Origin of the sequence: Hydrogenophaga sp., assembly GCF_030651625.1 — a bacterium.
Taxonomy (GTDB): domain Bacteria; phylum Pseudomonadota; class Gammaproteobacteria; order Burkholderiales; family Burkholderiaceae_C; genus Hydrogenophaga.
On sequence record NZ_JAUSCF010000038.1, the window covers coordinates 1 to 57671 of the forward strand.

General features: G+C 62.9%; 46 protein-coding genes and 1 tRNA gene. 30 read left to right on the forward strand and 17 right to left on the reverse strand.

The features are described 5' to 3' along the window. Nucleotides 1-228: 228 nt before the first annotated feature. Both Q7V46_RS17860 and Q7V46_RS17865 read right to left on the reverse strand, forming a co-directional pair. Entirely contained in the window at nucleotides 229-981 is a 753-nt protein-coding gene (locus Q7V46_RS17860) for an SDR family NAD(P)-dependent oxidoreductase (protein WP_304914920.1), read from the reverse strand. A 169-nt stretch (nucleotides 982-1150) separates the two neighbouring features. Then, nucleotides 1151-1846: an alpha/beta hydrolase gene (locus Q7V46_RS17865; protein WP_304914921.1), complete on the reverse strand. Its 696-nt coding sequence runs from the start codon at nucleotides 1844-1846 to the stop codon at nucleotides 1151-1153. 62 nt (nucleotides 1847-1908) lie between these two features. Here Q7V46_RS17865 and Q7V46_RS17870 point away from each other — a divergent pair, with 62 nt between their 5' ends. From Q7V46_RS17870 to Q7V46_RS17880, 3 genes are all read left to right on the forward strand, one after another. Beyond that, nucleotides 1909-2157 (forward strand): hypothetical protein, encoded by a 249-nt coding sequence (locus tag Q7V46_RS17870; RefSeq protein ID WP_304914922.1) that lies wholly within the window; start codon nucleotides 1909-1911, stop codon nucleotides 2155-2157. Nucleotides 2158-2209: 52 nt separating this feature from the next. Then, nucleotides 2210-3019, forward strand: a complete 810-nt coding sequence (locus Q7V46_RS17875; RefSeq protein WP_304914923.1) for a 2-keto-4-pentenoate hydratase — start codon at nucleotides 2210-2212, stop codon at nucleotides 3017-3019. An 89-nt stretch (nucleotides 3020-3108) separates the two neighbouring features. Beyond that, entirely contained in the window at nucleotides 3109-4800 is a 1692-nt protein-coding gene (locus Q7V46_RS17880; RefSeq protein ID WP_304914924.1) for an AMP-binding protein, read from the forward strand. A 60-nt stretch (nucleotides 4801-4860) separates the two neighbouring features. On the opposite strand, the gene Q7V46_RS17885 is transcribed toward Q7V46_RS17880, so the two are convergent. The 3 genes from Q7V46_RS17885 to Q7V46_RS17895 all read right to left on the reverse strand — a co-directional run bounded on the left by Q7V46_RS17885 (nucleotide 4861) and on the right by Q7V46_RS17895 (nucleotide 6801). Then, on the reverse strand, nucleotides 4861-5343 hold the full coding sequence (locus Q7V46_RS17885) for a low molecular weight protein-tyrosine-phosphatase (RefSeq protein ID WP_304914925.1): 483 nt from the start codon (nucleotides 5341-5343) through the stop codon (nucleotides 4861-4863). A 91-nt stretch (nucleotides 5344-5434) separates the two neighbouring features. After that, nucleotides 5435-5740 carry an H-NS histone family protein gene (locus tag Q7V46_RS17890; protein ID WP_304914926.1) on the reverse strand — a complete coding sequence of 102 codons (306 nt, stop codon included), beginning with the start codon at nucleotides 5738-5740 and terminating at the stop codon, nucleotides 5435-5437. 74 nt (nucleotides 5741-5814) lie between these two features. Next, a complete protein-coding gene (locus tag Q7V46_RS17895; protein WP_304915003.1) occupies nucleotides 5815-6801 on the reverse strand; it encodes an RluA family pseudouridine synthase in 987 nt (328 codons plus the stop codon). A 591-nt stretch (nucleotides 6802-7392) separates the two neighbouring features. Here Q7V46_RS17895 and Q7V46_RS17900 point away from each other — a divergent pair. Beyond that, on the forward strand, nucleotides 7393-10464 hold the full coding sequence (locus tag Q7V46_RS17900; RefSeq protein ID WP_304914927.1) for an Rne/Rng family ribonuclease: 3072 nt from the start codon (nucleotides 7393-7395) through the stop codon (nucleotides 10462-10464). 320 nt (nucleotides 10465-10784) lie between these two features. Here the strand turns inward: Q7V46_RS17900 and Q7V46_RS17905 are convergent, their stop codons facing one another. Genes Q7V46_RS17905 through hemC form a run of 4 tightly spaced genes read right to left on the reverse strand, consistent with a single transcriptional unit; the run spans nucleotide 10785 to nucleotide 15067 of the window. After that, nucleotides 10785-12071 (reverse strand): heme biosynthesis HemY N-terminal domain-containing protein, encoded by a 1287-nt coding sequence (locus Q7V46_RS17905; RefSeq protein ID WP_304914928.1) that lies wholly within the window; start codon nucleotides 12069-12071, stop codon nucleotides 10785-10787. A 23-nt stretch (nucleotides 12072-12094) separates the two neighbouring features. Next, nucleotides 12095-13252, reverse strand: coding sequence for a uroporphyrinogen-III C-methyltransferase (locus Q7V46_RS17910; protein WP_304914929.1), 1158 nt, complete (start codon nucleotides 13250-13252; stop codon nucleotides 12095-12097). Next, nucleotides 13249-14106 carry a uroporphyrinogen-III synthase gene (locus Q7V46_RS17915; RefSeq protein ID WP_304914930.1) on the reverse strand — a complete coding sequence of 286 codons (858 nt, stop codon included), beginning with the start codon at nucleotides 14104-14106 and terminating at the stop codon, nucleotides 13249-13251. Before Q7V46_RS17915 ends, Q7V46_RS17910 begins: the two co-directional genes overlap by 4 nt. A 4-nt stretch (nucleotides 14107-14110) precedes the next feature. Next, complete coding sequence (gene hemC / locus Q7V46_RS17920) at nucleotides 14111-15067, reverse strand: hydroxymethylbilane synthase (RefSeq protein ID WP_304914931.1); 957 nt, start codon at nucleotides 15065-15067, stop codon at nucleotides 14111-14113. A gap of 143 nt (nucleotides 15068-15210) precedes the next feature. On the opposite strand from hemC, the gene Q7V46_RS17925 reads away from it, so the two are divergent. The 7 genes from Q7V46_RS17925 (at nucleotide 15211) to Q7V46_RS17955 (ending at nucleotide 23817) form a co-directional block, all read left to right on the forward strand. Beyond that, on the forward strand, nucleotides 15211-18327 hold the full coding sequence (locus Q7V46_RS17925; protein ID WP_304914932.1) for a phosphoenolpyruvate carboxylase: 3117 nt from the start codon (nucleotides 15211-15213) through the stop codon (nucleotides 18325-18327). A gap of 157 nt (nucleotides 18328-18484) precedes the next feature. Then, the gene (locus Q7V46_RS17930) at nucleotides 18485-19342 is read left to right on the forward strand and encodes a 3',5'-nucleoside bisphosphate phosphatase (RefSeq protein WP_304914933.1); all 858 of its coding nucleotides are present in this window, start codon (nucleotides 18485-18487) and stop codon (nucleotides 19340-19342) included. Continuing rightward, the gene (locus tag Q7V46_RS17935) at nucleotides 19342-20250 is read left to right on the forward strand and encodes a DMT family transporter (protein ID WP_304914934.1); all 909 of its coding nucleotides are present in this window, start codon (nucleotides 19342-19344) and stop codon (nucleotides 20248-20250) included. The genes Q7V46_RS17930 and Q7V46_RS17935 overlap by 1 nt, the downstream gene beginning before the upstream one ends. Before the next feature lie 58 nt (nucleotides 20251-20308). After that, nucleotides 20309-20944, forward strand: coding sequence for an L-threonylcarbamoyladenylate synthase (locus Q7V46_RS17940; protein ID WP_304914935.1), 636 nt, complete (start codon nucleotides 20309-20311; stop codon nucleotides 20942-20944). Nucleotides 20945-21032: 88 nt separating this feature from the next. Then, nucleotides 21033-21701: a site-2 protease family protein gene (locus Q7V46_RS17945; protein ID WP_304915004.1), complete on the forward strand. Its 669-nt coding sequence runs from the start codon at nucleotides 21033-21035 to the stop codon at nucleotides 21699-21701. 41 nt (nucleotides 21702-21742) lie between these two features. After that, nucleotides 21743-23029 (forward strand): tryptophan--tRNA ligase, encoded by a 1287-nt coding sequence (locus Q7V46_RS17950; RefSeq protein ID WP_304914936.1) that lies wholly within the window; start codon nucleotides 21743-21745, stop codon nucleotides 23027-23029. A 194-nt stretch (nucleotides 23030-23223) separates the two neighbouring features. Then, complete coding sequence (locus tag Q7V46_RS17955; protein WP_304914937.1) at nucleotides 23224-23817, forward strand: response regulator transcription factor; 594 nt, start codon at nucleotides 23224-23226, stop codon at nucleotides 23815-23817. A 65-nt stretch (nucleotides 23818-23882) separates the two neighbouring features. Here Q7V46_RS17955 and Q7V46_RS17960 read toward each other — a convergent pair whose 3' ends face one another. Beyond that, the gene (locus Q7V46_RS17960; RefSeq protein WP_304914938.1) at nucleotides 23883-25292 is read right to left on the reverse strand and encodes a HAMP domain-containing sensor histidine kinase; all 1410 of its coding nucleotides are present in this window, start codon (nucleotides 25290-25292) and stop codon (nucleotides 23883-23885) included. Nucleotides 25293-25395: 103 nt separating this feature from the next. Here Q7V46_RS17960 and Q7V46_RS17965 point away from each other — a divergent pair. Beyond that, nucleotides 25396-25487: transfer RNA gene (locus Q7V46_RS17965), tRNA-Ser, on the forward strand. Nucleotides 25488-25781: 294 nt separating this feature from the next. Beyond that, the gene (locus tag Q7V46_RS17970; protein WP_304914939.1) at nucleotides 25782-28067 is read left to right on the forward strand and encodes a C1 family peptidase; all 2286 of its coding nucleotides are present in this window, start codon (nucleotides 25782-25784) and stop codon (nucleotides 28065-28067) included. 47 nt (nucleotides 28068-28114) lie between these two features. Here Q7V46_RS17970 and Q7V46_RS17975 read toward each other — a convergent pair whose 3' ends face one another. Next, nucleotides 28115-31441, reverse strand: a complete 3327-nt coding sequence (locus tag Q7V46_RS17975) for a PAS domain-containing protein (RefSeq protein ID WP_304914940.1) — start codon at nucleotides 31439-31441, stop codon at nucleotides 28115-28117. A gap of 131 nt (nucleotides 31442-31572) precedes the next feature. Here Q7V46_RS17975 and mutS point away from each other — a divergent pair, with 131 nt between their 5' ends. From mutS to Q7V46_RS17995, 4 genes are all read left to right on the forward strand, one after another. Continuing rightward, complete coding sequence (gene mutS / locus Q7V46_RS17980; protein ID WP_304914941.1) at nucleotides 31573-34212, forward strand: DNA mismatch repair protein MutS; 2640 nt, start codon at nucleotides 31573-31575, stop codon at nucleotides 34210-34212. Continuing rightward, entirely contained in the window at nucleotides 34209-35036 is an 828-nt protein-coding gene (locus Q7V46_RS17985; protein WP_304914942.1) for a proteasome-type protease, read from the forward strand. Before mutS ends, Q7V46_RS17985 begins: the two co-directional genes overlap by 4 nt. A gap of 109 nt (nucleotides 35037-35145) precedes the next feature. Continuing rightward, on the forward strand, nucleotides 35146-36000 hold the full coding sequence (locus Q7V46_RS17990) for an alpha/beta fold hydrolase (protein ID WP_304914943.1): 855 nt from the start codon (nucleotides 35146-35148) through the stop codon (nucleotides 35998-36000). Between the two features lie 218 nt (nucleotides 36001-36218). Next, the gene (locus tag Q7V46_RS17995) at nucleotides 36219-38099 is read left to right on the forward strand and encodes a PAS domain S-box protein (protein WP_304914944.1); all 1881 of its coding nucleotides are present in this window, start codon (nucleotides 36219-36221) and stop codon (nucleotides 38097-38099) included. Here Q7V46_RS17995 and Q7V46_RS18000 read toward each other — a convergent pair. The 3 genes from Q7V46_RS18000 to Q7V46_RS18010 form a co-directional block, all read right to left on the reverse strand. Continuing rightward, entirely contained in the window at nucleotides 38087-39379 is a 1293-nt protein-coding gene (locus tag Q7V46_RS18000) for an MFS transporter (protein WP_304914945.1), read from the reverse strand. The genes Q7V46_RS17995 and Q7V46_RS18000 overlap by 13 nt on opposite strands. A gap of 3 nt (nucleotides 39380-39382) precedes the next feature. Continuing rightward, nucleotides 39383-40213, reverse strand: coding sequence for an undecaprenyl-diphosphate phosphatase (locus Q7V46_RS18005; RefSeq protein WP_304914946.1), 831 nt, complete (start codon nucleotides 40211-40213; stop codon nucleotides 39383-39385). Between the two features lie 241 nt (nucleotides 40214-40454). Beyond that, nucleotides 40455-41042 carry a hypothetical protein gene (locus Q7V46_RS18010; protein ID WP_304914947.1) on the reverse strand — a complete coding sequence of 196 codons (588 nt, stop codon included), beginning with the start codon at nucleotides 41040-41042 and terminating at the stop codon, nucleotides 40455-40457. Nucleotides 41043-41739: 697 nt separating this feature from the next. Between Q7V46_RS18010 and Q7V46_RS18015 the strand changes: the two genes are divergently transcribed. Beyond that, the gene (locus Q7V46_RS18015) at nucleotides 41740-42531 is read left to right on the forward strand and encodes a hypothetical protein (protein ID WP_304914948.1); all 792 of its coding nucleotides are present in this window, start codon (nucleotides 41740-41742) and stop codon (nucleotides 42529-42531) included. Nucleotides 42532-42537: 6 nt separating this feature from the next. On the opposite strand, the gene Q7V46_RS18020 is transcribed toward Q7V46_RS18015, so the two are convergent. Beyond that, a complete protein-coding gene (locus Q7V46_RS18020) occupies nucleotides 42538-42978 on the reverse strand; it encodes a hypothetical protein (RefSeq protein ID WP_304914949.1) in 441 nt (146 codons plus the stop codon). Nucleotides 42979-43123: 145 nt separating this feature from the next. Between Q7V46_RS18020 and Q7V46_RS18025 the strand changes: the two genes are divergently transcribed. The 4 genes from Q7V46_RS18025 (at nucleotide 43124) to Q7V46_RS18040 (ending at nucleotide 48337) form a co-directional block, all read left to right on the forward strand. Further along, nucleotides 43124-43759: a DUF924 family protein gene (locus tag Q7V46_RS18025; RefSeq protein ID WP_304914950.1), complete on the forward strand. Its 636-nt coding sequence runs from the start codon at nucleotides 43124-43126 to the stop codon at nucleotides 43757-43759. A gap of 95 nt (nucleotides 43760-43854) precedes the next feature. After that, complete coding sequence (locus Q7V46_RS18030) at nucleotides 43855-45720, forward strand: choice-of-anchor I family protein (RefSeq protein ID WP_304914951.1); 1866 nt, start codon at nucleotides 43855-43857, stop codon at nucleotides 45718-45720. A gap of 239 nt (nucleotides 45721-45959) precedes the next feature. Then, the gene (locus Q7V46_RS18035) at nucleotides 45960-46526 is read left to right on the forward strand and encodes an NAD(P)H-dependent oxidoreductase (RefSeq protein ID WP_304914952.1); all 567 of its coding nucleotides are present in this window, start codon (nucleotides 45960-45962) and stop codon (nucleotides 46524-46526) included. Further along, complete coding sequence (locus tag Q7V46_RS18040) at nucleotides 46523-48337, forward strand: monovalent cation:proton antiporter-2 (CPA2) family protein (protein WP_304914953.1); 1815 nt, start codon at nucleotides 46523-46525, stop codon at nucleotides 48335-48337. The genes Q7V46_RS18035 and Q7V46_RS18040 overlap by 4 nt, the downstream gene beginning before the upstream one ends. An 80-nt stretch (nucleotides 48338-48417) precedes the next feature. Here Q7V46_RS18040 and Q7V46_RS18045 read toward each other — a convergent pair whose 3' ends face one another. Further along, nucleotides 48418-48807 carry a hypothetical protein gene (locus Q7V46_RS18045; protein WP_304914954.1) on the reverse strand — a complete coding sequence of 130 codons (390 nt, stop codon included), beginning with the start codon at nucleotides 48805-48807 and terminating at the stop codon, nucleotides 48418-48420. A 338-nt stretch (nucleotides 48808-49145) separates the two neighbouring features. Between Q7V46_RS18045 and Q7V46_RS18050 the strand changes: the two genes are divergently transcribed. The 8 genes from Q7V46_RS18050 (at nucleotide 49146) to Q7V46_RS18085 (ending at nucleotide 57021) form a co-directional block, all read left to right on the forward strand. Then, the gene (locus Q7V46_RS18050) at nucleotides 49146-49751 is read left to right on the forward strand and encodes a hypothetical protein (RefSeq protein WP_304914955.1); all 606 of its coding nucleotides are present in this window, start codon (nucleotides 49146-49148) and stop codon (nucleotides 49749-49751) included. An 18-nt stretch (nucleotides 49752-49769) separates the two neighbouring features. After that, nucleotides 49770-50861, forward strand: coding sequence for a glycoside hydrolase family 19 protein (locus Q7V46_RS18055; protein WP_304914956.1), 1092 nt, complete (start codon nucleotides 49770-49772; stop codon nucleotides 50859-50861). A gap of 103 nt (nucleotides 50862-50964) precedes the next feature. Continuing rightward, entirely contained in the window at nucleotides 50965-52821 is a 1857-nt protein-coding gene (locus Q7V46_RS18060) for a glutamine--tRNA ligase/YqeY domain fusion protein (RefSeq protein WP_304914957.1), read from the forward strand. A gap of 80 nt (nucleotides 52822-52901) precedes the next feature. After that, a complete protein-coding gene (locus Q7V46_RS18065) occupies nucleotides 52902-53309 on the forward strand; it encodes a phage holin family protein (protein ID WP_304914958.1) in 408 nt (135 codons plus the stop codon). A gap of 191 nt (nucleotides 53310-53500) precedes the next feature. Continuing rightward, nucleotides 53501-53734 carry an addiction module protein gene (locus tag Q7V46_RS18070; protein WP_304914959.1) on the forward strand — a complete coding sequence of 78 codons (234 nt, stop codon included), beginning with the start codon at nucleotides 53501-53503 and terminating at the stop codon, nucleotides 53732-53734. Nucleotides 53735-54036: 302 nt separating this feature from the next. Further along, complete coding sequence (locus tag Q7V46_RS18075; RefSeq protein ID WP_304914960.1) at nucleotides 54037-54225, forward strand: hypothetical protein; 189 nt, start codon at nucleotides 54037-54039, stop codon at nucleotides 54223-54225. A gap of 155 nt (nucleotides 54226-54380) precedes the next feature. After that, nucleotides 54381-55619, forward strand: coding sequence for a 50S ribosomal protein L11 methyltransferase (locus tag Q7V46_RS18080; RefSeq protein WP_370690382.1), 1239 nt, complete (start codon nucleotides 54381-54383; stop codon nucleotides 55617-55619). Between the two features lie 667 nt (nucleotides 55620-56286). Next, nucleotides 56287-57021, forward strand: a complete 735-nt coding sequence (locus Q7V46_RS18085; RefSeq protein WP_304914961.1) for an MBL fold metallo-hydrolase — start codon at nucleotides 56287-56289, stop codon at nucleotides 57019-57021. 1 nt (nucleotide 57022) lies between these two features. Here Q7V46_RS18085 and Q7V46_RS18090 read toward each other — a convergent pair whose 3' ends face one another. Then, nucleotides 57023-57451: a hypothetical protein gene (locus Q7V46_RS18090; RefSeq protein WP_304914962.1), complete on the reverse strand. Its 429-nt coding sequence runs from the start codon at nucleotides 57449-57451 to the stop codon at nucleotides 57023-57025. Between the last annotated feature and the right edge of the window lie 220 nt (nucleotides 57452-57671).

A 57671-nucleotide genomic window follows, 5' to 3' on the forward strand; every position in this document is an offset into this window, starting at 1 on the left:
CTGAAGACCACCGAGGCGCTGGTGGTCCTGGCTCGCAAGCTGCTGCGCATTGCGTTTGCCGTCTGGCACAGTGGCACACCGTTTGACCCGCAGCGGGTAGCCCTGCGCGCTTGACGAAAACCATAGAACCTCCGCCGGCCCGAGCCGCCGTCCCCCTCCAAGCCGAAGGCGCCAGAGAGGGGGAAGCCGCGTCAGCGGCGCAGGGGGGAGTCCCAATTTTTGGGGGAGTTACGATTTCCCCGCTGTAAATCCCCCATCCACCATCAGGTTCGCACCCGTGATGAAACTGGCTTCATCGCTAAGCAGGAACAAAGCCGCATTGGCCACTTCTTCAGGCTTGCCCAGACGGCCCACCGGGTGCAGGCCGATCAGGAATTGCCTGGTGTCGTCGTCGAGCAGTGACAACAAGGGCGTATCGATGTAACCCGGACCGATGGTGTTGACGCGCACGCCTTTGGCCGCGCCTTCCAGCGCCAGCGTGCGGGTGAGGTTGACCACACCGCCCTTGGCTGCGGTGTAGGCCGCGGTGCCGCTCTGGCCGAACACGCCCAGGATGGACGCGCAATTGACGATGCTGCCGCTGCCCTGCGCGTACATGGGTCTGAGCGCCGCCCGTGCCACGCGGAACACGCCGTTGAGGTTGATATCGATGACCCGCAGAAATTCTTCATCGGGGTACGTATCGGCAGGGTTGATGCCGCCAATGCCGGCGTTGTTGAACACCCCATCCAGACGACCGAATTTGGCCACCACGTCGGTCACCATCTGGTTGACCTGCACGGTGGAGGTCACATCCACCGCCGTGAACATGCAGCGCCCGGAGTACTGTTTATCGAGTTCAGCTGCTTTTTCAGCGCCAGCGGAGCCCACCAGGTCGGCCAGTGCGACCTTGGCACCTTCGGCGAGGCAGCGCTCTACCGAAGCGAGGCCGATGCCGCTGGCACCGCCCGTGATGAGAATGACTTTGTTCTGTAGACGCATGGGGAAAACCTCCTTGATTCAGAAATTGGCAAAAGGGCGCAGGAAACGCCACACCCTTGCACCATTCTGAGACCACAAGGCTTCAAGTGACATCGAAGGGCCAAGTGATCGACCTGAAACCGGGAGAGGCAGCGTCGATCAAAGACTGCGCATCGCTGCACGCGAGGGCTCAGCTCTTCCCCAGCACCTCAAGCAACCATGCATTCAGGTCGGCCACCTCTTCAGCACACACTGAGTGCTCCATCGGGTAGGTGTGCCACTGCACGCTGTAGCCCATCGCTCGCAGGGCGTCGCGTGCGTGCATGCCGCGCGCCACTTCCACCACCGGGTCATGCGTCCCGTGCGCCAGATAGATCGGCACACTCCGGTTGGCTTCGCTGCGTTCGCCTTCCAGCGTGTGGGGCAACGGCAGGTAACCCGACAAAGCCGCCAGCCCGGCCAAACGCTTCGGTGCCCGCAGGCCTGCCAGCAGCGTCATGGCGCAGCCCTGCGAAAAACCCATCAGCACGGTGCGCTCGGGTGGTACGCCGCGTTCGGCCTCGCGGTCCAGCAGGCGCTGCACCAGACCCTGCGAGGCACGCAGCCCGGCTTCGTCTTCGGCCCGCGAGCCGTCTGGGCGAGGTGGGTGAATGTCGTACCAGGCGCGCATCTCGTGGCCGCCGTTGATGGTCACCGGCTGCACCGGCGCGCTGGGAAACACGAAACGCACCGGGCCGATGGCGTCGAGATCCAGTTCCTGCGCAATGGGAATGAAGTCGCGCCCATCGGCGCCCAGCCCGTGCAGCACCACGATGCTGGCCACGGGCATGGCGTCAGCGTCACCACCGGTGACGAGTTCGATGATTTCGATGGAAGAGGTGTTCATGCCACCAGCATAGCGGCAGCGCGAAGCATGACTACCTCACCATCCCCGGTAACCACAGCGAAATGGCCGGAAACGCGCACAGCATCAACAGGCGCATCAGGTCCGCGCCGATGAAGGGCATGGTGCCGCAGATGCACGCCGCCAACGCCGGCCAGCGCGTGGACCTGCGTGTGTGGGAACTGCCGCGTGCGGCGGCCCCCAGCTGCGAAGTGCGCCTGGTCTGGCATGCCAGCACCGCGAAAGACCCGGCCCACCAATGGATCCGCGCGCAAGTGCATCGCCTGTTCGGGCGCGTGCCACCGAGCGCGTGAATCAGGGGGTGGCGTCTTCCGGGTGAAGCCGGCGTGTGCCTATCATGCGGTCATGACCTCCCTATCTGCACCCATGACCCCTCAAGCCCTGCTCGATCACCTTGACCAAGGTCGCCTCTGGCCACAACCTTGTGGTCTTTCACTCGACACAGCGTACGCACGGGCACTTGAAGTGCGGGCCATGCGCATCCAGCGCGGGGATCTTCCAAAAGGCTACAAAGTCGGATTCACCAACCGCACGATCTGGCCGCGCTACAACGTGCATGCGCCCATCTGGGGCAGCGTGTGGGACAGCACGCTCACACTGTGTGAAGGTGAAGGTGCTGTGTCGCTCGCCCACGTCTGTCAGCCGCGCCTGGAGCCCGAGGTGGTGTTTGGCATGAAGGCCACACCCGCCGCCAACGCCACGCTGGACACGCTTTTTCACGCAATCGACTGGGTGGCACCCGGCTTCGAGGTGGTTCAGTCGCACCTGCCCGACTGGAAATTCGAGGCAGCCGATACCGTCGCCGATGGCGGTCTGCATGCCCACTTGCTGGTTGGCCAGCGCAAGCCGTTGCACGAAATTGCAGACAGCGCCGCCACGCTGGACAACCTCCTCGCGAATGCCCGCGTGAGCCTGGAAAAAAACAACCAACCGGTCGAAGAGGGACAGGGCGCCAATGTGCTCGACAGCCCACTGCGCGCACTGCTGTATTTCACTCAGACCTTGCGCGCATGCCCGGGTGCGCCCGACCTGCAGGCCGGTGACGTGATCACCACCGGTACCTGGACCGACGCATGGCCCGTGCTGCGCGGCGAGCAATGGACAGCACGGTTCAGCGCTCCGCTCGGCAATCTGTCCCTGCACTTCACGGCCTGAGACGATCTGCGGTAACAGGTGAAACCCTCTAAACACAATGCATGGGGCTTGGTAGATTCATCAAATAGACACACAAAGGAGACAACGACATGAGCAAAATTGCGCCCGATCTGCTGGCCTTGCAACGCCTTTACCACTGGGAGAAAACCGCCCCCACCCGGGTGGCCCTCACCCAGCCAATGGGCAAGGGTGCCGTGCAGGACTTCACATGGGCGCAAGTGGCAGATCAGGTCAGGCGCATGGCCACCCATCTGCAGTCGCATGGCTGGGAGCCTGGCTCCAAGGTGGCCATCCTGTCCAAGAACTGCGCCTGGTGGATGATGAGCGATCTGGCCATCTGGATGGCGGGTTATGTGTCCGTGCCGCTCTACCCGACGCTGGCGCCAGACACCATCCGCCAGATCCTCACGCACAGTGAATCGAAGGCCCTTTTCGTGGGCAAGCTCGACGGCTGGGAGGGCATGAAGCCTGGCGTGCCCTCTGACCTGCCTTGCATGAGCTACCCGCTCTCACCCGCCGATGCGATCAAAAACCACGAAGGATGGGACGCGATCTGCCAGCGCAGCCAGCCGATGCAAGGCGAGCCCGTGCGAGATGGCGACGAACTCGCCACCCTCATCTACACCTCGGGGACGACCGGCATGCCCAAGGGCGTGATGCACACGTTTGCCAATTTCGCATGGGCGCTCGACGCCGGCCTCAAGCGCATTCCCATGAGCGCAGACGACCGCATGCTTTCCTACCTGCCGCTCGCCCACGTGGTCGAGCGCATGCTGGTTGAACACGGCTGGCTGCGCACCGGCATGCATGTGTTCTTTGCGGAATCGCTCGACACGTTTGCCGCTGACCTGCAGCGTGCGCAACCCACCATCTTCTTCTCGGTACCGCGCCTGTGGGTCAAGTTCCAGCAGGGTGTTCACCACAAGATGCCGCCGGCCAAACTCAACCGCCTGCTGGGCATTCCCATCCTTGGCGGCATCGTGCGCAAGAAGGTCATGAAAGCGCTGGGCCTCGACAAATGCACGTTCGCCGCCGGGGGAGCCGCCCCCATGCCGCTCGCGCTGCTGGAGTGGTACAGCAAGCTGGGCCTGCACATCAACGAGGGCTACGGCATGACCGAGAACCTCGCACTTTCCCACATCACCGAACCCGGCAAGAACCAGCAAGGCACAGTGGGTCCGGCTTACGAGGGTGTGCAACACCGCATCGACCCCGCCACAGGGGAAGTGCAGATGAAAAATTCCGCCATGATGCTGGGCTACTACAAAGAACCGGAAAAGACCCAGGAAACCTTCACCGAAGACGGCTGGCTCAAGACCGGTGACAAAGGCACCATTGACAAGCAGGGCCTGCTGCGCATCACAGGGCGCGTGAAGGATCTTTTCAAGACCGGCAAGGGCAAGTACGTGGCCCCGGCCCCGATCGAGGACAAGCTGGTGATGCACGACGCGGTGGAAGCCTGCGTGGTGACCGGCGCCAACCTCGGACAACCCCTGGGTATCGTGATGCTCAACGCCGAAGCGGTGGCCCAGGTGGCCGATGCCAGCGCACGAAGCGAACTGGAGCAGTCGCTGACAACCCACTTGAAGTCCATCAACGCGACGCTCGATCCACACGAGCAACTGCAATGCATCGTGGTGGTCACAACTGCATGGACAGTGGACAACGACGTCATCACGCCGACCTTCAAGGTCAAACGCAACCGCATTGAGGATCTGTACGCCCGGAACTACGAAAACTGGGAGGCATCGGGCAAACGGGTCATCTGGCAAACCAGTTGAGGGTTCGACGCTGGTGGAGCCTCCCCGGTCGACGGGCAGGCAACAGTTCGGCTGATTGCTTCACTCGCCGGCGTCCTCCATCGTCAGTCGCTGAACCACGCCCAGTGCACCCGCCTCACACAGCCGCATGACGCTCTCAAACCCCTCCGCACTGCCGTGGTACGGATCGGGCACCTCGGTGGTACCCGTGACTCCCGCATACACAAGATAGAGGTGCAGCTTGTGGCGGTACTGCGGCGGACACTGGTGCTCCAAGTGCATCAGGTTGTCGCGGTCCATCGCCAGGATCAGGTCGAAGCGCTGGAAATCATTCGTCACCACACGTCGCGCACGTTCCATGTGAATAGCAGCGTAGCCCCGCGCAGTGGCCACGGCAAGGGCACGCGGATCGGCCTTCTCGCCTTGATGCCCTGCGTAGGTGCCGGCTGAATCCACTTCGAACCGATGGGTCAGCTGACGCTGATCCAGCAACCCCTGCAGGGCACTGGATGCCATGGGCGATCGGCAGATATTGCCCATGCAAACCACCAGAATTCGAATCATCTTGCAACCCCATCAAGCACAAAGCCCGCCATGAGCGGGCTTCGTCAAGTTGTTCGACCCATCAACATTGGCTGGCCGGAACAAACCCACCTCAGATGCGGAAATCCTCGATGTTCTTGCCATCGGCGAGCACATTACGTACCCATTCTGGCTTGCGCCCAGGGCCTCCTGCCCAGAGCTCCCCGTTGGGGCCACGGAATTTGGCGGGTGCGCTGGACTTGGATTTGGCGCTTTTCTTGCCACCGACCGCGGCACCCAGATCGGCCGGCGTAATGCCGTATTGTTTCATTTTGGCCTTGATATCTGCAATCACCGAAGACAGTTCGTCTTTGCGTGCTTGCTCAGCTTGCGCCATCAACGCCTGGGCTTGCGCCATCAGTTCTGAATAGGTTGCCATTGATCGTCCTTGTTTGCTTGAATTTTAAGGTAAGGTAATTTCAACACCACAGCGTGTGCCATCTATTCTAATAGCTACTGCCGCCAAGCCATCCAACCCTGCAGATCTGAAGGCAATTCAGAATGTAACTCGATTGGATTACCCGTGACGGGATGCGACAGGCGCAATCGCCATGCGTGCAGGAACATCCGCCTGAAGCCGAGTTTCGACAAATGCTTATTCAAGTCGAAATCCCCGTATTTGTCATCTCCCACGATCGCGTGCCCGGCGCCTGCCAGGTGAACCCGGATCTGGTGGGTGCGGCCGGTCTTGATCGTCACCTCGAGCTGAGTGAAGCCATCTGCCATGCCGACGGGCAATCCCGATGGGGCGGCCACCTTGGCAGCCACTTTGACCAGGGTGACGGCATGCATGCCATCGGGATCGTCCTTGGTGGTGATCCGCACCCTGCGCTCGCCATCAGGCAGCAGGTATTTGTGCAGTGGCTGGTCCAGCACTTTCAATCTTGCTGGCCACGCCCCTTTGACCAATGCCAGATACGTCTTGCCCGTTTCACGCTCGCGAAACTGCTCCTGCAATACTTTGAGCGCGCTCTTCTTTTTCGCAATCAGCAGCAAACCGCTGGTTTCCCGGTCGAGCCGGTGCACCAATTCGAGAAAACGCGCCTGCGGACGGGCCTGCCGCATTTGCTCGATCACGCCAAAACTCACGCCGCTGCCACCATGCACCGCTACGCCGGCAGGCTTGTCAACAGCCAAAAAAAACTCGTCTTCATAAATGACAGGGAATTCTCTCGCTGGCGCTGGATTGGCCACTTTTTCCTGCGCGCGTTCCGATACCCGGAGCGGTGGAATTCGCAACACATCGCCCAATGCCAGGCGATCATCTGCACCCACCCGGCCTTTGTTGCGCCGCACTTCGCCCGAGCGAATGATGCGGTAAAGATGGGTTTTTGGCACGCCTTTGAGCGTGCGAAAAAGAAAATTGTCCAGCCGCTGGCCCACCGACTCCTCGTCGACCGTGAGGTACCGAACAGCCAAAGGCGGCAAAACAGGAGACATGGCTATCAGAATGGGGCCACCACGACGACCAGAGATGTCTATAATCCCCGACACCAGTCGTGTGCTGTAAGTGATTGATTTGCCTTGAGTTTAAGGCAGTCGTTGCAAACAGCCTCTCCCGCGCCGAGGCCCAGGGGACGGTCTGGTAAAAAGTTGCCACCCGCAGCACCCGGACCTTGTCCATTGCCTGACGCATTCGCAGACGAATCCAGGCGCGGAACCGGTCGGGTTGATGCTGTGGGCGAATCCGCTAAAGAAAACGCGAACCCGAATACGGAATACCAAAGTCATTCAGCCCCCAACGGGCTGGGTGAGGACGAAGTGAAGCCAGAGACCCATCGGCAAGAGCCATGTCATTGACAACCTCCTTGCCATCCCTGTTCACCCACCTCCACGCGCCTACGCCCTGACCTGGCGGTTCGACGCGGCACCCATGTGCCCGCCCGTGTCGAACACACCCCGAACCGCAGGTCATCGGCTCTCCGGCAATTCCCTCCCTCGTTCGCTTTTCCCGCTGATTCAAGGCAGGTTGGATGTGCACGGCCTCGAGGCCGGCATGTCCTTGTGTGTTTGAACGAAGGAAAACGCATCATGAAACGCATGCTGATCAACGCCACGCAGGCCGAAGAGCGCCGCTTGGCGATCGTGGACGGGCAAAAGCTGCTCGACTACGAAATCGAAATCGAAGGGCGCGAACAGCGCAAGGGCAACATCTACAAGGCGGTCGTCACCCGCGTCGAACCGTCGCTCGAAGCCTGCTTCGTCGATTACGGCGAAGAGCGCCACGGCTTCCTGCCGTTCAAGGAAATTTCCCGCCAGTACTTTGCAGCCGGCGTGCCGGTGAACCAGGCCCGCATCAGCGACGTCATCAAAGAAGGCCAGGAACTGCTGGTCCAGGTCGAGAAGGAAGAACGCGGCAACAAGGGCGCAGCCCTCACCACCTTCGTCAGCCTGGCTGGCCGTTACGTGGTGCTCATGCCCAACAATCCACGTGGCGGTGGCGTGAGCCGGCGCATCGAAGGTGAAGACCGCCAGGAGCTCAAGCAGGCACTCGACCAGCTCGAATATCCCAACGGCATGAGCATCATTGCCCGCACCGCAGGCATCGGCCGCGACGCCGCCGAACTGCAATGGGACCTGAACTACCTGCTCAAGCTCTGGAATGCCATCGACGGCGCCACCAAAGGCAGCAAGGGCGCCTTCCTGATCTACCAGGAATCGAGCCTGGTGATCCGCGCCATTCGCGACTACTTCAACAGCGACATCGGCGAGATCCTGATCGACACCGACGACATCTTTGAACAGGCGCACCAGTTCATGAGCCACGTGATGCCCGAGCACGGGCACCGCGTGAAGCGCTACCGCGACGACGCGCCGCTTTTCAGCCGCTTCCAGATCGAACACCAGATCGAAACCGCTTACAGCCGCATCGTGCAACTGCCCAGCGGCGGCGCCATCGTGATCGACCAGACCGAAGCCCTGGTGGCGGTGGACGTGAACTCGGCCCGCGCCATCAAGGGCGGCGACATTGAAGAAACCGCCACCCGCACCAACCTCGAAGCCGCCGATGAAGTTGCACGCCAGGCTCGCCTGCGCGACCTCGGTGGTCTGCTGGTGATCGACTTCATCGACATGGACGAGTCGAAGAACCGCCGCGAAGTGGAGAACCGCCTGCGCGACGCGCTGCGCCAGGACCGCGCCCGTGTGCAGTTCGGCTCCATCAGCAAGTTCGGCCTGCTCGAGATGAGCCGCCAACGCCTGAAGCCCGCGCTCAACGAAGGCGCTTCCATCCCCTGCCCGCGCTGCGGTGGCTCCGGCCACATCCGCGACACTGAAAGCTCGGCGCTGCAGATCCTGCGGATCATCCAGGAAGAGTCGCTCAAAGACAGCACGGCCGCCGTGCTGGTGCAGGTCCCGGTCGAGGTGGCCAGCTTCCTGCTCAACGAGAAGCGCACCGAGATCACCAAGATCGAACTCAAGCAGCGCATCAACGTGCTGCTGGTGCCCAACAAGTCGCTGGACACGCCGAACTACAAACTCGAGCGCCTCAAGCACGACGATGCTCGCCTGGACAATCTGGACGTGAGCTACAAGATGGCCGAGGAAGCCGACGACGTGGCCATGTTCACGCGCCGCAGCCAGGAGCGCAGCAACAAGCAGGAGCCCGTCATCAAGGGCGTGCTCCCGGATGGTCCGGCGCCCGTGGCGGCACCCCGCCCTGAAGTCGCAGCACCGGTTGCGGCAGCGACGCCAGTTGCAGCACCCGTGACAAAACCTGCAGCGCCGGTGGAAGCCGGTTTCTTTGGCTGGCTCAAGAGCCTGTTCGGCGCAGACACCGCGCCGGCCGCAGCACCAGTTGCTGCACCCGCTGCCGCACCCAAAGGCGAACGCGAGGAACGACCCGATGGACGCCGTGATGGCCGCGATGGCCGTCAACGCGGTGGCCGCCAGGGCAGCGAGGCACGCGGTGGATCACGCGAAGGTGGACGCGGTGCCGGTCGTGGCGAAGGTCGTGCTGCTGGAGGGCGAGGCGAAGGTCGCGTGGAAGGCCGCGGTGATGCGCGTCCAGACAACCGGGGGGAAGGTCGTACCGAGGGACGGACGGACGTTCGATCGGACGGTCGCAACGATGGTCGCGCTGAAGGTCGCCCGGAAGGTCGCGCTGAAGGTCGCAACGGTGAACAGCGTCGGGGTGAAGGTCGTGGCGAACGCGGTGAGGGCCGCAGCGGCGGACGCCGGGACAATCGCCGCGAGGCACCCGCCGGTGAAGCCACCGCACTGCCCACCAGCACCGCAACACAGAGCGAAGCCGGTGAGGCCACCGACACCCAGCGCCGCGAGCGCCGTGGACGCAACGACAACCGTCGCCGCGGTGGCCCGGCAGATGGCGTCGAAGTCATGTCGCAGGGCGCCGTGGAAGACAGCAATATCGCCCCTGTCGGCGAAGCGGGCACCGCTGGCGACGCGATTGAGAATGCCACGTCCCAGGCACCAGAAGGCCGTGAAGATGACAGCACCCCTCGCGCACCGCGTGAGCGTCGCAGTCGCGACCGCTACGGTCGCGATCGACGCGAGCGTGCTCCACGTGACGAGTCGGACGCTGCTCAGGACAACACCGCCTCTGCCGAGACCGTGACGCCCGAAGCCCGAACCCAGGACGAAGTCAGCTACGAACCACCAGTGCGGAGCAGCTACTTCAGTCTGCCCACTGAGGCAAGCCCCGCCGCAGCCGCCTCAATCACCGAGCAGCCCGCAGCCGACGGTCCAGCCGCGCCGCCAGCACCTGTGTCCAGAGAGGCAACTCAGGCGGTGGTGCCTCAAGTTGTTCCTCAAGCTGCGCCCACGCTCGAACCCCGCATATCGGAAGTGGCAACCGCTCCCGCTGCCCCGCAAACGCCTGTGTCCACCGGTCTGCCCTCGGTGCCAGCATTCCAGCTGTCCATCGAATCGCTGCAACAGGTGGCCCAGTCCAGCGGACTTGAGTGGGTGAACTCCGACCCTGAAAAGGTGGCGCAAGTACAGGCCGCGATCGCTGCAGAGCCCAAGCCGATTCATGTCCCCCGTGAACCCCGCCCCGCTGTGGTGCTCGACGAAGGACCGCTGGTTCTGGTGGAGACCCGCAAGGATCTGCGCAACGTGACGCTTCCCTTCGAAAACAACTGAAGGCGTTCTGTAGCCGCAGGCCTTTGACGGCCCTATCAAGCCGTCAAGCAATCAGCAAGAAGCCAGCCCATTCGGGCTGGCTTCTTTTTGGGCCATTCAGGCAGCGAGTTCGAATGGTCAAGGCATGGCGAACCCATCGCCTTGAATCCTTGAATCTCGACAGACATCTCGACAAACTGGGGGCGCAGGGTTTTCGCCTTGTCGGGCCACCGCAGCAATCCCGAGGGCTTCACTACCCCTTCCTGGCTCACAGCGATTGCTTCTGAGCCGCAAATCTGTTCCCCTCTGCACTGTCACGAATCGGGGCAGTCCAGACCGCGTTATTCCAGCAGGGCGGCCTTCTTCCAGGCCTCATGGGCAGCAGGCTCGTCGCCGCGTTCCTCGGCAAGCGCTGCCAGCGCACACCAACAGCGCCGCAGCAGCGTCTGATCGCGCAGGCTGTGGCTGGCCTGCAACAGCAATTGGGACGCCTTGCCCCACAACTGGTAGTGCATGCAAGCCTGCCCAGCCAGGTACTGGAGATAGGGGTTGTTCGGCATCTGCCTCTGGCGCTTCTCCAGGCGAGACAACCACTCGGCGTCGATGGGCTCCAGCGCTGGCTCCAGTGCTTTGGTGAGTCGCAATTGCTGGGTTTCATCGAGCGACTCGAAGTGCTCCCACACAGGGTCCAGCCAGCTGCGAACCAGCTCTGCCGCAGACTGCCTCGCTGGGTCCGAGGCTTCGGTGTTGCGAGGAATGAGGGTGTTCGCGCGCATGGCCGCTGCCACCGCCAGTTCGGGCGTGAGCCGCTCGGCCGCGTCCAGGCCGTCCCATACTTTGCGCAGCTGGGTCAGGTCGTGGGCTTCGCGCAGGGCGTCCTGCACCAGTCCGCGCACGATGCTTCGGGAGGCGTCGGGCGAGAAGGCACCGTGTTTGGCCAGCAGCCTGGCCGTGTCCAGTGCCTCGCTGGTGGCACCGCCAAGTCGAGCCACACGCAGTTTGAGCCGAAGGGCCTGGATCCGGCGAGCGGCTCCCTGAGGAAGTTCAGCCAGGCGACCTCTTGCGGCTTCGACGTCCCTGTCCTCCACTGCCCAGCGAACCGCACGAAGCAGCGCACCTTCATGGGCTTCCGGCGCCCTGGCCGCCAGTCTGGGGTGCAGGGCTGCCTGAAGGTGTTCGTCACGTTGATCCGCATTGCGCAAAGATTGGGCACTCTCCGCTGCAAGCAGATGGGCCAGCAGTTTCAGCTGATGGCGACGTGGCCATTGCGATGAGTTGCCTGTCTTCAATTGCTCGAGCGCCTGGAGTGCTGCCGCCTGGGCACGCACAAACCTACCTGACAACTGATGAGACAAGGCATCCATCACGGCCCCCACTGCCGCTCGTTCGACCTGCTGCGCACGCCATCGCTGCGCCTGCGCGGGCAGGTCGCGCAACATGGCGATGGCCCGCAGGCCCGCATGCAGCAACACGAAGCCTGCCACCAGTGCAAACAGCACCAGGTTGAATGAAACGTCAAACCGGTAGGGAGGCCAGAAAAGCGTGATCGTGGATTGGTTGTGCCCGACCAGCATGGCCAGCGCCACGGCCAGTGCCGCCAGGCCCAGAAACCAGAAAACGCTGCGCATCGCGCCACCTTGCCTGTCCCGCATCAACGCCCCTCCGCAGCGGCATTGAGTGCCGCCAAGGTCTCTTCGGGTCGCGGCAACACGCCATCCACGATGTCCTGCCGCACCTGACCAATCGCCACCCGTGCACCCCGAACCAGTGGCGATGCGGTATCAAAATACTTCCCGATGGCCGCTTCCACGGCAATCAGGTCGGCCTGACTGGACACCATGTGACGAGCCAGCATGCCCAGTCGGGCATTGAGCAGTTTGAGCTTGAGGTTCTCCCTGATAAAGAACGCCTGCTCAGGTGCAAGCAGCACAGCCTCGGGTTCATCGATGCGGCTGACCCGCACCAGTTCACGCCCGCTGCGAGTGACATCGGTCCAGATCATCGACCACAGGCCGCTCCACCATCCCGCTGCACGTGCCCACCCATCCCCGAGTCCGCTGGCGGGGTCGGTCTCGGGTGGCTGAGATACCGCATCCGGATCGGGGGAAGGGGCCACAGGCACCGGGGTCACCACAGGGCGATGGCCCACCTGATTCAGAAGTGGCCATTCGTCGACCTGACGTGCCACCTCATCAAGTCGCAAGACCAGGGCGGGGATGTCAGCGAGAGAAGCCGCCTGGATGCGCTCGATGTCGCGGGCGATGGCTCGCTGTACCGGGTTCAACCGGGGCTGCGCCGCGCGCCCGATGCGCTGATCAATCGCCTGAAGGGCCGATATCAGGGGCTGCGCGCTGCCTGTGAGCTGCGTTTGCTGCTGGGCAAGGCGCAGTGTGGCTTCGAGATCCTGGACCAGGTTGTCGTCGCGCGAGCGCGAAAGCGTCAACATCAGTTCATCGAGCTGGCTGCGCTGCAGACTGACCTCAGAAAGCCGGACCTCCGCCACGCTCAGGCGCGCCTGCAATTCCTGGGTGAGAGCTTCGGCCTGTGACGCAATGGTCTTGGCCTCCACCGCCATCTTGCCGCTGTCCAGGCTGCGCCTGGCCAGTTCCTGCTGGGTGAAATCCAGCTTCTGCCAAAGCATGCCGCTGAGCGCCAGTGCTGACAGGGCAACAACCAGTGCCAGCAGCAGCATCCATTGGCCAGCGCTGCGCACCACAGGCGCGGAGGCAGAAGGATTGCCGCTGACTGGACGCGGCTGTGTTGGCGGAGGAAGGGGTGCGCTGGGTGATTCGCTCGGGTCTTGATTCATGCGTGGCTCCATGCCGATTCTAGGGCGAGCATCACGTCACGCAACGCCGGTCGGCTGGTCACCACATGCCCAAAACCCGCAGCGTGCGCACTTTGTGCAATACGGGGGTGGGTGGCCAGTGCAAATGTGTCTTGCCATTTGGCCTGCGGCAACAGGACCTGCAAGTTGGCCAGCGCCTCAGAACTGCTGAACAACCAGGCAGAGTCAGGACCTACAGCGGTTTGGGCAAGCCTCTGCTGCCCACTGGACCAGACCGGGGCACGGCGTTCGTAGGCGACACAGGCCTCCACCCGGGCGCCAGCAGCCAGACACTGCCTGATCAGCCAGTCCCTTCCGCTGCCTGGCACGCTGTCGGCAGCGGTCCCCAGCGAAGTACCCCGCACGATCAGCACCTGGGCGCCGGCGCGCACCTGCGCCGCCACGATGGGCCATAGCGTTTCCGAATCAAACTGCGGCGCGTCCCGGGCTGGGGAATCAATGCGGGAGAAAGGCACGCCGGCTTCCTGTAAAGCGCTCGCCGTGGCTGGCCCGGGCGCCCAGAACCGGGTCAATGCCTGGCCCGGAGCGAGCGCAGAGGTCACCTGGGCCGGTTCCATGCCTGCAAAAAAGTGGGTCACCGCAGCACCGCTGACGAACATGGCGGCATCGGCGTGAAACACCTGCTGCCGCCAATCCTGCAATGCCGTCAATGCTGCGGCGTCGCTCGGCTCGCCAATCTCGATCAGGGGCAGGACATGGGCTGGCCATGCACGCTCGCGTAGGGCGTCGGCCCAGAGTTGTGCCTCCGGCACAGGACGCGTCACGATGAGCCGACTCAGCCGCGCGGGTCGGCGAGGGTCGGTGGCGAAGTTCAAGTTCTCAGCCCTCCGAAGTCGGCGGCAGCGCACCGGCCGCTTTCAAGGCTTCAGCAACCCGCTTGCCCAGGGCCTCCGCCTGTTCGAGCGACTCCACCGTTGCCTGAAACCGCACGCGGACCACCGGTGAAGCGCCCTCGGGGTCGCCCCAGGCGGCATCCAGCCACAAGGGTGCTGCAAGTCCAGGCGAGGCCTCTTGGCCACCCCACTGGGCAAAGGCCGCCAGTGGCATGGAGCAACTGCCCCCCATGGCCCTTGAGACGGTGCGCTCAGCCGCGACACGCAGCCAGCTGGGCATGTGAACCAGCGGCGCCAGCGCCGCGACCAGATCGTGACGATCGGAACGAACCTCAATGCCCAGCGCACCCTGACCTGCTGCGGGCAGCGACTCCACGGGTTCAAAAACGTGGCGAATGCGCTCTTCAAGCCCCAGGCGCTTGAGGCCTGCTGCAGCCAGCACAATGGCGTGGTACTGGCCCTCGTCCAGTTTTCTCAGCCGTGTATCCAGGTTCCCGCGCAAGGGTTCGATCCGAACATCCTGGCGGCCCAGGCGGTCCAGCGATTCGCGCAGCAGCACCAGACGACGCAGGCTGGAGGTGCCCACCACCGCATCGGGTGGCAAATCGGACAAACTGCTGCAAACGGACGAGACCCAGGCGTCTCTGGGGTCTTCCCGCTCCATCACGCAGGCCAGCGCGAACCCTTCGGGCAGGTCCATGGGTACGTCCTTGAGCGAGTGCACGGCGATGTCTGCCTGCCCCTCTTCCAGCGCCACCTCCAGCTCCTTGACGAAAAGGCCCTTGCCGCCCACCTTGGAGAGGCTGCGATCCAGGATCTGATCGCCCTTGGTGGTCATGCCCAGCAACTGGACCGTGTGGCCCAGAGCCTCCAGGAGGGTTTTGACGTGCTCGGCCTGCCAAAGGGCTAGGCGGCTTTCGCGTGTGGCGATGGTGATCTTCATGGCGCTGGGTTGAATGGATGGAGCACGGCTCGAAAAGAAGAGGCTGATCGAGAGCCAGGTCCGAAATTCGTACCCGATTGGTAACGGCCTGGGTGCACAGGATGCTAGCATGCAGGCTGCCCAAAATATCAGCACCCCCAGCCATGAGCCGAGACCCTGCACGTGCCGCCGTATCCCCTGCAAGGTCGCCGGCCAGTGCCGCCACCGCAGCCCAAAAAACCCGGCCAGGGCCCGACAAAGACAAGCCACTGATCGAAGACATCCGCCTGCTGGGGCGCATTCTGGGTGATGTGATCCGCGAGCAGGAAGGCGAGGCGGCCTTCGAACTGATCGAGCAGATCCGGCAGCTCTCCGTCGCATTCCGCCGGCATGCGGACCAGTCGGCAGACAAGGCCCTCAAGAAGCTGCTGAAAGGGCTGAGCGGGAATCAGACAGTGAGTGTCATTCGCGCCTTCACCTATTTCAGCCACCTGGCCAACCTGGCAGAAGACCGGCATCACATCCGCCGACGTGCCGTGCACGAGCGGGCTGGCGATTTGCAGGAAGGCAGTCTGGCGCTGACGCTGCAACGCCTGCGCAAGGCGGGCATCGCTCCTGCCGAGGTGCTGCGCACGCTGGCACAAAGCCACATTTCACCCGTGCTCACCGCCCACCCCACCGAAGTGCAGCGCAAGAGCATTCTGGATGCCGAACGCGCCATAGCCCGGCTGCTCAGCGAGCGCGAGGCGGGTGAAGCGCGCCTGCCCCGTGAGCTTGTCGACAACGAAGCCCAGATACGGGCGCGCGTCACACAACTCTGGCAGACGCGGCTTCTGCGATTCACCAAGCTGACTGTGGCCGATGAAATCGAGAACGCGCTGAGCTACTACGAAGCCACGTTTCTGACCCAGATACCCAAGCTCTATCAGGACCTCGAACAGGGTCTGAAAGACAAGGGCGCGGCAGGCCCGCCGTTGGCACCCTTTCTGCGGATGGGTCAATGGATCGGAGGCGACCGGGACGGCAACCCCAATGTGACCGCCGAAACCCTGGAACTGGCCCTCAAGAGCCAGAGCGACATGGTGCTGCGACATCACCTCACACAGGTCCACCTGCTGGGCGCAGAGCTCTCTGTTTCAGCCATGCTGACCAGTGTCAGCCCGGCCATGCAAGAGCTGGCCGAGCGTTCACCCGACCGAAACGCCCACCGGCAGGACGAGCCCTACCGCCGGGCCCTCACAGGCATCTACGCCCGCCTGGCCGCCACGCTCACCCAGTTCACAGGTGGCGAAGCCGCTCGCCATGCGGTGGCGCCACAAGATCCCTACACCAGCTCTGATGAATTCCTGGCCGACCTGCGCACGATCGAGGCGTCCCTGGTGGCAAACCATGGTGCAGCGCTGGCCAGTGCTCGCCTGCACCCGCTGATCCGTGCGGTGGAAGTGTTCGGCTTTCATCTGGCCACGGTGGATTTGCGCCAAAGCTCGGACAAGCACGAGGAAGTGATCAACGAATTGCTGGCGGTGGCGCGCATCGAGCCGGCCTACAGCCAGCTTGACGAAACCGGCAAACAGGCGGTGCTCTTGCGCCAGCTCAACGATGCCCGGCCTTTGCGCGTGCCCGGTGTCACCTATTCGGACCACAGCCGGAGCGAGCTGGCCATCTTCGAGACCGCCCGCCTCGGGCGCCAGCGCCTGGGTGCGCAGGCCATCCGGCACGCCATCATCAGCCACACCGAAACCGTGAGCGACCTGCTGGAAGTGCTGTTGCTGCAAAAGGAAACGGGTCTGCTGCATGGTTTGCTGGAGGAAAACGCGGTCTGTGATCTGATCGTGGTGCCCCTGTTCGAAACCATTGAAGACCTGCGCAATGCCGCGCCCATCATGCGGGACTACTACGCACTGCCTGGCGTGAGCGCCATGGTGCAGCGCGGCCAGGCAGACGGCTACAGCGAACAGGACATCATGCTGGGCTACTCCGACAGCAACAAGGACGGTGGCATCTTCACCAGCAACTGGGAGCTCTACCGCGCTGAAACCGCGCTGGTGAAGCTGTTCGATGAACTCAATGCCGACATCGCCGCCGGACCGCCCCAAGGCGACGCAGCCCCCTCCGGTGCAGCGACCCGCGCAAGCGGCGGAGCGTGGGGGCATACCGAGCCGGCGCCGGGCAGCCCCAAGCCGGATCAGCCCCCTCGGGGGGCAGCGCCCCGCGCAAGCGGCGGAGCGTGGGGGCATACCGAGCCGGCGCCGGGCAGCCCCAAGCCGGATCAGCCCCCTCGGGGGGCAGCGACCCGCGCAGCGGTGGAGCGTGGGGGCCATATCCAGCTGCGCATGTTCCACGGGCGCGGCGGCACGGTGGGGCGTGGCGGCGGCCCCAGCTACCAAGCCATCCTGGCACAGCCTCCCGGTACCGTGCGCGGCCAGATTCGCCTGACCGAGCAGGGGGAGGTGATCGGGTCGAAGTACGCCAACCCCGAGATCGGCCGGCGCAACCTCGAAACATTGGTGGCCGCCACGCTGGAAGCCACCTTGCTGCAGACCACGCGCGATGCACCCGCCGCCTTCATGGCAGCGGCCGACGCGCTTTCGCTGCACAGCATGGCGGCCTACCGCGCGCTGGTTTACGAGACACCGCGTTTCGCCGAGTTCTTTTTTGATGCGACGCCGATTCGCGAAATTGCCGAACTCAACATCGGCTCCCGACCCGCATCACGCAAGGCGTCTCAACGCATTGAAGATCTGCGGGCCATCCCATGGGGTTTCAGCTGGGGTCAATGTCGGCTCACACTGCCAGGCTGGTACGGCTTTGGCTCTGCGGTACAGGCATTCGTTCAACAGAACGGCCCAACAGGTGTTGCCAGGCAGAAGGCCCTGCTACAAAAGATGGCCATCCAATGGCCCTTTTTTCGCACCTTGTTGTCCAACATGGACATGGTGCTGGCCAAAAGCGACCTCGCACTGGCTTCCCGGTATGCGGAACTGGTCAAAGACCGTCGGCTGCGCACCAAGGTGTTTGCCACCGTGCAAGCGGAGTGGCACCGCACGGTTGACGCGTTGAACATGATCACCGGTGCCAAACAGCGCCTGGTGAGCAATGCGGCCCTGCAACGCTCCATCCGGCACCGCTTTCCCTACATCGACCCGCTGCACCACCTGCAAGTGGAACTGGTGCGCCGCTACCGTGCAGGGGAAACCGATGCCGAACAGGATGGTCGCGTGCGCCGGGGTATTCACATCTCGATCAATGGCATCGCCGCCGGGTTGCGAAATACGGGGTAACCCCCCGCGCCGGTCCTGCGGGCCGCCCCATCCCAGGGGAGCGCACCTTCGGTGTGGCCGAGTCCGTTCTGCGTTGTTCCGTGTCGCCGCGGCTTCATTCGCGGTGCATCTTTGCCCTGCGCGAGCGCGATCACCCGGCAAAACCTAAAATGAACTCGTGACCCAATTCATCAACGCCGATCTCCATTGCCATTCCATCGTTTCCGATGGCACGCTGTCACCCGAGGCGCTGGCCCTGCGCGCCAAAGCCAACGGCGTGGAGCTCTGGGCATTGACCGATCACGATGAAATCGGCGGACAGGCACGGGCGATGGAAGCCGCACGCCTCGCCGGTCTTCGCTACCTGACTGGCACCGAGATTTCGGTCACCTTCGCCGGAACCACCGTGCACATCGTGGGACTGGGCATGGACCACACCCACCCTGCCTTGGTCAACGGCCTGCGCACCACGCGCGGCGGCCGGGAAATGCGTGCAAGGGCCATGAGCGACGACCTTCTGGCCAGGGCCGGCATTCCGGGTGTCTACGAAGGCGCCTTGAAATACGTGGACAACCCTGAGCTCATCTCGCGCACCCATTTTGCACGCTACCTGGTTGAAGCGGGCGTGTGCAAGGAGACCAATGAGGTCTTTCGCAAGTACATCACCGAAGGCAAACCCGGCTTCGTGCCGCACCGTTGGGCCAGCTTGCGCGACGCCGTGGGCTGGATCACCGAGTCAGGGGGGGTCGCGGTCATTGCGCACCCGGGCCGCTACAAGCTGACGGCCAACGAAGAGTACGCGCTCTTCACTGAATTCAAGACCCTGGGTGGGCAAGGCGTCGAAGTCATGACCGGGGCTCACGGTCAGGCCGATTATGTGAAATACGCCGAGTATTGCAAGGAGTTCGGTCTGGCGGCCTCGCGCGGGAGCGACTTCCACAGCCCTGAGGAAAGCCACACCGATCTGGGCAAGTTGCCTTATCTGCCGGGCAGCGTGACCCCGGTCTGGGAACTGCTGAATTCGCGCATTCACTGATGCGGGGAATCGTTCCAAACAGGTTGCCGGCTTCGGCACTTGGCGTGCTTTTCCTCGTGCTGGCCACCGCCTGCTTCGCCGTGCTGGACACCACGGTCAAAGTGGTGGGTGCGTCCATGTCGATCCTGGTGGCGGTCTGGTTCCGCTATGTGTTTCAGGCGATCGCGGTGGCGGCGTTCATGCTGCCAAGGCAAGGGCGCCAGTTGCTCAGGACCGAACACCCTCGCTACCAGGTGGTACGCGGCCTGCTGCTGCTCATGGTCAGCGTGCTCTCATTCGTCAGCGTGCAGTACATGCCGGTGGGCGAATTCACCGCCATCATCATGACCACACCACTGGTCGTCACCTTGCTGGCGGCACTGCTCCTGAAAGAGCGTGTTTCGGTGCTGCGGTGGGCGCTGGTGGGCGGCGGTTTCACGGGCGCTTTGCTGGTGGTGCAGCCGGGCGATGCGATGATCGGCTGGACCAGCCTGATCCCGATGGTGATGGTGTTCACTTATGCCTGTTTTCAGATCCTCACCAGCAAGATGGCACGCACTGAAAACCCCATGACGATGCACCTCTACACGGGCTGGGTGGGCGCGCTTGTCGCCACTGCCGCGCTGCCCTTCATCTGGCAGGGCATGCCCGACCTGGGCACTTTTGCTCTGCTGTGCCTGATCGGTCTGGCGGGCACGGTGGGACACTTTCTGCTGATACTGGCATTTGCACGATCCCAGGCTTCCACGCTCACACCTTTTCTGTACTCGCAAATTGCTTTTGCCATGCTGTGTGGCTGGGTGGTGTTTGACCACATCCCGGGCCGTCTGGAGCTTGGCGGCATCGCACTCATCGTGTTGTGCGGGGCCACGGCAAGCTGGTTGACCGCGCGCGAGAAGCGCCTTCCGGTCGAACCACCAGAAGCCTGAAAAATACGGCGGGAGTTCCCGGGATTGCTTCCGCCAAAGGCCCAAGCACAATAGGCACATGTCCCAGTATTTCGAAGTCCACCCCGACAACCCGCAGCCCCGCCTGCTCAAACAGGCCGCCCAGCTCCTGGAGCGCGGAGGCGTGCTGGCCGTGCCCACCGATTCCAGCTACGCGCTGGTCTGCCACCTCGACGACAAAGCCGCCGCCGATCGATTGCGCCGGATCCGGCAGGTCGACGACAAGCACCACCTCACCCTGCTCTGCCGCGACCTGAGCGAACTGGCCAGCTATGCGCGCGTCGACAATCGCCAATACCGCCTGCTCAAACTGGCCACGCCGGGACCGTACACCTTCATCCTCGAAGCCAGCAAGGAAGTGCCCAGGCGTCTCAGCCACCCCTCGCGCAAGACGATCGGCCTTCGGGTGCCTCGCCACCACACCTTGCTTGAGCTTCTGGCCCTGCACAACGGCCCGTTGCTGGCCACCACCTTGATACCCCCCGGCGAAACGGACCCGATGAACGATGCGCACGAGATCCGCGAACGTTTCGAACACGACCTCGCGGGTGTGATCGACGCGGGGGCCTGCGCGCTCGAGCCCACCACGGTGATCGACCTCACCCCCATGGGCAGTGGCGGCGAACCGGAGGTGGTCCGCCAGGGGCAAGGTGCCCTGGGCCCCTTGGGTCTGTAGCGCTCGCAAGCACGCCTCCAGGCAAAACGCACCCCCCTCCCGAACCTGTCGTTCCGTCTGGGACAATATCCGTTTGCCTACGTTTGCCATGGACCTTGCACTGATCATCCAGACCATCGCCATCTACGCCATCCCGGTGCTGTTTGCCATCACCGTGCACGAGGCGGCGCATGGCTATGCGGCCCGGCATTTTGGCGACAACACGGCACACATGCTGGGTCGCATCACCCTCAATCCTGTCAAGCACATCGACCCGGTGGGCACCATTGCCATGCCGCTGATGCTGTACTTCGCCACCTCGGGCGCCTTCCTGTTCGGCTATGCCAAACCCGTGCCGGTCAATTTTGGCAACCTGCGCCGGCCCAAACGCGACATGATCTGGGTGGCGCTGGCGGGCCCGGGTGCCAACCTTGTACAGGCCATTGGCTGGACGGTGCTGCTTTACGTGCTGGTGGCAACAGGTGTGGAAGAGGTGTTCTTTCTGAAAATGTGTCAGGCAGGCGTGCTGGTCAATCTCGTGATGTTTGCCTTCAATATGTTTCCGCTGCCACCGTTGGACGGTGGGCGCATTCTGGTCGGTCTGCTTCCCTGGAAACAGGCCGAACTGCTCTCTCGCGTTGAACCATGGGGCTTTTTCATCGTGCTGGCATTGGTCATCACCGGCGTGGTCGGCAACCTTTGGTTGCGGCCCCTGATGATCCTGACCCACAGCGCCATTGAAGTCTTGCTGACCCCCCTTCGGCTGCTGATCCTGTGAGGCCAGGCTTCCCGGCCCTTGATTCGGAACACCCCATTTCCATGAAAACCCTGCGCGTTCTTACCGGTATCACCACTTCGGGCACGCCCCATCTGGGGAATTACGTGGGTGCCATCCGCCCCACCGTCCGTGCGAGCCGACTCGCCGAAGTTGAAAGCTTTTACTTCCTGGCCGACTACCATGCCCTCATCAAGGTGGGCGAGCCGGCCCGGGTACAGCGATCCACACTTGAAATTGCCGCGACCTGGCTGGCGTGTGGACTCGATCCCGAGAAGGTGACTTTCTATCGCCAGTCCGACATACCGGAAATCCCAGAGCTGACCTGGCTGCTCACCTGCGTGACCGGCAAGGGGATTCTCAATCGGGCACATGCCTACAAGGCGTCTGTGGACAAGAACACCGCTGCAGGCGATGACCCCGACGCAGGTGTGACCGCCGGATTGTTCATGTACCCGGTGCTGATGGCGGCCGACATTCTGATGTTCAATGCCCACCAGGTGCCTGTGGGTCGCGACCAGATCCAGCATATTGAAATGGCGCGAGACATGGCGTCCAGCTTCAACCACCTGTATGGTGAGCATTTCACGCTGCCGGAGGCGGCCATCGAAGATCATGTGGCTACTCTGCCCGGGCTGGACGGCCGCAAGATGAGCAAAAGCTACGACAACACCATTCCTCTTTTCGCGCCCAAGGACCAGTTGCGCAAGCTCATCATGGGCATCGTCACCGACTCGCGAGCACCCGGTGAACCCAAATCCACCGAAGGTTCGGCGGTGTTCCAGCTGTATCAGGCCTTTGCCACCGCAGATGAAACGGCCAGTCTGGCCCGCGCCTACGCAGACGGAATCGCCTGGGGCGAAGCGAAACAGTTGGTAGCGGAACGCCTGGAATGTGAAATTGCACCCTTGCGCGAGGTGTACGATGCATTGATTCAGAATCCAGCCAGCATCGAAAAAACGCTGCTGCAAGGGGCGGAGAAGGCCCGCGTTGTCGCCAAACCCTTCATCAGCCGCCTGCGACATGCGGTGGGCTTGCGCGCTTTGCAGGCGGCTCCCGAGGCTGCTGGCAAGCCAAAGAGCAGCAAGGTGGCCGCGCCCAGTTTCAAGCAATATCGCGCTGACGACGGTCTGTTCTGCTTCAAATTGGTGGATGCCAGCGGCCAGTTGCTGCTCGAAAGTCTCGGGTTTGCTTCACCCAAGGATGCCGCACAACTCATTACACAATTGCAGCAAACGGGCGCGCTCGCACTGGAGTCAAATCTGCCTATGCTCAAGTTGCACTGTTCGATGGCCGATGTACAACGGGCACTGGCCCATTTCAATCCTTAGGCTGCTTGAGCAGACCGGGCCTTGTTTTACGTGAAAATGGAGTCAGTTGTTTGTTGCAAGACCCCGGGGGCAACCCCGTCAAACCCGAAAAAGTAAAAACAAGGTCTGCATCAGTGACCCCCGCACTATCGCCAAATACCTCCTTTGCCGATATGCTCTCGCCTTGAAATCATTTATCAACAGCATCCCCTGCCATGAGTATTTTTGTCATTGATGATCACCCGCTGATGCGTGAGGCAGTGGTCATGCTGTTGCGACGCTTGCGTGCATCCACCCAGGTGGTGGAGTTGGAGCGCCTGGCTTCTGTCAACCGTGCGATTGCCGAACACGGCGAGCCAGAACTGGTGTGTCTTGATCTCAAGCTGCCCGACACCAATGGTGTGTCCGGGGTTCGTGAAGTGAGGCAAATGCTGCCAGACACTTCACTGATCGTGCTTTCCGCGTCTCCAGCGTCCGACTACGAAGACCTGGCCCGAGAAGCCGGCGCAGACGCCTACGTCGAAAAATCGGCTGGTGCAGCCCAGATTGCAAAGGTGCTGCGAGAGTTTCTGGCCGATGAGGTTGAAGACGAAAACGCGCCGACGATTCCCGAAAAGCTCTCCAAGCGCCAAAAACAACTGCTGGTCATGCTCGATCGAGGTCTGTCCAACCGGGACATCGCCGAACAACTCCAGATCAGCGAACACACTGTCAAGGTGCACTTGTGGCGTCTTTTCCGCCGCCTCAATGTGAAGAGCCGTTCGCAGGCCAGTCACCTGGCACGCACCGCGGGCCTGCTGGACCTCTGACCAGCAGCCCCAGCGCGCTCCGCTCAGAACCCGAAGGGCACCTTTTCAGGTGCCCTGTTTCTTTTTCAGGCTGTCAGCACCTTGGGCGTCTCGGTCTGGGTGAAAGCTGGCAGCATCACCCGAAACACGCTGCCCCGATTGGCTGTGGACGACAAGGCCAGCTGGTAACCCATCAACGTCGTCAGCTTGGAAACGATCGTCAACCCCAGGCCCAGGCTGTCTTCCGTGCCCTGGTGCTGGGATACCCGAAAGAACTCCTGAAAGATCGCCTGCTGGTGTTCCCGGGCAATGCCCACACCGGTGTCCCACACCTCGAACACCAGCATGTCGGTGCGGTGCCGCAGCCCGAGCAGCACGCCACCGTGGTGTGTGTGACGCAAGGCATTGGACACCAGGTTGCCCAGAATGCGGCGCAGCACCACAGGATCGGCCCAGATGGTGGTGGACCGGGCATGGGTCCGCAGACTCAGGGATTTACCCGCAGCAACAGGTTCGAACTGGAGCGCAACATCGGCCAGCAAGGCCCTGACATCCACATGCTGCAGTTTGACCTTGTAGTTGCCGGCATCGATGCGGGTCAGGTCAAACAAGGAATCGAACAGCTCATTGATGGCCCGGGTCGACTGCAGGATGCGGGGGGCGATGTCGCGAGCCATTTCCGGCTCGGTGGCCAGCCAGTCAGCGTACAGGCTGAGTGCATGCACGGGCTGGCGCAAGTCGTGTGCGGCAGACGCCAGAAACCGGTTCTTGGTGGCCACAGCCCTTAGCGACGCACGGGTTTGCTGGGTGAGTGAGTCGATCAGCTCCTGGTTGGAGAACTGCAACTCGAAGCTGGACCGGTGAATCTGGTGAAGGCGGTCGCCCGCCGATCGCAGCAGCCACCAGAAAATCAGCAACAGTGCCACCAGCGAGAGCAGCAGCTTGAGCTCGGTCATGCTGACCAGCCCCATAGGCACTGGCAGCAAGATACCCAGCAGAACCGCCCCGAGCAGCGCGCTGGTGTAACCCTTGAAAACCTCCAGGTAGGCGCTGAAAGCCGTGAGCGAGATAAGGCCATGGCCCAAAACGACCATTCCACAAACGAACTGTGTCAGCAGGTTGGCCTGCATGAAGGTCAACCCGACAGAAGCCCCCCAGCTCAGCCCGACAGCCGGCCAGGTCCAGCCATATCGCCGCATGAACTCGACCCGCGAGGGACCTTCCATGTTGTCGTACCGCAACCGGTAAATGCCCACCATCCGGTAACGGTAAGCCAGCAGCCCAAACATCACCAACACCCAGAGCGCCAGCGCCCAGCTGTTGACCTCACCTGCCATCAGGTAGGCCATCACCGGTAACGCCAGGATGGCCGAGATCAGCGATGGCATGGCGTTGTCCATCAAAACGCCAATGAGCTGGGCATCGACCCACTGGTCCCGCACTTCCTGAGAAGCGGGCAAATGCTGGTGCGTGGCGGGCTGTGTATCGACGAGCATGGAGGGTCGTTGTTCTGGCGGTCCAGCATTGTCGCACCCGCCTTCTGGTGCACCGTGCACGTAACATGACGATTGCGTGCTGCTAGAATCGCGGGCTCGACACGGAGAGATGGCAGAGTGGTCGAATGCACCGGATTCGAAATCCGGCGTACAGGTTCTCCTGTACCGAGGGTTCGAATCCCTCTCTCTCCGCCAGAATCGTTCTGCTGATTGATGGAAGCAACAGAGCGCATCGCAAAAGCCCCTGCCGGGGCTTTTTGTATTTGCAGAGACCGGCGGATCGAACAGCACCTGCTGCTGCACCCGAGATCCGTCAGACAGAATTGGCCGCAGCACTTGCAGCCTAGCCACCAGTTCCTCATTTTCCTCGCCATGATCCTCACAGTGGGGGTTGGAGTTGCGCATCGACAGGCGTAAAACGGCTTCCGGAAAGGCATCCGGAAAGCTGCCGTCCGTCGTGGGCTGCAGCGATTCCCGAATGGGTGAACAATGGCAACCCAACCCAATCCTTCGCTGGCGCCCGCAGCGGTCAAGACCGGTACCAATCGGGTCAAGCGCATCACCTCTGCGATGGGCGAGGAGGCAGCACCAGCGGCGGCCTCAGTTCCGAAAAAGGTGGCCCCGAAAAAAGCAAGATCCAGGACCAAACCCAGGTCCCATGCACCGATCGACTTGGCTTCGCGACTTTTCGACGCCCGGCCCGATCGGCTTGATTTCCGCGACCTGAACTACGTGCCTCCGCTGCGCTCGCTGGACACCCACTTCCCAGCCCAGGACTTTCTTGCCGAGGCGGTCCCCGCCTACGTGCAATCGGGCCTGGTGCTGGACCAGGGAGAGGAAGGCGCCTGCACCGGTTTTGGGCTCGCGACGGTGGTCAACTACCTGCTCTGGATCCGTCGCTTCGACCAGCGTGGCGGGGCCGCCGTGATCAAGGTCAGCCCGCACATGCTGTACGAACTGGCGAGACGCTATGACGAATGGGAAGGTGAGGATTACGAAGGATCTTCGTGTCGCGGGGCCCTCAAAGGTTTTCACAAGCACGGTGTCTGCCAGATGCGCTACTGGCGCACGGACCACCACGGTGCGCGGGCCCACCTTGAATGGGAGCTCGACGCACTGAAGCACCCGCTGGGGGTTTACTACCGGGTGAACAAGAGGTCGGTGGTGGAATTGCAGGCTGCGATCAATGAAATCGGCGCCATCTACGTGTCGGCCAGGGTCCACGACGGCTGGGACAGGGTGGCCCGACTGGCCCGCCCGCCTGAATCACACGATGAAGCAGCGTTGCCGACCATTCCGGCCGCCAGTCGAAACTCGCCTTGGGGCGGGCACGCTTTTGCGCTGGTGGGGTACAACGACCGCGGCTTTGTGGTGCAGAACTCCTGGGGCACGGGCTGGGGTGCGGGGGGTTTTGCAGTGCTGCCGTACGCAGACTGGGTGGTTCATGGCACGGACGCCTGGGCCGTGGCACTGGGTGTGCCCCAAAGCCAGGCCATGTCGCCCGAACGGATTGCGGCGTTGCGATGGCCCACGCGCAGCGGGCGTTCGATCGGCTTTGCCGTGCGCAGCACCGTGAACGAAGACAACCCGGTTGACGATCCCTGGCCCATCGACAAGCCGTTTCTGCACAGGGCGTATCAGCCGTGGCCCACGGCCAAAGCCTATGAACACACGCTCGTGACCGGGAACAACGGGCACATCATCGTCACCGATCTGGCCGCGGGCATCGACGGAAGCGAAGCGGCGTTCGTTCAGGCGCAGGTGAACCGGGCACTGAATTTCTTTCAATCGCAAGGAAATGCACGCATCATGATCTATGCACACGGCGGGCTGAACAGCCAGGGTGAATCGATCGAGCGCATTCGCCTGCTGGCCCCCTATTTCGAAGCAAATGGCATCTACCCCTTCTTCCTGACCTGGCGCACCGGTCCAATGGAGACGCTGGGGCACATGCTGGAAGACAAGGTACGCAAGCTGTTCGGACTGGACGACGATGCGCGCGCCCGGGGATTGTTCAATCTGCTGGCTGAAGCACGCGACCGCTCTGTGGAAGTGGTGGCCAGCAAGGCGGTCAAAGGGCTGTGGTCAGAAATGCGCGAAAACGCCCGACTGGCGGCCCGGCGCGGCCGCGGCAGCGCCCTGCTGGCCGACGCGCTCTCGCAGCTTCAGGTGCATTTGGGCAACCGTCCGCTCCAGTTGCACCTGGTTGGGCACTCTGCTGGCTCCATCGTGCTCGGTCACCTGCTGGACCGTCTCGCAGTCAGCCAGGTGAAGGTGGCGGGTTGCACGTTGTTCGCGCCCGCCTGCACGGTGGCATTCGCCACCGAAAAATACCTGGACAAGAACACCAGCATCTTTGATTCCAGGCAACTCCACCTCCACTACCTGACCGACAAGCAGGAAAAGGATGACGATCTGCTGAAGCTGGGAGCCGTCACGCTGTACGGCAAGTCGCTGCTGTACCTCGTCAGCCGTGCCCTGGACGACGTGCGCAAAGTGCCTCTGCTGGGCATGGAGCGGGCACATGATCCGCAGCACTTCACAGAAGACCAGTGGGACAGGAGCCACCTGCGTCACCTGCAGGACTGGCACGGTCGCTTTCCTCGATCCAACCTGCACCCTGTACCAATGCCCCACGTCCCGGTCAATCGCGAAGGCAAGACCTCTCAGGCGACCCACGGTTCGTTCGACAACAACATCGAAGTGATGACCCAGACCATCGAACGCGTCAAAGGCAGCCCGCTGGTGAGCCCGATCGAGTGGCTGGACTACTGAAGGCAACCGAAGCATCTCCTGCGCCGCCTTCGGCGTCTCACCGCCTTTCAAGGATGCGGCAACCGGAACCAGAAAGTCGTACCCTGACCAGGCGCGGAATCGGCCCAGATGCGCCCTCCATGCCGCTCCAGGATGCGTGCCACGATCGCCAGCCCTACGCCGGTACCCGGCACATCACTGCCTGCATGCAGGCGCTGGAACAAACCGAACAGCTTGTCGGCATGCGCCATGTCGAATCCCATGCCGTTGTCGCGCACATAGTAAGCGCGCTGTGCGGCGCTGTACCCCAGCTTCAGCTCCGGTGTTGCCTGATGCCGTGAGTACTTCAGTCCGTTGTCCATCAGGTTGAACAGCACCTGACGAAGCAGCGTGGCATCACCCATGGCCTCGGGAACCGTGTCGAGTTCGATGCGAGCGTGTTCGTATTGGGGTGCGAGCACCTCTGCCACCGACTGGGCCAGCACGTGCAGATTGACCGGCACGGCCGCCAGGTCCACGCGTACCACGCGCAGCAGTTCGAGCATGTCGGTGATCATCTGCCCCATGTTGCGGGACGATCGCGTGATACGACCGAACATGTCGCGTGCCAGCGGGCTCAACCGGTCACCCTCCTCCTCGGCAATCAGTGAGGCAAAACCATTGACCGAGCGCAACGGCGCGCGCAAGTCGTGCGCAATGGAGTAGGAGATGGCCTCCATGTCGCGCATGGAACGCTCAAGTTCCGCGGTCCGTTCGGACACCCGCAGTTCAAGGCTGGCATTGAGTGCCCGCACCTGTTCCTGCGCAGCCACCCGCGCGCTGATGTCCACATGGGTGCCCGACATGAACAACGGGCGTCCATCGGCATCACGCTGGTGCACCCGCCCCCGATCGTTGATCCAGATCCAGTGCCCTGCCTTGTGGCGCATGCGCAAATCACATTCGTAGAACTCCGCCTCGCCCGACAGGTGCCGCTCCAGCACATGCTCGGCAAACGGTAGGTCCAGCGGATGCACGAGCCGCCGCCAGGTCTCAAAGGTGGTGGGCAGGAGTTCTTCCACCGAGTACCCCAGCATGGTGGCCCAGTGTTCATTGATGGTGGTCTCCCACGTCACCAGGTTGGTTTCCCAGACCCCAGGCCGGGTCGCATCCAGCACCCAGGCAAGCCGCTGCCGCTCGTGGGCCAGCGCCTCCTGAGCCTGCACATACGACGTGACATCGGTGTAAGTTCGCACCATGCCGCCGTCGGGAAGCTTGCGGGTTCGGATCTCAAGCGTCTTGCCATCGCGGGTACGGCGCAGGTAGGTCTCTGGCGCACTAAAAATGTGCTCCTTGACCAAGAAGGGCCGCATGGCCGGGTCCACCTGCAACATGTCTTCACCAAAGTCGCCACGATCGACTTGGAACTGGCCGACGCGCTCGAACGAAGGGTTGTCTGCGAACAACCATTCAGGCAGATCCAGCAATTCCAGCATGCGCCGGTTGTAGAAGCGAAAATCCCCCTGCCCATCGACCATTGCAAAGCCCTGGCTCACGCTGTCCAGTGTGACCTGAAGGGCGCTGCTTTTTTCTGCCAGCAAGCAGGTGGTGTCTTCCAGTTGCTTGAGCGTCTGCAACCGCTCCTCGTGGTCGCGTTGGGCCAGAACCAGTTGCTGCACAGCGCCCAGCAAGGGCTGCAGGAACTCGATATCGGCTTCGCTGTAGCCGCCGGGCTGGTTGGCAAGACCCACCATGGCCACCAGACGGTCGCCCACCATGAGCGGAATACCCAGGAACGCATACATGCTCGGGTGACCCTTGGGCAGGCCACCGGCACGGGCGTCAGATGCGGGATGATTTGCGATCACGGGCGCGCGGGTGACCATGCCGTGACCGAACAATGTCTTGAGGTTGTGGAACTCCATGCCGCCCTGGGCCTGCTGGACAAACAGGCGATGCGACATGTCGTCCCAGGCAATGTTGGTGACCGCATGGGTCTTGAGATACGGGGCGCCTTGCTCATCGTAGAGCACCTCGCCCACGAAGCCGTATTCGCTGCCTGTGACGGAAAGGAACGCGTCGAGCAAACCCTCGAAGGCTTTTCGCTTGTCGTCGGCTTCGATGAAACGGGACTGCGCCATGCGCACGGTCTCCAGCATCCTGTTCTGCCGATCCACTTTTTGCGCCGCCAGCCTCGCCTCGGTGACGTCGGTGGTGAAGCCGTGCCACACGATGGTCCCGTCTTCCTCGCGCTGTGGCGCCGCCTCCACCTGGTTCCAGCGCACACCGCGCTGGGGCAGAACCACACGGTAGGTTTGCCGCCAGATCGTCAGGTCGCGGGCCGACTTGCCCAGTGCAGCAACGAGTTCGTCGCGATCGTCGGCATGCACCCTCCCGAACAGCAGGCGCACGTCCTTCTGCAAGTCTGCCGGGTCCAGCTCCAGCAACTCCCTCGCCGCCTCATTCACGTAGGTGATGGCACTGGTGCCGTCCGGGCGCAGGCGTGCCTGGTACACGATGCCGGGCACCCGGGCCGCGATGTTCTGCAGCAACTGAAGCTGCTGGGCCAACTGAAGCGTAGCCTCGCGCTCGGTCGTGACATCCTGTATCACCCCGAAGTCGGTTCGTGGATTGCCCGCCACAGTCGTCTGGCCAATGCGGGTGCGAAACCAGCGTTGTTGCCCGTCCGGCCGGGTCCAGCGGAAATCCACCACGCGGCCATCAAGTGCCTCACGCGCCTCAAGCCAGGCGGGCATGTCGTCCGGATGAATGCCGCTGCGGCCAACGATTCGCGAGAGCACCTCTTGGGGTTCAATGCCTGTGATGTCAAACAGCCCCTGCGACCAGACAACATCCCGCTCGTTGTCGGAGTTGGTCCAATGCCCCACGAGCGCCAGCTTCTCGATGGCGTCGTGCAGTTCCACCCGTTGCTGCAGAGCCACGTTGGCGGCGCTGAGCGCCTGGTCAGCCTGAGACCTTGCCGCTTCCGCTTTGAGCTCAAGGGTGGCCTCAATGAAATACACAAGCATCAGCGGCTCTGGCTGCACGTCCAGCAAGGTGGTGTGCAGCCGAACGTGGTGCCGCTCGCCATCACACAGTGTGAGCGTCTGCACCCCGTGGCTGAAACGCCCCTCTTCCAGGTACCGGTGCCGCTCCGCAGCGTCGGCCCAGTGCCCCAGCTCAATGGTGGTGCGCCCGATGGCAGTCTCCCGGGTCAGGCCGGTGAATGCCAGCCAGGCATCGTTCACCGCCAGCAGACAGCCATCGCGCTGGCGCGAAACCGACGCCGCCAGCGGCGACGCCTGGAAAAAAGCCTCGAAGGGCAGGTTCTGTTCGAAGTGGTGACCCAGGGACACGCTACCGTTTCCTTCGGCGGGGTTCGCGGGCAGGGGCTTCTCGTGTTCCGCATTGGCCATGCTGGCTGGGTCCGCAGTATGAGGTTGACGGTATCGGCTGGGAGACATTCTGACCAAATTCTGCCGGGCCGGGAGGGAAACGTTGCGAAGGCCCAAACTGCTACAGTCGCTGGCTGACCTGCCACCGCCCGATGAGCCCTGCCTTGAACGCCCCGCTGGACAAACACACCCCCATGATGCAGCAGTACCTGGCCATCAAGGCCGAGTACCCGCACACGCTGGTGTTCTACCGCATGGGCGACTTTTATGAGCTGTTCTTCGGCGATGCCGAAAAGGCGGCGCGCCTGCTCGACATCACCCTGACCCAGCGCGGGCAGTCGGCCGGTGAGCCGGTGGTGATGGCCGGCGTGCCCTTTCATTCGGTTGACACCTACCTCGCGCGCCTGATCAAACTCGGTGAATCGGTCGCCATCTGTGAACAGGTGGGCGACGTTACCACCGCGAAAGGCCCGGTTGATCGCAAGGTGATGCGGGTGGTCACGCCCGGCACGCTGACCGATGCAGGCCTGCTCTCAGACAAGAGCGAGGCGCTGCTGATGGCGGTGCACCCCGGCGCCCGCACCGGCTATGGCCTGGCCTGGCTGTCGGTCACGCAGGGCATCGTCTTCCTCGCGCAATGCGCCAGTGACGAACTGGCCGACTGGCTGGCCCGCATTGGCGCGGGTGAATTGCTCTACAGCGCCGAGGTGAGCACCGCCACCGAACAGAAACTGCAGAACCTCGCTGCAGCGCAACAGCCCGGGGGCCAGCGCATGGTCCCTGTGGTGCGCCCGGCCTGGGCTTTTGATGCGGCGCTCGGTGAGCGCAAACTGCTGGAACAACTGCAGACCGCCAGCCTCGCCGCCTGGGATGCCCAGGCCCTGTCAGACGCCCACGCCGCAGCCGCCGCCCTGCTGAACTATGCCGAACACACACAGGGCCGGGCGCTCACCCATGTGCGCACGCTGCGCGTGGCTCGCAGCGACGAGCTGATCGACCTGCCAGCCAATACGCGGCGCAACCTGGAACTGACCCACAACCTGCGCGGTGAGACCAGCCCCACCCTGTTTTCTCTTCTGGACGTGTGCTGCACCGGCATGGGGAGTCGCACGTTGCGCAGCTGGATGCTGGAGCCCCGGCGCGAGCGCGCCCAGGCCACCGAGCGCCTGGCCGCCATTGAAGCGCTGCGCGACGGGCTGTGGCAAAGCCTGCGCCAGACACTCAAAGCCGCCAGCGACGTGGAGCGCATCACGGCACGAACCGCGCTGCGCCAGGTGCGTCCACGCGAACTCACCGGGCTCACCCAGACGCTGGCGCGCGCGGTGCAGGTGGCCTCTGCACTGCAAGCTGGCCTGCCAAGTGCGCCACCCCTGCTGCAGCGGATTCACAGCGAACTCACGCCGCCCCCCGACTGCACCGAACTGTTGAAGGCCGCGCTGCTCGACGAACCGGCCGCCCTGGTGCGCGACGGTGGCGTGATCGCCGACGGTTTTGACACCGAGCTGGACGAGTTGCGCGGCATACAAAACAACTGCGATGGCTTCCTGATTGACCTCGAAACCCGGGAGCGCGCACGCACCGGCATCACCAACCTGCGCGTGCAGTTCAACAAGGTGCACGGTTTCTACATCGAGGTCACGCAAGGCCAGATCGACAAGGTGCCCGACGACTACCGCCGGCGCCAGACGCTCAAGAACGCAGAGCGCTTCATCACGCCCGAACTCAAGGCCTTCGAAGACAAAGCCCTGAGCGCGCAAGAGCGCGCCCTGGCCCGGGAAAAGTGGCTGTACGAACAACTGCTGGACCAGCTCCAGGTCTGGGTCGACCCACTCACGCGCCTGGCGCGTGCGCTGTCCGAGCTGGACGCACTGTGTGCACTCACGGAGCGCTCACTGACCCTGAACTGGATCGCACCCCGTTTTGTGGCGGAACCCTGCATCGAGATCCGAGGTGGTCGCCACCCGGTGGTGGAGGCGCGGCTCAACGAAACCAGCGGCGGGAGCTTCATCGCCAACGACACGGTGCTGGGCCCGAAACAGCGCATGCAGGTCATCACCGGCCCCAACATGGGCGGCAAGAGCACCTACATGCGCCAGGTGGCGGTGATCGTGCTGCTGGCCAGCATGGGCAGCCATGTGCCGGCGCAAGCGTGCCGGCTCGGCCCCATTGACGCCATTCACACCCGCATCGGTGCGGCCGATGATCTGGCCAACGCCCAGTCCACCTTCATGGTGGAAATGACGGAAGCGGCACAGATCCTGCATGCTGCCACGCCACAAAGCCTGGTGCTGATGGACGAGATCGGCCGTGGCACTTCCACCTTTGACGGCCTTGCGCTCGCCAGCGGCATTGCAGCCCACCTGCATGACAAGGCCAAAGCATTCACCCTTTTTGCCACCCACTATTTTGAACTGACCGAGTTTCCCGCTACCCACCACGCAGCCGTGAACGTGCACGTGAGCGCAGTGGAAGGCGGTGGAAAGGGCAACATCGTGTTCCTGCACCAGATTGAACCCGGCCCCGCCAGCCGCAGTTACGGCATCCAGGTGGCGCGCCTGGCCGGCGTGCCGGCCGCGGTGGTACAGCACGCCCGCCAAGCCCTGGCAGCCCTGGAAGGTCAAAGTGAGAAGAGCCGCCTGCAGGTGGACCTTTTTGCTGCTCCACCGGTGGAAGAGGTGCCGGAGCAACACCCGCTGGTCTCGGCCATGCAGGCCATCGAACCTGACGCTCTCTCGCCCCGCGAAGCACTTGAACAGCTCTACCAACTGAAAAAAATCGCCACTCAGCCATGACCTATTGCGTCGCCGTCAAACTCAACGCCGGGCTGGTCTTTCTGTCCGACTCGCGCACCAACGCAGGTCTGGACCAGATCAGCACCTTCCGGAAAATGATCGTCTACGAAAAGCCGGGCGAGCGCTTCATGTGCCTGCTCTCTGCAGGCAACCTGAGCATCTCGCAATCGGTACGCGAAATCCTGCAGGTGGAACAACTGCACGACCCGGACAATGGTGAGCCGATCACGATCTGGAACGCGCGCAGCATGTTCGACGCCGCACGGGTGCTGGGATCGGCGGTGCGTCGCGTGTTTGAGCGCGATGGCGAATCGCTCAAGCACGCCGGCGTGGAATTCAATGTGTCCATGATTTTTGGTGGCCAGATCCATGGTGAAGGCATGCGCCTGTTCCAGGTCTATTCGGCCGGCAATTTCATCGAAGCCACGCCCGAAACACCGTTCTTCCAGATCGGCGAATCCAAGTACGGCAAGCCGGTGCTCGACCGCGTGATCCACGCTGAAACGCCACTGGACGAAGCCGCCAAATGCGTGCTGGTATCGATGGACTCCACACTCAAGTCCAACCTCTCGGTGGGGCTGCCACTGGACCTGGCGGTCTACGAAGCGAACCGCCTTCAGTCCGACAAGATCACCTGCATCGATGACCAGAACCCCTACTTCCGCATGCTGCACGACACCTGGGGACAGAAATTGCGCGAGGTGTTCGACAGCATCGAACACCCGACCTGGGACGGTAGCCACACCGAGGTGCCGCTGCTGTGCAGCGGCCCGCGCAGCCAGCCTCTGAAGAAGATCACCAATTCACGCGAGAAACTGATATGACCCCCGCGCCGCCTGCGGCGCCACCCCCTACCACGGGGAGACACCAGCCGTCTGGCAAAGCCATCCCGGCGATGTCTCTGGACAAGGTCACCTCTCTCATTCCACCGCTGTGTCCCTGATCGTTTTTTCTCACGCCAACAGCTTCCCTGCCAGCACCTACACCGTGTTGTTCCGCAGCCTGAGGGCGCGCGGCTTCACCGTGCGCGCGGTCGACAAATTCGGGCACGACCCGGCTTATCCCGTCACCAGCAACTGGCCGCACCTGGTGCAGCAGCTGGCCGACTTTGCTGCGCCCGAAATTGAACAGCATGGCGACGGAGCCTGGCTGGTGGGTCACTCACTGGGCGGATTCCTGAGCCTGATGTGCGCTGCCCGCCATCCCCAGCTCGGTGGGCATCTGGTCAAGGGCGTGTTGCTGATCGATTCCCCCGTCCTGGGTGGCTGGCGGGCCCGTACGCTCGAGGTCATCAAGCGTGCCCAGCTGGTGGGCTCGGTCTCGCCAGGCAAGATCAGCCGCAAACGTCGCGCGCACTGGCCCGATGCGCAAAGCGCTTTTGAACACTTTGCCCGCAAGAAGGCGTTTGCCCGATGGGAACCCCAGGTGCTGCGCGACTACATCGATCACGGCACCCGTGACGCCGCCACACCACAGGGCATGCAACGGGTGCTCGACTTCGACCGCGAGGTGGAAACCGCGATCTACAACACCTTGCCCCACAATCTGGACCGACTGCTGCGCCGCCACCCGCTTCAATGCCCTGTTGCATTCATTGGCGGTACGGAATCCCTGGAAATGAAACAGGTGGGCATGACCATGACCCGAAAGCTGGTGGGCAGACAACATCCTGATCGGCTCATCATGGTCGAGGGCAGCCACCTGTTTCCCATGGAGCAACCGCACCAGACATCACTGGCAATCGACCAGGCGCTTCAAAGCCTGGGTGCATCGAAGCGCGCTGCCTGACGTGCTTGAAAAGGCATCCACGCACGTTGGCTTCGGCGACTGAAGCGGCAGCAAACCCCGGGTTTTCCGGGCCTCAAATGCCCGGCGCTCCGGTATAACTGGGCCCAGATGAATTCGATGCCGCCTCGCCCATGACCCCCGTCGTGCCCACAATCGACCGGCACCCCCACATATGGGGCCGCTTGCTGGCATGGCGTCCTCAAACCCACGCTTTATGGGTGCGCCTTCTGGTCGCGGTTGCGCTCACAGTGCTGGCGGCCTGGATGCGCATCAGTCTGGCACCGGCCGAATCGGGCGGGCGCTTCATCACGTTCTCGCTGGCGGTGGTGCTGTGCACGATGTACGGCGGTTTTTTTGCCGGCATCGTCAGCACCGTACTGGGCATGTTGCTGGCCAACTTCTTCCTGGTCGAGCCGTACGGCAGCCTGGTTTTCACCGATCCTTGGGAGGCTCTGTGGCTCAACAGCTGGCACCTGATCACCCAAATGGTCGTCATGGGCTCCATCGCTCTGGTGCAACGCCAGCACCGACGCTTGCAGGATGTGGCGGACCTCGTGCAGCAAGGGCACAAGCAACTGGAAGACACCTTCGAACACAGCGCCACGGGCATGGCGCACAGCCACATAGATGGTCGCTGGATCCGTGTGAACCAGACCTATTGCGACTTGGTCGGCTACACCCATCAGGAAGTCCTGGGCATGACCTTCAAGGACTTCACGCACCCTGACGACATCGACATTGACCTGCAATACCTCTCGCGCACCCTGTCCGGTGACATCGACCACTACAGCATTGAAAAGCGCTACATCCACAAGCTTGGACACGTGATCTGGGTGTACCTGACGCTGTCCCTGATCCGCAAGACCGATGGGTCGCCAGACTACCTGATTGCCGTCGTGCAGGACGTGAGCAGGCGCAAGGCATTCGAGGAGGCGCTCGAAACCAGTGAGAAACTGCTTCGCCAGGCCCAGAACATTGCGCGCATGGCCACCTGGCAGGCCGACCTCACCACCCAACACTTCCACCTCTTGTGGGGCTCCCACAACATCATGCGTTTGCCGGTGGCCGGGTTGTCCGTCGGCGACATGATCGAAATCACCCACCCCGACGACCGGGAAACGATGATGAAGAAGTGGTCGCTCGCGGTTCAGGGAAAGCAACCCTACGATCTCGAATACCGTGTGGTGATTGAAGGGGAAGTGCGCTGGCTGTCCGTACAAGCCGACTTTGAACGCGATGCCCAGGGACGCGCGATCCGTGCACTGGGCGTCACCTACGACATCACGGCGCGCAAACAGGCCGAACTGGAGGTTCTGCGACTCAATGCTTCACTGGAGCAGCGCATCCAGGCACGCACCCATGCGCTCAAAGGCGCCTACGACGAGCTCGAAAGCTATTCCTACGCCGTGGCGCACGACCTGCGGTCACCGCTGCGCATCATCAATGGTTTTGCCATGGCGATCAAGGAAGACAACCCCTCGCTGGACCCCGACAGTGTCCAGCACCTCGAGCGCATCATGGGTGCGAGCAAAAAGATGGGGGAACTCATCGACGGCCTGCTCAAGCTCTCGCAGTTCGCGCGAGGCGAGACGCATCGAACGCATGTCAATCTCAGCGCGATTGCCGCACGGCAACTCGAAGAACTGGCCGTTCAGGAACCGCAGCGACATGTGACATGGGAGATCGAGCCCGGGTTGACGGCCATGGCGGATGCGCCCCTGATTGAAGCCCTGCTGCAGAACCTCCTCAGCAACGCCTGGAAATACACGGCGAAAACAGCCAACGCACACCTCCGGATGTACGCCTCGCCACGCAATGGTCAGACCCACTTCTGCATAAGCGACAACGGTGCAGGTTTCGACATGGCGCGCATCGACAAGCTGTTCAAGCCCTTTCAGCGCCTGCACATGCCACACGAATTCACCGGACTCGGCATCGGCCTGGCCACCGCCATGCGCATCGTGCAGCGCCATGGTGGCGTTCTGCATGGGGAATCTGTCCCCGGGCAAGGCGCCACTTTCTGCTTCACTCTACCCGACGATCACACGGCAGTTTCTGAAGAACCGCAAATTGCACCGGCTGTGGGTCAGGGCGACTGAGTCGGCGATACTGGCGGCGACGGAGGCGTTGATCCCTCACTGGTATCACGTGGGTCCATTTGCAGTACCGCCTGCGAACCGCTGCCCATCACCACGTAATCGGCCTTGGCGGCATCCGGCACAGGAGGTGCTGCGCCGATGCGCTTGAGCGTGTACAGCGCCAGCAACACCAGCACCACTGAAAAAAACACCATCAGGCTGCTGGGGCCAAACTGGTCCATCACACCGCCGGCCAGTACCGGGCCCACTGCCGCACCCACGCCGTGCACCAGCAGCAGACCGCTGGTGAATTCGAGCAGACGGGACGAGTCGATCACGTCATTGACGTGCGCCACACCCAGCCCGTACACCGTGAAAACCAGGCCACCATACAACAGCCCCACGCACACCAGCCAGCCCACGTTCAGGGCGGGCAACACAAAGGCCACGCCCGCCAGTGTGGCCGCACCCAGACAGACCCACAACAACACGCTGCGCCGGTCATGGCTGTCGGAATAGTGTCCCACTGGCCACTGAAAAATGGCCCCGCCCAGAATGGTGGCGGCCATGAAAGCCGCAACACCCGCGTCCGTCAGACCCACGCCCACGGCATACAGCGCGCCCATGCTGTAGAAAGTGCCATTGAGCAGGCCGGATGCAAAAGCCACCGCCACACCCAGCGGTGAAGCCAGGTAGAGCGTGCGCAGACTGAAAGACGGCGCTTCCACCGGCGTGGGCTGGCTCACGGGTGTGAGCGTGATCGGCAACAGCGCAAACGAAAACAGCACCGACACCATGGCGAACGGCACAAAGCCCAGCCGGTCGCCCACCAGGATGAGCCATTGCCCCAGCGCCAGGGCCACGAAGTTCACCGACATATAGGCTGCAAACACCTTGCCCCGGTGCTGGTTGGGCGCCAGGGCATTCAGCCAGCTTTCCACCACGATGTAGAGCCCCACGAGACACACGCCGGTGATCAGGCGCAGCAGACCCCAGAACCAGGGGTCGATCCACAGCGCGTGCAGGATCGGCATGGTCGACGCGACCGACGCCATGGCCGCAAACGCGCGGATGTGCCCCACCCGGCGAATGATCATCGGCCCCACGTACGTACCCAGCACGAAACCGGCAAAGTAAGCCGACATCACCAGACCCAGCGTGAGGCCGGAGAAGTTGGCCAGGCCGGCACGCAGACCCACCACAGAGAACAGCAGGCCCACGCCCACAATGAGCAAACCCACGCCACTCAAGAGAGAAGACAGTGGCCAGAGCAGCCGGCCGAGTTCGGTTCCCCTGAACACGGGTCAGGACACCCAGTCGATCCAGCCCATGTAGGCCGTCAGAAGAATCAGCAAACCAAAACCAATGCGGTACCAGGCGAACGGCACAAAAGTGTGGTTGCCAACAAAACGCAGCAACCAGCGCACGCACACCCAGGCCGATAGCCAAGACACCACCAGCCCCACGGAGAACAGAGGAATGTCGGCGACGCTGAGCAAATGGTGGTTCTTGTAGAGGTCGTAGGCAGCAGCGCCAAAAAGCATCGGGATGGCGAGGAAGAAACTGAACTCGGTGGCGGCCTTGCGATTGAACCCCAGCAGCATCGCGCCGATGATCGTGGCACCCGACCGGCTCACACCCGGCACCAGCGCCGTGCACTGCACCAGCCCCACCTTGAGTGCATCGGTCCAGCGCACACTGTCCACATCGTGCACATGCACCTTGCTGCCGCGCTTTTGCAGGTGTTCGGCCACCAGAATCACCAGGCCACCCACGATGAAGCCCAGCGCCACCACCACCGGCTGGAACAGCACACCCTTGATCACGTCGATGAACAACACACCCGCCAGTGCCGCCGGAAAGAAGCCGATCAGCACGTTCAGAGTGAAGCGCTGAGCCTTGGCTTCACGTGGCAAACCAACCAGGGTGCCCCACAGGCGCTCAGCATAGAGCGTGACAATGGCCATGATGGCACCCGTCTGGATCACCACCTCAAACAACTTGACCTTTTCGCCGTGCCAGTCCAGCAAAGCAGCGGTCAGGATCAGGTGCCCGGTGGAAGAGATGGGCAGGAACTCGGTCAGGCCCTCCACCACCCCCATGATGGCGGCCTTGATCAACAACGCAAAATCCATGAAGCATCCGTAGCGGGTGTGTGCCCGAAAAGATTGAACCGACGGCAGGCTGGCCCCAGCTTCAAGGCATCAGCACAGACGCAAGCCGAAAGGGGAATGAGAGGAGAAGCTGCAAATGCAGCCGTTCCCGGCCTTGGGCATCATGGATACCGGCCTTGTGAGCGACCTCCCGAAGCGCTCTATCCTACCCTCAGACCCACCGGACTCCTGTCAGGCGAGCCACAGCTTGTGCCCCCGTTGCTCAGGGCGTCTGAACCGGGTCGAGTCGCAACTGCAGTCCACCCGGCACCACAGTCACCGGACCGGGCTCGTATCCCCAGCGGCCGAATGCCTTCAGGTCTTCGGGTCGGATGCGATACACCACGAAGTCCCTGAGCAGATCTTCGACGAGCACGCCACCCATGCGGCTTGCGTGCTGACCAATCGGGGGTGGCAGGCCGGGCACATCGAAGTCATCGACCCGCACTTCATGGAGCCGCACCGTCTGGTCCGGGTTGTCGATGCGCAAGCCGAAGCTCAGTGTCAGCTTCCCGCGCGCTGCGCGCGCCGACGGTCTGCCTGCAACGCCCAGCACGTAGTCCAACTCGGTGCCAATGCGGTTCTCCTCAGGAAGAAGCCTCACACGGGGGGTATTCAGAGAGAGCTCGAAGACCTCCATGAATCGGCGTTGCACCGGAAACTGAACGGCGATGCGTTCGACCAGCCGGGCCTCCGAGATTTCCAGCGTGCGTGGACCGGGGGATGGCAGGGCGCAGCCGGCCAACACCGACACCGCCCCGACACCACCCACGGCAAGCAGCGTTCTTCTATTGACTCCGGTGGGGTTCATGCGGGTTCCTGGCGAGGTGAAGCAGCTGAGTGAAACATCCTACCTCCACCCCGTTTTTGAATCAGTTGGAGGCAAAGAGTTCGAACGGGATCGACGGCGCCCACGACGGGTCAACGGGCGTTGAGCCACACCATCAGGCCCCGCAGCGGTTCATGCCCGACGTGGGGCGATCCGGTTCCACGCATTTTGCAGCGGCCTCTGGTGGAGAATGCACTGAATCACGGGCTGGCGTCCCACCTCAACGGCGGAAAGGTGCAAGTCACCGCCAATGCCGAGAACGGCCAACGCAAGCTTGCGGTGCGTGACAATGGGATGGGCTGTTGCGAACCCACGCGCCGCATTTCGGCATCTCACAGGTTCCATGTTGTTCGAGGGGAAGATTGGCTGAAAGGGGCAGATGATCACCAAGGCGCCGCCGGGCAAAGGCACCACCTCCCTCTTCAACCACCGCCCTCGGAACATTTCCGCGATGGCGCATTGAACCAGACCGCCGAGCACCTACGGCGGCATTGCCAAAACAGGATACGCAACCCGACTCACCGATCAAGGGATATCAGCGAATGCATGCAGGGCAACAGGAGGGAGCGATCGAAGCAGGCGCAGCAAGGTGCGTCTTCAGAGAGCACGTTCTTTCGGGGAAATTCGAGCGACCGATCCTTTCCCTGCAAGGCCCTTGCGAGACCCTCGAGGCGCGGGCATGACATTCTTGCCGGACGAAACTGCGGTGCGTGCATGGCTGGACGAACACCGCTTCGAGCATGTGATCTTCGTGTCACCCCACCTGGACGACGCGGTCTTCTCTGTGGCCGGGTTTCTGAGCGGAGCACCGGAACGCTCGGAAGTCATCACGCTGTTCACGGAGGCCCTGCCCGGTCAGTCATCCAACTGGGCCCGCGCAGCAGGTTTTGGTGACAGCGCGGCCGAGCATGCCGCACGCAGGCAAGAGGACATTCTCGCCATGCGAAGCATCGGGTGCCGCTTCCAGCACCTGGGTCTGCGGCCAGGCGACCTGAGCGAGGCACGCGCCACCCGACTGGTCCAAACGCTGGAACGGGCGCGTCCTGCGGGGCTGGACAACACCCTGGTGCTGCTGCCTGCCGGTGCAGGCAACCCTTCACCGCGGTCGGCAATGCTGGTGGGACTGGCCCTGCGTATCCTGCGACGCCCCGGCAGCGCCTTCTTGCCGCACGGCGAACATGTGCAGACCCGCGACCGACTGTGGCATGCACTGGCGGGCAGCACAGCCCGCATCGGCTTTTACGCGGAACTGCCCTATGCCTGGTCACAAACCAACCACCAGTTGCAGCAGCACTTGCTCTCCGACCTGGGTTGCCGGACAGACCTGATTGAACTGAAGCCGGACACGGTAGAAAAAAACCGCCTGGCCGACCTGTACCGCTCCCAGCTGGCTCTGGTACTGGGCAGGCGATCAGCCTATCGCAGACGGGTGCTCTCCCGCAACGAATGCCTGTGCATCGTCCCTATGTGAAGCGCGTTAGCGGTAGCCGTGGCCGTACCTGTGACCATCGTATCGTCGATCACCGCGGTCGTGCCGATCACGCCGGCCATCCCACTGGGAGCGATGGCTCGGGCGTTCGTAGTAGATCGGTGGCGGCGTCACCACCACTGGGCGGACGCCCCGGTGATAAACCGGCGGCGGTGCGTAATAAACCGGTGGCGGCGCGTAATAGACCTGCGGCGGCGCGTAGTACACAGGAGGCGGCGCGTAGTAAACGGGCGGGCGGTGGTAGCCATGGCTGTTGGAAACGCCCAGGCTGATGCCCGGCGCGTGCACGCCTACGGAAAACTGCACGTCGCGCGCATGCGCCTGGGTGCTCGAAATGGCCCATGCCCCAGCTGCAAGGGCGGCCAGCGAAAGGGCTCGGGCCCAAGCCGAAGTGCGGCTCCAGGGTTTGTTCAAAGTCAGGCTGTTCATGGTGGGCTCCTGGTTGCGGGGCGATTCTGTGTCCCGTAGAAGCATTACAGACAATTCCCCGGTAACCTGTACCGCATGCTTGGTCAAAGACGTTGCAAAACGTAAGCAGAACGCCGTTGTTACACCTCCAGCACCCTTTTCCGTCATGAACACGCCATCCAGTTCCACACCCGCCACAGAAACCCCGTCCAACGCCGTGCTCACCTTCTGGCTGGGCGATGCCTTGAAAAGCGACTGGCCCGAACAAGACCGCAACGACCTCTGGTTTGGTGGCGGCGCCGCGCAAGACCAGCTCATCACCCAGCAGTTCGGTCATCTGGTGGAACAGGCGCTGGCCGGTGGTCTCGCAGAATGGGAGACGACGCTTGATCAAAGGCTGGCGCTCATCATCGTGCTCGACCAGTTCACGCGCAACGTGCACCGGGGCACGGCACAGGCCTTTGCCGGCGACGCCAGAGCCCAGCAGCTGGTGCTGCGCACGCTCGCGCAAGACGAAGACAAGCCCTTGCCTCGTGTGGCGCGCATCTTCCTCTACATGCCCTTGATGCATGCCGAACACCTGGCGCTGCAAGAAGCCTGCGTGGCGCACTTCACCGAACTGGCAGAAAACGCCCCTCGCGATCTGCGCGAGACGCTGAACGGCAACCTGAAGTTCGCGCTGGAACACCGCGACATCGTGGCGGCCTATGGTCGTTTCCCGTACCGCAATGAGGCCCTGGGGCGCGAAACCACCGCCGAAGAGTTGGAATTCCTGAAAAACGGCCCGCGTTTCGGACAATAGTCAGAGCGCGTGCGGGCATCCTCACCGCACTGCCACACCAATGTCACGTTCGGTCGGTACAACGTAGGTATTCACAACACCTCCCGTACCCACCCATGAAGAACACACTGACGCCTTCCCGCACCCGCCTGTTCACTGCCTCACTGGTCGCAGCTGCTGCACTGGTGGCTTGCGGCGGTGGAGAAACGCCCCCGCCACAAGAAGGCAAGGCCACGCCGGTGGGTGTGATGCTGGAGAAGATTGGCGGTTACAGCTCCGGTGTGTTTGGAGAAAGCGCCGCCGAGATCCCGGCATTTGACGCCGCAACGCAGCGTGCGTTCGTGGTCAATGCCGCCGCCGGCAAGATCGATGTGCTCGACCTCAGCGACCCCACCCGGCCAGAGAAAATCGGCGAAATCGCCACCGACAGCATCCTGCCTGGCTCTGTGGTCAACAGCGTGGCGGTGCACGACGGTCTGGTGGCCGTGGCCATTCAAGCCAGCACCAAGACCGACAACGGCCGCGTGGCCTTGTACCGTGCTCGCGACCTGAAGCTGATCAGTCATGTGGAAGTGGGCGCCCTGCCCGACATGCTGGTTTTCACGCCCGACGGAAAAACCTTGCTGGTGGCCAACGAAGGCGAGCCCAGCGACGACTACCAGATCGACCCGGAAGGCTCGATCAGCGTCATCGACGTCAAGCAGCCGGCCAAGCCCACCGTTCGCACGGCCGGCTTCGCCGCCTTCAATGGCCAGGAAACCACGCTGCGCGCTCAGGGTGTGCGCATCTTTGGCCCGGGCGCATCGGCGGCGCAAGACTTTGAACCCGAGTACATCGCCGTCTCTGCCGACGGCAAGACGGCCTGGGTCGCCCTGCAAGAGAACAACGCTTTCGCCATCCTCGACATCAAGAAGGCCGAGGTGCAGCGCATCGTGGCGCTCGGCCACAAGGACCATGGTCTCAAGGGTAACGAGATCGATGCGTCCGACACCGATCTGAAGGCCGACATCCGCACCTGGCCCGGCGTGCGCGGCATGTACATGCCCGACGCCATCGCTGCCTACAGCGTGGGCAAGCAGAACTACATCGTGAGCGCCAACGAAGGCGACGCGCGCGCCTGGGGCGAAACCAACAAAGCGTACTGGAATGGCGACGCCAGCCTGGGCTTTGTGGAGGAATTCCGCGTCAAGCACCTCATCAACCGCAACGGCTGGGGCGGTCGTGCGGGCGACGACCTGCCACCGCAACTCAACGCGCTGGCCGCAGGTGGCCTGCTCAACCCCTCCACCTTCGCCTACTGTGGCGCCGTGGCGGGCAACCCGGGCGACTGCCGGGCCGACAACAACCTGGGCCGGCTCACCATCACCTGGACCGAGGGCTACCGCCGCGACACCATGGGCAACCCCATTCTGTTCAATGCCAGCGGTCTGCAGGACCCCGCTGGCAACCGGCTCATGTACGACCACCTCTACGCCTACGGTGGCCGATCGATTTCGATCTGGAACGAAAAAGGCGAGCAGGTGTGGGATTCGGGTGCCGACATCGAAAAATTCCTGGCCAGCGACGAATGCATGGCTGGCGCCAAGCGCAACATTCCCTGCAAGACCTTCTTCAATTCCAACCACGTCGCCGGTAGCTCGCTGGACAACCGCAGCGACAACAAAGGCCCTGAACCCGAAGGCGTGGCGATCGGCACCATCGGGAAAAAGACCTTTGCCTTTGTGGGCCTGGAGCGCATGGGCGGTGTGCTGGTGTACGACATCACCAACCCGAAAGCCCCCGTTCGCATGGACTACCTCAACACCCGTGAAGACTGGACCACGGCAAACCCGTCGACCGTGCTGGACTCGGTGGGCGACCTTGGCCCCGAAGGCCTGACCTTCATCCCCGCCAACGATTCACCCAACGGCAGACCCCTGTTGCTGGTGGGCAACGAAGTGAGTGGTACCACCGCCGTGCTGCAGCTCAAGTTGACATTCTGACCTGCCGATAAAGTTTCAAGGCGGTTGCGCTGCACGGCGCGACCGCCATCGCGCACAGGTCAGGCCCATACAAAGGCGCTGGCCGGCATCGAGCCGGGCCCAGGGGGTATTCCCCTGGCGCCCGGCTCTCCATTTGGAGATCCGGACAACGCCAGCCGGGCGTCGCTTCCAAGGCCCACGCAGGCAAGCAGACCGGGTGCTATCGTGCGGTCGTTCCAGCTTCATTGCGCCGATTGCCCATGCCCAACACCCTGGTCATCCACGCCCACCCCCGCCCGGGCCAGTCCGTCGTCACCCAGACGCTGCTTGAAGCGCTGACCCCACTGAAGCACACCGCCGTGCGTTCGCTCTACGCGCTGTACCCGGACTTTGACATCGACGTGGCGGCCGAACAGGAAGCGCTCAGCCGCGCCGACCTGATCGTCTGGCTGGCGCCGGTGCACTGGTACAGCGTGCCCGCGCTCATGAAGCACTGGTTCGACCAGGTGCTTACCCACGGCTGGGCCTATGGCCACGGTGCGAATGCGCTTCATGGCAAAACCGCCTGGTGGGTGGCCAGCGCGGGAGGGGCCGAGGCCACCTATGCCCCGGGCGGCGCACACATGCGCCCGTTCGCGGACTACGTGGCCCCCATTGAACACACGGCGCGCTTTTGCGGCATGCACTGGTTGCCGCCCTTTGTGGTGCACGGCGGGCACAGCTGCACCACAAAGCAGGTAGACGATGCGCGCACGGCGCTTGTGCAGCGTTTGCATCACCACCTGGCCAATATGCCAGCTCGGCCCGCACCCGAGGCACAGCCATGAACCAGGCCATTCTTTTCCTGCTGGCTGCGCTCATTCTGGTGCCGCTGGCGGTGCGCCTGAACCTGGGTTCGGTGCTGGGTTACCTGCTGGCCGGCGTGCTGCTGGGGCCCGTGGGTCTGGGGCTGGTGTCTGATCCGGCCACCATCCTCCAGGTGTCTGAACTGGGTGTGGTGCTGATGCTGTTCGTGATTGGCCTGGCACTGGAGCCCCAGCGGCTGTGGGCCATGCGCAGCGCCGTGTTTGGCGGCGGCGCGCTACAGCTGGGGGCCTGCACCGTGCTGCTGATGCCGCTGGGCTTTGCCATGGGCTGGACCTGGCAGGCCACGCTGATCGGCAGCCTGGCCATGGCGTTGTCAAGCACCGCCATTACCGTGCCGCTGCTGCAGGAACGCAACCTCATGGCGCGGCCCATCGGGCAAAAAGGCTTTGCCATGCTGCTGTTTGAAGACATTGCCGCCATTCCGCTGCTGGCACTGGCTGCGGTGCTGGGCAGCACGCTGGGCACACCGGCGCCGGTGAGCCCGTCTGCCCACGCCAGCGGCTGGCTGGGCCCGCTGATGCAGGTGGGCGCCATCGCTGGCGTGGTGGTGTTTGGTCGCTTTGTGGCCTACCCGGTGATGCGCTTCATTGCAGGGCTGCCGGTACGCGAACTGTTCACCGGCTTTGCGCTGCTGCTGGTGCTTGGCGTGGCCGCGCTCATGCAGGCGGTGGGCCTGTCCATGGGGCTGGGCGCCTTCATTGCCGGCGTGCTGTTGGCCAGCTCGCCCTACCGCCACGCGCTGGAGAACGACATCTTGCCCTTCAAAGGCCTGCTGCTGGGCCTGTTCTTCATCGCCGTGGGCATGGGCATGCAGCTGGACCTGTTCCTGACTTCCCCAGTGCAGGTGGTGGCGGGGCTGGTGATCATCACCGTGCTGAAGCTGGTGGGGGTGTGGCTGGTTCTGCCTCTGGTTGATTTGCACGGTGCATCGCGTTCACAGCTGGCCATTCTGCTGGGGCAGGTGGGCGAGTTCGCTTTCGTGATTCTGGCCACCGCCCAGGCCGCGCGCGTGCTTCCGGCCGAAGACGCCGCCCTGCTCACCTTGATAGCGGCGCTGTCCATGCCCATCACGCCGCTGCTGCTCATGGCGTTTGACAGGTACGCACGCCCCGAAGGCAGCGACCGCCCCACCGACGCCATAGAAGACGACAAGCCCGCCGTGCTGCTGGCCGGCTTTGGCCGCTACGGGCAGATCGTGGCGCGCCTGCTGCTGGGGGCAGGCCTCAAGCCCACCGTGATCGACCACGATTCGGACACCGTGGACAGCGCGCGCCGTTTTGGCTTTCAGGTGTACTTTGGTGACGCCACCCAGCCCGACCTGCTGGCCGCTGCTGGCGTGGCACGGGCCAAAGTGGTGGTGGTGGCCATTGACGACGCCGCGCAGGCCAACCGGCTGGTGGAAACGCTGCAGGCGCAATGGCCACACCTGAAAATCATCGCCCGCGCACGCGACGCCGTGCACGCCATGGAACTGGAAGAAGCCAACGTGCACCACGTGCAACGCGAAATGTTCGAGAGCTCGCTGCGCAGCGGTCGCGCCACGCTGCAGGCCCTGGGCTTTGACGCCTTCCACGCGCGACAAATGGCCGACGACTTCCGCCGCTATTCAGAAAGCTTTGTCAAGGCGGCACGGGACTCCAGGCACAACGAAGACGACCTGATCCAGCGCGTGCGCGAGTCGCGCGAGCAGTTTGAAAAGCAGATGCAGAAAGACCTGGAACGCCAGGTTCGCCGCACGGGCGACACCGACTGGCACCAGCAGCGGCCGTAGGCAGGTTCGCAGCGGCTGACAACCTCCAGGGTCTGGCAGGCCGTTCACGCCCTGCCAAGACCCCGCAACCGTGAGAAGCTTCAGTGCAGGACGAGCAACCCCAGAATGGCCAATACACCGCCCACCAGGGCGGCAGCCACCAGACCATAGGGTGAATACAGCTTCTGCAGCAGCCAGGATCGGGGGGCTTTCGCCGATGCTCGAAACCGGGTGAGTTCTGCGGGGCGGGAGTCGAGTGCGGCCGCCACAAAGACCTCCTCGGCACGCAGGCGGGTGGCGGCGCCGGGCGCGGCCCAGGTCGCCCAGAGCGCGTGCGCCGCAGCCGGCACGATCGCCCCGCGCTCCACCGCCGCTTCCACATCGATCCAGCCCAGTTGCACCCGCACCGACGGAATGAAAACGTCCTCCAGTTGGGTTTCATCCCACTGGCTTTCTTCCATCGACAGGGTCTCGGGATTGTCCGGGTTCATGGTCTGGGAAAGGTGTAGATCATGGCTCGACAGGCCGGCAGACACGGAAGATACCGGAAACCGCACACCGCCGTCACCGTGGTCCACCGTCTGGTCCGTTCGGGGACCCTGTTTGCGGCACTTGCGTGAAGAATGACCGGTTTGAACCGTTCTCTGACTTCCAAGGAACCGCTCGGGCCGAGCCTGCCGAAGCCCCGCGCGATACATCATGCACTGCAATGGACCGGGTCGACCTCGCGCTTGGCAACGGCCTGTCAAACCTGACAGGTTCGAGGATCGATCCACGCAGCCTGCTTCTAGAATCCGCCGCAATTTCGCTGTTTCCCTCACACAAACCCATGCCCGCCTCTCGCAAACCGTTCTTGCGCTCCGCCTTGATGTTGCTGGGGGCGCTGGGCCTGCAAGCCTGCGCGCTTCAGACCACCCAAACCCACCTATCGCCTGACGCAGCACAACTGACCCATGCCTGCCAGCCCACTGAGACGGTGGGGTTCAGCTGCGAGCTGCGGAACGGGCAGTTGCTGTCGCTATGCGCTTCGCCGGGTTTCAACGACTTCAAGGGCAAACCGGCTGACAACCCCGGCTACGCCTATCTGGCGATCAGCACAAAGCAAGGGAAGAAGCCCTACACCTACCCACCCAACCCACAGGACTACAAGAAGCACATGTACTTCTGGGTATCCATCTCTGCAGTGCCGCACATGTTCGTGTCAACCGACGAGGGTGCATTTCTTCACCTCAGCCTGGACATTGATTCCCCAGCCGACGTGACCAACGAATACGTGCCAAAGGGGTGGCCGTTGGCCTCGTCTGAAACCGGCTCGCTCTGCACCAACCAGATCAACCGGGACAGCCTTGATCCGTTCATGGCTCAAATGCTGAAAAAAGCCGACTGGGAAAAGGCCCATCGAGACACCGCCCGGCAAGGTGGCACCGGGCGCTGACGTGCACAAGGTTGAACGATGCCAAACCCGAACATCCCCCACTTGAGCAGCGCGCGCCAGCATGAGCGAGCCGGGTCGTTGCTGGTAGCCGCCTACCGCAGCGGCCTGACCAACCACGCCGAACTGGCCAACTTCATGGGGCAAACGCAGCACGAAAGCCTGAATTTCAACCGGCTCGAAGAAAACCTCAACTACAGCGGGACCCGCTTGTACGAGGTGTTCCCCAAGCGCAACGGCTTGACGCGTGAGCAAGCGCTGATCATTGCCAACATCACCGACGCCACCGAACGGCGGCAAGCGGTTGCGGAACAGGTCTATGGCGGCACTTGGGGACACAACAACCTGGGCAACACCGAAGCGGGCGATGGCTACGCCTACCGCGGACGGGGCTATATGCAGCTCACGGGCCGTAGCAACTACGCCGCCTACGGTAAAGCCTTGGGCCTGGATCTGGTGAACCAGCCTGAGTTGGCCGCCCAGGAAGAGAACGCAGAGCGCATCGCAGTGCAGTACTGGAAGACGTCCGTTCAACCTGAACACGGCGCCAGCACCGACGTGAGCAAAGCTGGTTCGATCATCAACACGGGTGCCGTTGGCGGCAACGTCAAAGGCCTCGCCGAACGCCAAACCCTCGCCGCCGCCTGGCAAACCGCTCTCGACAAAGGCTACCTGCAGGAAGCCCTGCAACGCCACCCCGACCCTGCAGCCACACAAGAACCGGCACACTCCATACTGCCCGAACGCCCACCCCAACTCTCCCCCCGAAGCCAGCGCCTCATCCGCGACAGCGAACAACATGTCCGCGAAACCGCCCGACACCACCACCTGCCCTGGGACGCTGGCATGGACAACACCGTGCACGCCCTGGCCTGCGCTGCGCGGCAGCAGGGCCTGAGCGGCATCACGCACTTCCACGTGGAGCAAGGGCAAATGCGCTTCGCGCAATACGACGGCATCTGCATTAACGAAGGCGAGCTGAACGCCCACGTCGCCGCCAACACACCCGCGCAAGCATCACTCCGCCAGATGGGGCAAGCAGACCAGCAAGCCCGGAACCACCACAACGCGGCCGAACACCGCCAGATGGAAGAGCGCACCCTGGCGATGTGATGGCGCCACGGCGTGCAACCCATGCACACCCACCTCACCAAAGAGGCACGCCAAGGTCGCAGAACCCAGGGCCGCACCACCAGCGCCGCCCTAGAATGAGCGAATGAGCTCCAAACCCCCCGCTTCCTCCCCCAAGAACAACGATTCGGCCGCGCCCGCCAATGCCGGTGACGCCGCCGAACACAAGGTCAGCAACTTCCTGCGACAGGTGATTGAAAAAGACCTGGAACAAGGCACCTACAGCCAGCGCCGCTGGGGCGGCAGCCCTGGTGACGCCGCCCACCACCAAGCCGGCCAGCCAGACCCGGCGCGCATCCGCACCCGCTTCCCGCCCGAACCCAACGGCTACCTGCACGTGGGCCACGCCAAGAGCATCTGCCTCAACTTTGGCCTGGCGCGCGACTACGGCGGCGTATGCCACCTGCGCTTCGACGACACCAACCCCGAAAAAGAAGACACCGAATACGTCAACAGCATCATCGACTCGGTGAAGTGGCTGGGCTTCAATTGGGAGGCTGAGGGCGAAACCCACCTCTACCAGGCCAGCGACTACTTCGACTTCATGTACCGCGCCGCGGAACACCTGATCGAATCCGGCCACGCCTACGTGGACGAACAGACCGCCGAGCAGATGCGCAGCAGCCGCGGCGACTTTGGCAAGCCCGGCGTGGACAGCCCGCACCGGAATCGCACACCAGAAGAAAACCTGGCCAGCTTCCGCGAAATGCGCGACGGCCAGCACGAAGACGGCTCCATGGTGCTGCGCGCCAAGATCGACATGGCCAGCCCCAACATCAACATGCGCGACCCGGCCATCTACCGCATCCGCCGCGCCACGCACCACAACACCGGCGACAAGTGGTGCATCTACCCCATGTACACCTTCGCACACCCCATTGAAGACGCGCTGGAACAGATCACCCACAGCTTCTGCACACTGGAATTTGAAGACCAGCGCCCGTTTTACGACTGGCTGCTGGAAAGACTGTGCGAAGGTGGCCTGCTCAAAGCCCCGCCCCCACGCCAGTACGAATTCGCCCGCCTCAACCTCACCTATGTGATCACAAGCAAGCGCAAGCTGGCGCAACTGGTGTACGACCACAAAGTGAGCGGATGGGACGACCCGCGCATGCCAACCATCGTGGGTCTGCGCCGGCGCGGCTACACGCCAGAGAGCATCCAGCTGTTTGCCGAACGCATCGGTGTAACCAAGAGCGATTCCTGGATCGACTACAGCACCCTGGAAGGCTGCCTGCGCGAAGACCTGGAAAACAAGGCCCACCGCGGCATGGCTGTGCTGGACCCGGTCAAGCTGGTGCTCACCAACTGGGCAGAAGCCTTTGGAAGTGACGATTACACCGAAGACTGCACCCAGCCCGCCCTGCCCCACTCGGCAATAGCCGAAGGGCAAACCCCGCCGCCCGACCGCGTGTTCAAGATCGGCAAACACGTGTGGATCGAACGCGAAGACTTTGAAGAAGTCCCACCCAAGGGATACAAGCGCTTGTTCCCTGGGAACGTCGTGCGCCTCAAAGGCGGCTACGTCATCGAATGCACTGGTTGCGCAAAAGATGCGGAAGGCACGGTGACCGAAGTACACGCCAAAGTGATCCCCGGCACCAAGAGCGGCACCCCCGGCGCCGACAGCGTGAAAGCCAAGGCCGCCATCACCTGGGTGAGTGTGGTCAGCGGTGTGCTGGCTGAAGTGAGGTTGTACGACCGCCTGTTCATCGACCCCAACCCGGATGCTGGCGGGAAAGACTTTATTGAGGCGCTGAACCCGAACAGCTTGAAAGTGGTGACGGCCTATGTGGAGCCTTCATTGGCCGCTGCGAAGCCGGACGAGAAATTCCAGTTTGAGCGGTTTGGGTACTTTGTGGCGGATCGGATGGATCACGTGGCGGGGAGCAAGCCGGTGTTCAACCGGGTGACGGGGTTGAAGGACAGTTGGGGCAGGTAAGAGCGCTCCATTCATTTAGCAAAGACCAGGAGTACTGCAACCACAGCTCCCTTTGGCTTTGAACATGCAAACAACTCCATATGCTCGCCAACCTCACCCCATTCCTCCTCCACTGGGCCATCACCGCCCTTTCCCTGTGGGTGACGAGCCATTTGTTCAAGGGCATCCGGTTCGGCAGCACCTCGGCGCTGGTGGTCTCGGCCCTTCTGCTGGGGCTGGCCAATGCGGTGGTGAGGCCGCTGCTGGTGGTGCTCACGCTTCCCTTGACGCTGCTCACCTTCGGCCTGTTCCTGCTGGTCATCAACGCGCTGATGCTCATGCTGGTGGCCAAGCTGGTGGACGGCTTCAAGGTCGATGGCTTCTGGACGGCGTTCTGGGCCAGCCTGTTCATCTCGCTGCTCAGCCTGGTGCTCGGCGCCTTCGTGCTGGGCGGCTCGCCCGACTTCACCATCCAGACCAGCCCGGCGCCAGGGTCGGTGTGGCTTTGAGTTTTCGGTAGGCCGGCCTGATGCCCCTCCAATGCTGATCAGGTCCGCCATCGGCGGTCGGCAATCGGACTTCATCTCCATCAGGGTCAGGTCTTGCCTTTTGCCTTTGGGAGCCCCGGCCTGATGCGTGGCCCCGCAGCGAAGGATCTGTGGATTGGCATTCAATTTCAGCCATCCACAAGGGAAGCACCATGCCCATCACCGCAAAATCCCTCAGCGCTCAGGCGTTGCAGCTCCCGCCCGACGAACGACTGGCGCTGGTGGATCAGCTGCTGGCCACGCTGGACGAACCCGATGCGTCGCTGGATGCGCTTTGGGCGAATGAGGCCGAGTCGAGGCTGGCGGCCTACCGCCGTGGCGAGATTCAGGCCACGTCTTTGTCTGACGTGATCGCGAAGTACCAAATCGACTCCCGACCTGCATGAACGTCCGCCTGCTGGCGCCTGCCCAGGCCGAACTGGATGAAGCCATCAGCTGGTATGCAGCCCAAGCCCCGGGGTTGGGCGATGTGTTCTTGGTGGAGGTGCTGCGCAGCATTCAGCTGATCCAGCGCCACCCCGCAGGCTGGCTCCCACTCACCCCTGGAATTCGCCGTTGCCGCCTTGCGCCGTTTTCCGTACAGCGTGATCTACACCGTCGAGGCGGGTGAGGTGCTGATACTGGCCGTGGCGCACCAGCACCGCAGGCCCAGCCATTGGCAGGACCGCATCAGCTGATACCTGCCGCCATGGCAAGACCTTTTCGCATTGAATTCCCCGGCGCCGTCTATCACGTGACCTCGCGCGGTGACCGGCGGGAGCCGATTTTTGTTGATGACGTTGACCGCCGGGCTTTGCTGGATGTTCTGGGCGCGGGTCTGGACCGGTTTGACGCCAGCGCGCTGGCTGAGGAGCGGCTCAAACGAGAGACGCCATGAGCGTTTGGTGGACAATCCCCGTTTGCACCCAGGCCACGCACCATGCTGCTGCTCCCCGCTCTTGCGTGCGCAGGCTCCCAGGCCAGACGCACGTCTGGCCGTCGTCGCGCGCCTAGCTTGGCGCTGTTTTCAATCCATTCGCACTTGGAAAAATAGTGTTAACAGGCCCTAGCCTGCCCGCCGCCCACCCGTTGATTCACTGGACCACGCCCGACGGCGTGGCCGCCTCGGCGCGCTGGCGCTCCGAACGAGGTGCCCCGGTGCCACAGCGGGTGGTGCTGGCCGACGACACCATCACCGCAGACGCCGCCTACCGGCTGGCATGCGCCGGCACCGCCCTGCTCTGGCAGGGCGACTTTCACAACGCCCGCCAACTGCTGCAGGCCATGGCCCGCCGCTGCGACGCCACGCCGACCCGCAAAAAACGCAAAGCCGCCCAACCGGCGGGCGCAAGCAGCGCCAGCCCAGACGGCGCCGAGGCCTTTCACAAACACCGCCAGGCGCAGGCACAACGGGCCCGCATTTTGGGCATGGTCCTGCTGCGCTTTGAACCCGACCACACGCTGAAGCTGCGCCGTGCGCCCGATGTGCAGCGGGCCTGCACCCATGCCTGGGGCGTCGCCGAAACGGGCGCCATGCACTCAGTGGCGTCTTTGCGCGAACTGCTGGGCTTCACCAGCGCCGAGGAGTGGCGTCGTGTGGGGGTCGAAATTCCCGCGCTGGGCGCGCCGCCCCACAACCGCGTGTTTCCGCACTACGGCGTGTTTTCACCGGTGCGGGGCGAGTACATCGATCTGGTGGCCCAGGCCCCGCTGCCGGTTGCGCCGCCGGGTCAGGCTGGTGCAGGCGCCCAGCCGGTGTTTGACATTGGCACCGGCACAGGCGTGCTATCGGCCGTGCTGGCTCGCCGTGGCGCAGGTCCCATCACCGCCACCGACCTGGACCCGCGAGCGCTGGCCTGCGCCCGGGAAAACCTGACGCAACTGGGCGTGAGCGAGCGTGTGACCTTGCTGCAAACCGATCTGTTTCCAGCCGGCAAGGCAATGCTGGTGGTGTGCAACCCACCCTGGCTACCGGCCCGTGCCAGTTCCCCGGTGGAACGCGCGGTGTACGACGAAGGCAGCCGCATGCTGCAGGGTTATTTGAATGGTCTGGCCGCGCACCTGTTGCCCGGGGGCGAAGGCTGGCTCATCTTGTCTGACCTGGCCGAACACCTGGGCCTGCGCAGCCGCGCCGAGCTGATGGGCTGGATCGCGCAAGCCGGCCTGCAGGTTCTGGGCCGTCTGGACGCCAAACCCCGCCACAGCAAGGCGAGCAACGCCAACGACCCGTTGCACAGCGCGCGCTCGGCCGAGGTGACCTCGCTGTGGCGCCTGGGTCTGGTTGTGCCGTGAGCCTCGCGGCCCAGGCAGTCGACTGGCCCTGGAGCAGCGGGTACAGAAATCATCGCAAGCATTTGCTCACCCCATTCGAGCCGACCGGTAGACTCTTCCGAGATAAAAACAACCGTGCCGCCGAAAGATCCAACTGAGGGAAGCAACTGCTTCCGGTACACCGCGTCGCACTTCTGTCAAAGATTCTGAAAAATGGATTCTGCTTCGGTCCATCGCACAGAGAAATCAAACACAGCCCCCAAGGGCGAGCAAGCCCGCATTGATGCGGCACGATCAGCAACCCCGTTGTCTGAAGCGGTGGGCACGCAAGCAGCCAGTCGCAGCCCAGAACGCCCTTTCTTCTCACATGCCAAAGATCAGCAGGTACGTGGACCCAGTGGCGACCCCTCAAAAAATGCTTGACCGGGTAGTGCTCGCCACAGCCTTTGCAGTAAAGATTGCACGCGACCCCAGCCACAGCATTGTTGCGCTCTCAGCCCGTCATTTCCGTGACCCCTGCGTTGGCGCGTAGCGACGCATGCCATGGCATGAAACACGCGGTGAAATTCCGCGAGGCGGTCAGTTGGTTGACGGTTGAGGCGCCTCTGTTCCCCTGTAGCGTTGATCCGGGTTCAGATTTACCATTCGGCCAATCAGCTCAGCTCCACAAACAGCACGAGAGGTGACCATGTCGAACACGCGCATTGACGAGATCGGTGAAGACATCTTCCGTATCTCCACTTACTTGCCGGACTACAACCTGGAATTCAACCAGTTTCTGGTGCGCGACGAGCAGCCACTGCTCTATCACACGGGCATGGGTTTTCTGTTTCCGGCGGTGCAAGAAGCGGTAGCGAAGCTGATCGCGCCCGAGGATCTGCGCTGGGTGGGTTTCAGCCACTACGAGCAGGACGAGTGCGGCTCTCTCACGCAGTGGCTGGCCGTCGCACCCCAGGCGCAGCCGGTGTGCAACATGGTGTCTGCCCTTGTCAATGTGAACGACGCCACCGGCCGAGAGAACCGCATCTTTCAAGATGACGAAGTGTTCGCCACAGGCAAGCATCGCTTTCGCTTCCTGAGCACCCCCCACGTGCCCCACGGCTGGGACGCCAGCCTGCTGTTCGAAGAGACGAAAGGCGTGTTGTTTTGTTCGGATCTGTTCACCCACTCGGGCGAGCAGCCCGCACTCTTCGATGACATCGCCACCAAGGCGCACGAAACGCTGCTGGAGCAACAGCAAAGCCCCTTCCGCGACTTCATGGCCTACAACGCCACCACAGACGCAACACTCTCCACACTGGCCGACCTCAATCCGGCCGTGCTGGCCGTGATGCACGGATCAAGCTATGTGGGTGACGGAGCAACCGCCCTGCATGACCTGCGGCGGTCGCTCCGCTCGGTGCTGGGCACCAAATCAGCGTGAGTCAGTGCAGCGTATTCGCCATGATCTGGTGCACCTCCTGCTCCAGACCCTTCGACGGAATGACCACCATCTGCTTGCCGCCGATTTCAGCCGAGTAGCGCGGCGTTTCGCTGGCGTGCTCATAGGCCTCGCCCAGCCGGACAATCAGCTCTCCGACTTCAACCTGCGACAGATGGTGTTCTTTGGCGATGTCCTTGAGGCTGGTGATCTTGCCGTCATGAATCCAGGCCACGCCAAAATTCTCGGGGGGCTTGCCGAGGAAGACGAAGGCCTCGTGTTCTGCCGGCACCACCTCCAGGTGGTCAGACACCTTGTGCGCCAGCTCTTCCAAAGGTGCCTTGATTTCATCGAGTTTCACCAGCGCCTCGCTGCCAGCTGGCAGAGGTGGGTACTTGACCTTGCTGCCAAAAATCTTGTCCAGTAGTCCCATGTTGTTCTCCTTTCAGATTAAAAGAAAGAGTCTGGCGACGACTCATGAGCTCGGGGCTCGGTGGATGTGAGGGGGAGGATGTCGCCAGACGCTTTCACCATAGACCATCAGAGCGATATTTTCAAATCGGATCGACGAAATGACCACGTGTTCGATCACCTCTTGAACATGACGGCGGTTGGCCGTTGGCGCGTCAGCACTCGGTTTGTGCTGCCCTAAA

Coding starts and splice junctions, on each gene's coding strand:
- Q7V46_RS18045 (WP_304914954.1), bottom strand. CDS start 48,807: ATGAACCCGGACAATCCCGAGACCCTGTCGATGGAAGAAAGCCAGTGG.
- Q7V46_RS17950 (WP_304914936.1), top strand. CDS start 21,743: ATGAAAACCCTGCGCGTTCTTACCGGTATCACCACTTCGGGCACGCCC.
- Q7V46_RS18090 (WP_304914962.1), bottom strand. CDS start 57,451: ATGGGACTACTGGACAAGATTTTTGGCAGCAAGGTCAAGTACCCACCT.
- Q7V46_RS17935 (WP_304914934.1), top strand. CDS start 19,342: ATGCGGGGAATCGTTCCAAACAGGTTGCCGGCTTCGGCACTTGGCGTG.
- Q7V46_RS18015 (WP_304914948.1), top strand. CDS start 41,740: ATGACATTCTTGCCGGACGAAACTGCGGTGCGTGCATGGCTGGACGAA.
- Q7V46_RS17945 (WP_304915004.1), top strand. CDS start 21,033: ATGGACCTTGCACTGATCATCCAGACCATCGCCATCTACGCCATCCCG.
- Q7V46_RS18005 (WP_304914946.1), bottom strand. CDS start 40,213: ATGGATTTTGCGTTGTTGATCAAGGCCGCCATCATGGGGGTGGTGGAG.
- Q7V46_RS18065 (WP_304914958.1), top strand. CDS start 52,902: ATGCTCGCCAACCTCACCCCATTCCTCCTCCACTGGGCCATCACCGCC.
- Q7V46_RS18040 (WP_304914953.1), top strand. CDS start 46,523: ATGAACCAGGCCATTCTTTTCCTGCTGGCTGCGCTCATTCTGGTGCCG.
- mutS (WP_304914941.1), top strand. CDS start 31,573: ATGAGCCCTGCCTTGAACGCCCCGCTGGACAAACACACCCCCATGATG.
- Q7V46_RS17955 (WP_304914937.1), top strand. CDS start 23,224: ATGAGTATTTTTGTCATTGATGATCACCCGCTGATGCGTGAGGCAGTG.
- hemC (WP_304914931.1), bottom strand. CDS start 15,067: ATGAAGATCACCATCGCCACACGCGAAAGCCGCCTAGCCCTTTGGCAG.
- Q7V46_RS17970 (WP_304914939.1), top strand. CDS start 25,782: ATGGCAACCCAACCCAATCCTTCGCTGGCGCCCGCAGCGGTCAAGACC.
- Q7V46_RS17940 (WP_304914935.1), top strand. CDS start 20,309: ATGTCCCAGTATTTCGAAGTCCACCCCGACAACCCGCAGCCCCGCCTG.
- Q7V46_RS18075 (WP_304914960.1), top strand. CDS start 54,037: ATGGCAAGACCTTTTCGCATTGAATTCCCCGGCGCCGTCTATCACGTG.
- Q7V46_RS18020 (WP_304914949.1), bottom strand. CDS start 42,978: ATGAACAGCCTGACTTTGAACAAACCCTGGAGCCGCACTTCGGCTTGG.
- Q7V46_RS17860 (WP_304914920.1), bottom strand. CDS start 981: ATGCGTCTACAGAACAAAGTCATTCTCATCACGGGCGGTGCCAGCGGC.
- Q7V46_RS17895 (WP_304915003.1), bottom strand. CDS start 6,801: ATGTCTCCTGTTTTGCCGCCTTTGGCTGTTCGGTACCTCACGGTCGAC.
- Q7V46_RS18060 (WP_304914957.1), top strand. CDS start 50,965: ATGAGCTCCAAACCCCCCGCTTCCTCCCCCAAGAACAACGATTCGGCC.
- Q7V46_RS17925 (WP_304914932.1), top strand. CDS start 15,211: ATGAGCCGAGACCCTGCACGTGCCGCCGTATCCCCTGCAAGGTCGCCG.
- Q7V46_RS18030 (WP_304914951.1), top strand. CDS start 43,855: ATGAAGAACACACTGACGCCTTCCCGCACCCGCCTGTTCACTGCCTCA.
- Q7V46_RS17890 (WP_304914926.1), bottom strand. CDS start 5,740: ATGGCAACCTATTCAGAACTGATGGCGCAAGCCCAGGCGTTGATGGCG.
- Q7V46_RS17910 (WP_304914929.1), bottom strand. CDS start 13,252: ATGAATCAAGACCCGAGCGAATCACCCAGCGCACCCCTTCCTCCGCCA.
- Q7V46_RS17975 (WP_304914940.1), bottom strand. CDS start 31,441: ATGGCCAATGCGGAACACGAGAAGCCCCTGCCCGCGAACCCCGCCGAA.
- Q7V46_RS18010 (WP_304914947.1), bottom strand. CDS start 41,042: ATGAACCCCACCGGAGTCAATAGAAGAACGCTGCTTGCCGTGGGTGGT.
- Q7V46_RS17880 (WP_304914924.1), top strand. CDS start 3,109: ATGAGCAAAATTGCGCCCGATCTGCTGGCCTTGCAACGCCTTTACCAC.
- Q7V46_RS18025 (WP_304914950.1), top strand. CDS start 43,124: ATGAACACGCCATCCAGTTCCACACCCGCCACAGAAACCCCGTCCAAC.
- Q7V46_RS18070 (WP_304914959.1), top strand. CDS start 53,501: ATGCCCATCACCGCAAAATCCCTCAGCGCTCAGGCGTTGCAGCTCCCG.
- Q7V46_RS17960 (WP_304914938.1), bottom strand. CDS start 25,292: ATGCTCGTCGATACACAGCCCGCCACGCACCAGCATTTGCCCGCTTCT.
- Q7V46_RS17875 (WP_304914923.1), top strand. CDS start 2,210: ATGACCTCCCTATCTGCACCCATGACCCCTCAAGCCCTGCTCGATCAC.
- Q7V46_RS18085 (WP_304914961.1), top strand. CDS start 56,287: ATGTCGAACACGCGCATTGACGAGATCGGTGAAGACATCTTCCGTATC.
- Q7V46_RS18035 (WP_304914952.1), top strand. CDS start 45,960: ATGCCCAACACCCTGGTCATCCACGCCCACCCCCGCCCGGGCCAGTCC.
- Q7V46_RS17885 (WP_304914925.1), bottom strand. CDS start 5,343: ATGATTCGAATTCTGGTGGTTTGCATGGGCAATATCTGCCGATCGCCC.
- Q7V46_RS17865 (WP_304914921.1), bottom strand. CDS start 1,846: ATGAACACCTCTTCCATCGAAATCATCGAACTCGTCACCGGTGGTGAC.
- Q7V46_RS17870 (WP_304914922.1), top strand. CDS start 1,909: ATGGCCGGAAACGCGCACAGCATCAACAGGCGCATCAGGTCCGCGCCG.
- Q7V46_RS18055 (WP_304914956.1), top strand. CDS start 49,770: ATGCCAAACCCGAACATCCCCCACTTGAGCAGCGCGCGCCAGCATGAG.
- Q7V46_RS17900 (WP_304914927.1), top strand. CDS start 7,393: ATGAAACGCATGCTGATCAACGCCACGCAGGCCGAAGAGCGCCGCTTG.
- Q7V46_RS18050 (WP_304914955.1), top strand. CDS start 49,146: ATGCCCGCCTCTCGCAAACCGTTCTTGCGCTCCGCCTTGATGTTGCTG.
- Q7V46_RS17985 (WP_304914942.1), top strand. CDS start 34,209: ATGACCTATTGCGTCGCCGTCAAACTCAACGCCGGGCTGGTCTTTCTG.
- Q7V46_RS17905 (WP_304914928.1), bottom strand. CDS start 12,071: ATGCGCAGCGTTTTCTGGTTTCTGGGCCTGGCGGCACTGGCCGTGGCG.